The organism is Salmonella sp. GDC200615, from assembly GCF_050574145.1.
Classification (GTDB): domain Bacteria; phylum Pseudomonadota; class Gammaproteobacteria; order Enterobacterales; family Enterobacteriaceae; genus Salmonella; species Salmonella enterica.
In genome coordinates, this window is the sequence record NZ_CP192247.1 from 1,207,175 (window position 1) to 1,264,845 (window position 57,671).

Annotated in this window: 45 protein-coding genes and 2 pseudogenes (2 of these 47 running past the window's edge); 34 read left to right on the forward strand and 13 right to left on the reverse strand. The window is 54.9% G+C overall.

The genetic code is table 11. The annotated features are described in order from the left end of the window. From purL to glnB, 5 genes are all read left to right on the forward strand, one after another. A protein-coding gene (gene purL, locus ACQ29O_RS05640) for a phosphoribosylformylglycinamidine synthase (RefSeq protein ID WP_000970026.1) crosses the window boundary here: on the forward strand, positions 1 to 2,295 show its 3' portion. The gene continues 1,593 nt to the left of window position 1, outside the view; the window shows 2,295 of its 3,888 coding nt (coding positions 1,594-3,888); its start codon lies off the left edge, out of view; its stop codon occupies positions 2,293 to 2,295. 649 nt (positions 2,296 to 2,944) lie between these two features. Next, complete coding sequence (gene qseE / locus ACQ29O_RS05645; protein WP_001676035.1) at positions 2,945 to 4,375, forward strand: two component system sensor histidine kinase QseE/GlrK; 1,431 nt, start codon at positions 2,945 to 2,947, stop codon at positions 4,373 to 4,375. A 1-nt stretch (position 4,376) separates the two neighbouring features. Continuing rightward, positions 4,377 to 5,141, forward strand: coding sequence for a two-component system QseEF-associated lipoprotein QseG (qseG, locus tag ACQ29O_RS05650; protein WP_001054239.1), 765 nt, complete (start codon positions 4,377 to 4,379; stop codon positions 5,139 to 5,141). Continuing rightward, positions 5,141 to 6,475, forward strand: a complete 1,335-nt coding sequence (gene glrR / locus ACQ29O_RS05655) for a two-component system response regulator GlrR (protein ID WP_024131115.1) — start codon at positions 5,141 to 5,143, stop codon at positions 6,473 to 6,475. The genes qseG and glrR overlap by 1 nt, the downstream gene beginning before the upstream one ends. Before the next feature lie 76 nt (positions 6,476 to 6,551). Continuing rightward, positions 6,552 to 6,890 carry a nitrogen regulatory protein P-II gene (gene glnB / locus ACQ29O_RS05660; protein WP_000717694.1) on the forward strand — a complete coding sequence of 113 codons (339 nt, stop codon included), beginning with the start codon at positions 6,552 to 6,554 and terminating at the stop codon, positions 6,888 to 6,890. A gap of 48 nt (positions 6,891 to 6,938) precedes the next feature. Here the strand turns inward: glnB and dtpD are convergent, their stop codons facing one another. The 5 genes from dtpD to hmpA all read right to left on the reverse strand — a co-directional run bounded on the left by dtpD (position 6,939) and on the right by hmpA (position 15,290). Beyond that, positions 6,939 to 8,399, reverse strand: coding sequence for a dipeptide permease DtpD (gene dtpD / locus ACQ29O_RS05665; protein WP_000856793.1), 1,461 nt, complete (start codon positions 8,397 to 8,399; stop codon positions 6,939 to 6,941). A 55-nt stretch (positions 8,400 to 8,454) separates the two neighbouring features. Further along, positions 8,455 to 10,599 carry a lysine decarboxylase CadA gene (gene cadA / locus ACQ29O_RS05670; protein ID WP_020936842.1) on the reverse strand — a complete coding sequence of 715 codons (2,145 nt, stop codon included), beginning with the start codon at positions 10,597 to 10,599 and terminating at the stop codon, positions 8,455 to 8,457. An 82-nt stretch (positions 10,600 to 10,681) separates the two neighbouring features. Continuing rightward, positions 10,682 to 12,013, reverse strand: a complete 1,332-nt coding sequence (cadB, locus tag ACQ29O_RS05675) for a cadaverine/lysine antiporter (RefSeq protein ID WP_000100008.1) — start codon at positions 12,011 to 12,013, stop codon at positions 10,682 to 10,684. Between the two features lie 360 nt (positions 12,014 to 12,373). Next, positions 12,374 to 13,918, reverse strand: coding sequence for a lysine decarboxylation/transport transcriptional activator CadC (cadC, locus tag ACQ29O_RS05680; RefSeq protein WP_020936843.1), 1,545 nt, complete (start codon positions 13,916 to 13,918; stop codon positions 12,374 to 12,376). 181 nt (positions 13,919 to 14,099) lie between these two features. Next, a complete protein-coding gene (hmpA, locus tag ACQ29O_RS05685; RefSeq protein WP_000883145.1) occupies positions 14,100 to 15,290 on the reverse strand; it encodes an NO-inducible flavohemoprotein in 1,191 nt (396 codons plus the stop codon). A 324-nt stretch (positions 15,291 to 15,614) separates the two neighbouring features. On the opposite strand from hmpA, the gene glyA reads away from it, so the two are divergent. Next, the gene (gene glyA / locus ACQ29O_RS05690) at positions 15,615 to 16,868 is read left to right on the forward strand and encodes a serine hydroxymethyltransferase (protein ID WP_000919178.1); all 1,254 of its coding nucleotides are present in this window, start codon (positions 15,615 to 15,617) and stop codon (positions 16,866 to 16,868) included. Positions 16,869 to 17,063: 195 nt separating this feature from the next. Beyond that, on the forward strand, positions 17,064 to 18,203 hold the full coding sequence (locus ACQ29O_RS05695; RefSeq protein WP_001173729.1) for a 3-phenylpropionate MFS transporter: 1,140 nt from the start codon (positions 17,064 to 17,066) through the stop codon (positions 18,201 to 18,203). Here the strand turns inward: ACQ29O_RS05695 and csiE are convergent. Then, positions 18,198 to 19,475 carry a stationary phase inducible protein CsiE gene (gene csiE, locus ACQ29O_RS05700; RefSeq protein WP_020936844.1) on the reverse strand — a complete coding sequence of 426 codons (1,278 nt, stop codon included), beginning with the start codon at positions 19,473 to 19,475 and terminating at the stop codon, positions 18,198 to 18,200. The genes ACQ29O_RS05695 and csiE overlap by 6 nt on opposite strands. A gap of 125 nt (positions 19,476 to 19,600) precedes the next feature. On the opposite strand from csiE, the gene ACQ29O_RS05705 reads away from it, so the two are divergent. Further along, on the forward strand, positions 19,601 to 20,239 hold the full coding sequence (locus ACQ29O_RS05705; protein WP_000805728.1) for a DUF1007 family protein: 639 nt from the start codon (positions 19,601 to 19,603) through the stop codon (positions 20,237 to 20,239). Next, the gene (locus tag ACQ29O_RS05710) at positions 20,230 to 21,216 is read left to right on the forward strand and encodes a nickel/cobalt transporter (RefSeq protein ID WP_000111022.1); all 987 of its coding nucleotides are present in this window, start codon (positions 20,230 to 20,232) and stop codon (positions 21,214 to 21,216) included. Before ACQ29O_RS05705 ends, ACQ29O_RS05710 begins: the two co-directional genes overlap by 10 nt. Here the strand turns inward: ACQ29O_RS05710 and asrC are convergent, their stop codons facing one another. The 5 genes and pseudogenes from asrC to suhB all read right to left on the reverse strand — a co-directional run bounded on the left by asrC (position 21,217) and on the right by suhB (position 26,116). Next, entirely contained in the window at positions 21,217 to 22,230 is a 1,014-nt protein-coding gene (gene asrC, locus ACQ29O_RS05715) for a sulfite reductase subunit C (protein WP_000020681.1), read from the reverse strand. 10 nt (positions 22,231 to 22,240) lie between these two features. After that, positions 22,241 to 23,060 (reverse strand): annotated as a pseudogene (gene asrB, locus ACQ29O_RS05720) (anaerobic sulfite reductase subunit AsrB). A gap of 3 nt (positions 23,061 to 23,063) precedes the next feature. After that, positions 23,064 to 24,108 (reverse strand): annotated as a pseudogene (gene asrA / locus ACQ29O_RS05725) (anaerobic sulfite reductase subunit AsrA). 181 nt (positions 24,109 to 24,289) lie between these two features. Next, a complete protein-coding gene (locus ACQ29O_RS05730; RefSeq protein ID WP_000174956.1) occupies positions 24,290 to 25,168 on the reverse strand; it encodes an alpha/beta hydrolase in 879 nt (292 codons plus the stop codon). 144 nt (positions 25,169 to 25,312) lie between these two features. Further along, positions 25,313 to 26,116, reverse strand: a complete 804-nt coding sequence (gene suhB, locus ACQ29O_RS05735; RefSeq protein ID WP_000553472.1) for an inositol-1-monophosphatase — start codon at positions 26,114 to 26,116, stop codon at positions 25,313 to 25,315. 118 nt (positions 26,117 to 26,234) lie between these two features. Between suhB and trmJ the strand changes: the two genes are divergently transcribed. From trmJ to sseB, 11 genes are all read left to right on the forward strand, one after another. After that, the gene (trmJ, locus tag ACQ29O_RS05740) at positions 26,235 to 26,966 is read left to right on the forward strand and encodes a tRNA (cytosine(32)/uridine(32)-2'-O)-methyltransferase TrmJ (protein ID WP_000940032.1); all 732 of its coding nucleotides are present in this window, start codon (positions 26,235 to 26,237) and stop codon (positions 26,964 to 26,966) included. A gap of 159 nt (positions 26,967 to 27,125) precedes the next feature. Then, positions 27,126 to 27,620 carry a Fe-S cluster assembly transcriptional regulator IscR gene (gene iscR / locus ACQ29O_RS05745; protein WP_001241346.1) on the forward strand — a complete coding sequence of 165 codons (495 nt, stop codon included), beginning with the start codon at positions 27,126 to 27,128 and terminating at the stop codon, positions 27,618 to 27,620. 180 nt (positions 27,621 to 27,800) lie between these two features. Then, complete coding sequence (gene iscS / locus ACQ29O_RS05750) at positions 27,801 to 29,015, forward strand: cysteine desulfurase (protein ID WP_000775263.1); 1,215 nt, start codon at positions 27,801 to 27,803, stop codon at positions 29,013 to 29,015. A 27-nt stretch (positions 29,016 to 29,042) separates the two neighbouring features. Next, complete coding sequence (iscU, locus tag ACQ29O_RS05755; protein WP_000331704.1) at positions 29,043 to 29,429, forward strand: Fe-S cluster assembly scaffold IscU; 387 nt, start codon at positions 29,043 to 29,045, stop codon at positions 29,427 to 29,429. Positions 29,430 to 29,457: 28 nt separating this feature from the next. After that, positions 29,458 to 29,781, forward strand: coding sequence for an iron-sulfur cluster assembly protein IscA (iscA, locus tag ACQ29O_RS05760; protein WP_000028952.1), 324 nt, complete (start codon positions 29,458 to 29,460; stop codon positions 29,779 to 29,781). Between the two features lie 195 nt (positions 29,782 to 29,976). After that, positions 29,977 to 30,492, forward strand: a complete 516-nt coding sequence (hscB, locus tag ACQ29O_RS05765) for a co-chaperone HscB (RefSeq protein WP_000384398.1) — start codon at positions 29,977 to 29,979, stop codon at positions 30,490 to 30,492. A 12-nt stretch (positions 30,493 to 30,504) separates the two neighbouring features. Continuing rightward, positions 30,505 to 32,355: a Fe-S protein assembly chaperone HscA gene (gene hscA / locus ACQ29O_RS05770; RefSeq protein WP_001196651.1), complete on the forward strand. Its 1,851-nt coding sequence runs from the start codon at positions 30,505 to 30,507 to the stop codon at positions 32,353 to 32,355. A 1-nt stretch (position 32,356) separates the two neighbouring features. After that, on the forward strand, positions 32,357 to 32,692 hold the full coding sequence (gene fdx / locus ACQ29O_RS05775) for an ISC system 2Fe-2S type ferredoxin (protein ID WP_001124466.1): 336 nt from the start codon (positions 32,357 to 32,359) through the stop codon (positions 32,690 to 32,692). Positions 32,693 to 32,703: 11 nt separating this feature from the next. Then, positions 32,704 to 32,904, forward strand: a complete 201-nt coding sequence (iscX, locus tag ACQ29O_RS05780) for a Fe-S cluster assembly protein IscX (protein WP_000523621.1) — start codon at positions 32,704 to 32,706, stop codon at positions 32,902 to 32,904. A gap of 177 nt (positions 32,905 to 33,081) precedes the next feature. Beyond that, the gene (pepB, locus tag ACQ29O_RS05785) at positions 33,082 to 34,365 is read left to right on the forward strand and encodes an aminopeptidase PepB (protein WP_000133534.1); all 1,284 of its coding nucleotides are present in this window, start codon (positions 33,082 to 33,084) and stop codon (positions 34,363 to 34,365) included. 109 nt (positions 34,366 to 34,474) lie between these two features. Beyond that, the gene (gene sseB / locus ACQ29O_RS05790; protein ID WP_001533245.1) at positions 34,475 to 35,251 is read left to right on the forward strand and encodes an enhanced serine sensitivity protein SseB; all 777 of its coding nucleotides are present in this window, start codon (positions 34,475 to 34,477) and stop codon (positions 35,249 to 35,251) included. A 36-nt stretch (positions 35,252 to 35,287) separates the two neighbouring features. Here the strand turns inward: sseB and timP are convergent, their stop codons facing one another. Then, on the reverse strand, positions 35,288 to 35,404 hold the full coding sequence (timP, locus tag ACQ29O_RS05795; protein ID WP_248283126.1) for a small toxic inner membrane protein TimP: 117 nt from the start codon (positions 35,402 to 35,404) through the stop codon (positions 35,288 to 35,290). 415 nt (positions 35,405 to 35,819) lie between these two features. After that, a complete protein-coding gene (gene sseA, locus ACQ29O_RS05800) occupies positions 35,820 to 36,662 on the reverse strand; it encodes a 3-mercaptopyruvate sulfurtransferase (RefSeq protein WP_000205241.1) in 843 nt (280 codons plus the stop codon). Positions 36,663 to 36,870: 208 nt separating this feature from the next. Here sseA and ACQ29O_RS05805 point away from each other — a divergent pair, with 208 nt between their 5' ends. The 14 genes from ACQ29O_RS05805 to der all read left to right on the forward strand — a co-directional run. Beyond that, positions 36,871 to 41,805 carry an alpha-2-macroglobulin family protein gene (locus tag ACQ29O_RS05805; protein ID WP_000681849.1) on the forward strand — a complete coding sequence of 1,645 codons (4,935 nt, stop codon included), beginning with the start codon at positions 36,871 to 36,873 and terminating at the stop codon, positions 41,803 to 41,805. Beyond that, on the forward strand, positions 41,806 to 44,121 hold the full coding sequence (pbpC, locus tag ACQ29O_RS05810; RefSeq protein WP_001014764.1) for a peptidoglycan glycosyltransferase PbpC: 2,316 nt from the start codon (positions 41,806 to 41,808) through the stop codon (positions 44,119 to 44,121). It abuts the gene before it with no gap. A 155-nt stretch (positions 44,122 to 44,276) separates the two neighbouring features. Then, positions 44,277 to 46,655, forward strand: coding sequence for a DMSO/selenate family reductase complex A subunit (locus tag ACQ29O_RS05815; protein WP_024143569.1), 2,379 nt, complete (start codon positions 44,277 to 44,279; stop codon positions 46,653 to 46,655). Next, complete coding sequence (locus tag ACQ29O_RS05820) at positions 46,652 to 47,281, forward strand: DMSO/selenate family reductase complex B subunit (protein WP_000077435.1); 630 nt, start codon at positions 46,652 to 46,654, stop codon at positions 47,279 to 47,281. Before ACQ29O_RS05815 ends, ACQ29O_RS05820 begins: the two co-directional genes overlap by 4 nt. Continuing rightward, a complete protein-coding gene (locus tag ACQ29O_RS05825) occupies positions 47,274 to 48,083 on the forward strand; it encodes a dimethyl sulfoxide reductase anchor subunit family protein (protein ID WP_000544895.1) in 810 nt (269 codons plus the stop codon). The genes ACQ29O_RS05820 and ACQ29O_RS05825 overlap by 8 nt, the downstream gene beginning before the upstream one ends. Next, positions 48,083 to 48,946, forward strand: a complete 864-nt coding sequence (locus tag ACQ29O_RS05830) for a 4Fe-4S binding protein (protein ID WP_000247780.1) — start codon at positions 48,083 to 48,085, stop codon at positions 48,944 to 48,946. The genes ACQ29O_RS05825 and ACQ29O_RS05830 overlap by 1 nt, the downstream gene beginning before the upstream one ends. A 120-nt stretch (positions 48,947 to 49,066) precedes the next feature. Next, positions 49,067 to 49,498 (forward strand): nucleoside-diphosphate kinase, encoded by a 432-nt coding sequence (gene ndk, locus ACQ29O_RS05835; protein ID WP_000963846.1) that lies wholly within the window; start codon positions 49,067 to 49,069, stop codon positions 49,496 to 49,498. 206 nt (positions 49,499 to 49,704) lie between these two features. Beyond that, a complete protein-coding gene (locus ACQ29O_RS05840; protein ID WP_000003206.1) occupies positions 49,705 to 50,871 on the forward strand; it encodes a bifunctional tRNA (adenosine(37)-C2)-methyltransferase TrmG/ribosomal RNA large subunit methyltransferase RlmN in 1,167 nt (388 codons plus the stop codon). Between the two features lie 291 nt (positions 50,872 to 51,162). Next, the gene (rodZ, locus tag ACQ29O_RS05845; protein ID WP_020936849.1) at positions 51,163 to 52,167 is read left to right on the forward strand and encodes a cytoskeleton protein RodZ; all 1,005 of its coding nucleotides are present in this window, start codon (positions 51,163 to 51,165) and stop codon (positions 52,165 to 52,167) included. A gap of 26 nt (positions 52,168 to 52,193) precedes the next feature. Then, positions 52,194 to 53,312: a flavodoxin-dependent (E)-4-hydroxy-3-methylbut-2-enyl-diphosphate synthase gene (gene ispG, locus ACQ29O_RS05850; protein ID WP_000549506.1), complete on the forward strand. Its 1,119-nt coding sequence runs from the start codon at positions 52,194 to 52,196 to the stop codon at positions 53,310 to 53,312. Positions 53,313 to 53,422: 110 nt separating this feature from the next. Next, on the forward strand, positions 53,423 to 54,697 hold the full coding sequence (gene hisS / locus ACQ29O_RS05855; RefSeq protein WP_001107146.1) for a histidine--tRNA ligase: 1,275 nt from the start codon (positions 53,423 to 53,425) through the stop codon (positions 54,695 to 54,697). A 13-nt stretch (positions 54,698 to 54,710) separates the two neighbouring features. Further along, complete coding sequence (locus tag ACQ29O_RS05860; RefSeq protein WP_000409190.1) at positions 54,711 to 55,331, forward strand: YfgM family protein; 621 nt, start codon at positions 54,711 to 54,713, stop codon at positions 55,329 to 55,331. Between the two features lie 10 nt (positions 55,332 to 55,341). Then, positions 55,342 to 56,520, forward strand: coding sequence for an outer membrane protein assembly factor BamB (gene bamB, locus ACQ29O_RS05865; protein WP_001177072.1), 1,179 nt, complete (start codon positions 55,342 to 55,344; stop codon positions 56,518 to 56,520). A 118-nt stretch (positions 56,521 to 56,638) separates the two neighbouring features. Continuing rightward, a protein-coding gene (gene der, locus ACQ29O_RS05870) for a ribosome biogenesis GTPase Der (RefSeq protein ID WP_000249415.1) crosses the window boundary here: on the forward strand, positions 56,639 to 57,671 show its 5' portion. It continues 440 nt past the right edge of the window; only the first 1,033 of its 1,473 coding nucleotides appear in the window; it begins with the start codon at positions 56,639 to 56,641; its stop codon lies off the right edge, out of view.

The following is a 57,671-nucleotide window of genomic DNA, read 5'->3' on the forward strand; positions in this document are numbered from 1 at the left end:
AGCGACGAGCCGGGCATGAGCCCGCTGGAAATCTGGTGTAACGAATCCCAGGAGCGCTACGTACTGGCGGTCGCGGCTGACCAGTTGCCGCTGTTCGACGAACTGTGTAAGCGCGAACGCGCGCCGTATGCGGTCATTGGCGATGCTACCGAAGAACAGCATCTCTCGTTGCATGATAACCATTTCGACAATCAGCCGATCGACCTGCCGCTGGATGTCCTGCTGGGCAAAACGCCGAAAATGACCCGCGATGTGCAAACATTGAAGGCGAAAGGCGATGCGCTGAACCGCGCGGATATCACGATTGCCGACGCGGTAAATCGTGTTCTGCATCTGCCGACCGTGGCGGAAAAAACCTTCCTTGTCACTATTGGCGACCGTACCGTCACCGGTATGGTGGCGCGTGACCAGATGGTTGGCCCGTGGCAGGTCCCGGTGGCTGACTGCGCGGTCACTACCGCCAGCCTCGACAGCTACTACGGCGAAGCGATGTCGATTGGCGAGCGCGCGCCGGTGGCGCTGCTGGACTTTGCCGCCTCCGCCCGTCTGGCCGTCGCTGAAGCGTTGACTAACATTGCCGCGACGCAGATTGGCGATATCAAGCGCATTAAGCTTTCCGCTAACTGGATGGCGGCAGCCGGTCATCCTGGCGAAGATGCCGGTTTATATGACGCGGTTAAAGCGGTGGGAGAGGAACTCTGTCCGCAGCTTGGCCTGACGATTCCGGTGGGCAAAGATTCGATGTCGATGAAAACCCGCTGGCAGGAAGGCAACGAACAGCGCGAAATGACCTCGCCGCTGTCGCTGGTGATTTCCGCGTTTGCCCGCGTGGAAGACGTGCGTCACACCCTTACGCCGCAGCTGTCAACGGAAGATAACGCCTTGTTGCTGATCGATCTTGGCAAGGGCCACAACGCGCTGGGCGCAACGGCGCTGGCGCAGGTCTATCGTCAGCTTGGCGACAAACCCGCGGACGTGCGTGACGTCGCGCAACTGAAAGGCTTCTATGACGCCATGCAGGCGCTGGTCGCTGCGCGTAAATTACTGGCCTGGCACGACCGTTCCGACGGCGGTCTGCTGGTGACGCTGGCCGAGATGGCCTTTGCCGGCCACTGCGGCGTGCAGGTCGATATCGCCGCGCTGGGCGATGACCATCTGGCCGCACTGTTCAACGAGGAGCTGGGCGGCGTGATTCAGGTACGCGCTGAAGACAGAGACGCGGTCGAAGCGCTGTTGGCGCAGTACGGTCTTGCTGACTGCGTCCACTACCTTGGTCAGGCCCTGGCTGGCGATCGCTTTGTGATTACCGCTAATGACCAGACGGTATTCAGCGAAAGCCGCACTACGCTGCGTGTCTGGTGGGCGGAAACCACCTGGCAGATGCAGCGTCTGCGCGACAATCCGCAATGTGCTGATCAGGAACATGAGGCGAAAGCGAATGATGCCGATCCGGGCCTCAACGTGAAGCTGTCGTTTGATATTAATGAAGATATCGCCGCGCCGTACATTGCGACAGGCGCACGACCGAAAGTCGCTGTACTGCGCGAGCAGGGGGTGAACTCTCACGTGGAGATGGCGGCGGCGTTCCATCGTGCGGGCTTTGACGCGATTGACGTCCATATGAGCGACCTGCTGGGCGGTCGTATCGGTCTGGGCAACTTCCATGCGCTGGTGGCTTGCGGCGGCTTTTCCTACGGCGACGTGCTGGGGGCGGGCGAAGGCTGGGCGAAATCCATTCTGTTTAACCATCGGGTGCGCGACGAATTCGAAACCTTCTTCCATCGTCCGCAGACACTGGCGCTGGGCGTGTGCAACGGTTGCCAGATGATGTCGAATCTGCGCGAGCTGATCCCGGGCAGCGAACTGTGGCCGCGGTTTGTACGTAACCATTCTGACCGCTTCGAAGCCCGCTTCAGCCTGGTGGAAGTGACGCAAAGCCCATCGCTGCTGCTGCAAGGAATGGTAGGCTCACAGATGCCGATTGCGGTTTCCCATGGGGAAGGGCGCGTTGAGGTACGTGACGATGCGCATCTTGCCGCGCTTGAGAGCAAAGGCCTGGTCGCTCTGCGCTACGTTGATAACTTTGGTAAGGTGACTGAAACCTATCCGGCTAACCCGAACGGTTCGCCGAACGGCATCACGGCGGTGACGACCGAAAACGGTCGGGTGACGATTATGATGCCGCATCCGGAACGCGTATTCCGCACCGTCGCCAACTCCTGGCACCCGGAAAACTGGGGCGAGGATAGCCCGTGGATGCGTATCTTCCGTAATGCGCGTAAGCAGCTTGGTTAATTAGCCCGATAGCCATTAAGCCCCTATTCACGAGGGGCTTTTTTGTAGACGGCGCTTATCAGGCCCACGGGGAAGCGCGGTTGAAGCTACCGTCTTGAACGTCAAGCGGTAGGCCGGATAAGGCGTTTACGCCGTCATCCGGCAATAAACTAGTGCTTATGCCGCAAGATTAAAGTGTCGGGAAATCCCGACATGAGTGGGGGATAGGTTGTCGCCAAAAAGAGACATTTAACTATTTGATTTTAAATTGTTTTATTTTTAGGTGTTGCAGGTGTTGCTGATTGGCGACAGAAAGGGCAAAAAACAGACAGAGCCATTTTTAGCATGAATAAAGATATTTTTCATATCTATCATTGTGTTAACAAAGTCTTTTGAATGTTGGCACAATTACTGCATAATGATAACCAGTGGCTCATTCACCTTCTTATGTCAGCCCCTTAGGGACGCGCTACATAAACTTCGAATGACGCACAACAAGGTGCCTGCCGTCCAACTTCTGATAATAGCGTAGCTTTATCAACCTCCGGGCGAAACGTCGAGTTAGGCACCGCCTTATTCCATAACAAAGCCGGGTTTAGCCCGGCTTTGTTGTATCTGGCGCTTCCCTCGGTTAGCATCTTTTTTATTCTTCTTTTATGTGAGCGACACGTTGAAGCGCTGGTCTGTTTTCCCCCGTTCTTTACGACAATTGGTCATGCTGGCCTTTTTGCTGATCCTGCTGCCGTTGCTGGTTCTGGCCTGGCAGGCGTGGCAAAGCCTTAACGCGTTAAGCGATCAGGCTGCGGTGACTAACCGCAGCACGCTTATTGACGCCCGGCGCAGCGAGGCGATGACCAACGTCGCGCTGGAGATGGAGCGAAGCTACCGACAGTATTGTGTACTTGACGATCCGACGCTGGCAAAAGTGTATCAAAGCCAGCGTAAGCGCTATAGCGATATGCTGGACGCCCATGCCGGCGTCTTGCCGGATGATAAGTTGTATCAGGCGTTACGCCAGGATTTAAACGCGCTGGCGCAATTGCAGTGTAAAGATAGCGGCCCGGAAGCGGCCGCGGCCGCGCGTCTGGAGGCCTTTGCCAACGCGAATACGGAAATGGTGCAGGCGACGCGTACTGTGGTTTATTCGCGTGGGCAACAGTTACAACAAGAAATCGCCGAGCGCGGACAATTTTTCGGCTGGCAGGCGCTGGTGCTATTTCTGGTGAGCCTGGCGATGGTGCTACTTTTTACCCGCATGATTATCGGGCCGGTGAAAGGAATTGAACGGATGATTAATCGCCTGGGCGAAGGCCGTTCTTTAGGGAATACCGTCACCTTTACCGGTCCGCGTGAATTACGATCGGTGGGGCAGCGCATTATCTGGCTGAGTGAGCGTCTGGCGTGGCTGGAATCCCAGCGCCATCAGTTTCTACGTCACTTGTCCCATGAGCTGAAAACCCCGCTGGCCAGTATGCGCGAGGGGACAGAGCTGCTGGCCGATCAGGTGGTTGGGCCGCTGACGCCGGAGCAAAAAGAGGTGGTCGATATTCTGGATGACAGCAGTCGTAATTTACAAAAATTGATTGAGCAATTGCTTGATTACAACCGGAAACTGGTAGACAGTGCCACAGAGCTGGAAGCGGTCGATATCGCGCCGCTTGTGGATATGGTGGTTTCCGCCCACAGTTTGCCTGCCCGCGCTAAAATGATGCATACCGATGTCGACCTGGAGGCCGAACGCTGCATAGCAGAGCCCATGTTGCTGATGAGCGTGCTGGATAATCTCTATTCCAACGCGGTGCACTATGGCGCTGAATCCGGTAACATTTGTATCCGTAGTCGCTCTCAGGGCTCCACGGTTTATATCGATGTGGTTAATAGCGGCGAGCCGATTCCGCAAACCGAAAGAGAAATGATTTTTGAGCCTTTTTTCCAGGGAAGCCACCAGCGAAAAGGGGCGGTAAAAGGCAGTGGGCTAGGGCTGAGTATCGCCAGAGATTGTATTCGTCGAATGCAGGGAGAGATCCAACTGGTGGATGACAAAGCGCAGGAAGTCTGTTTTCGCATCTCGCTGCCGCTGCCTGCATCTGACAAACACTAATATGAATTTAAGCCTGGTGCGTATGTCACACGTTTTCGTCCAAACTATTAAACGATGCCTTTTGCGGTGGGGAATACCGGTGGGCATATCGTGTCTGGCGCTGACCGCATGTGTTCCCCATGCTTCACAGCAACTGCCCGGTAGCGCAGCGCAGGACACGCTCCCCCATTATCAACTGGCGGATTATCTCCCGACGGCGTGCGCGGATATCTGGTCGCTACGCGGGCAGGCGGTGGAGACGAATCCGCTGTACTGGCTACGCACGATTGACTGCGCCGATCGTCTGATGCCGGTTCAGTCGCGCGCAGAGGCGCGCGCGTTGACGGATGATAACTGGCAAAATGCCTTCAGGCGCGGGATTTTACTGGCGGATGCAAAAATTACGCCGCCGGAGCGGCGCGCCATAGTGACCCGTCTGGAGGCGTTAAGCGCGCAAATACCGGCTCAGGTACGGCCCGTCTACCAAATCTGGCATGACGGTCAGGCGCTGCAATTAGCACTTTCTGCCGAACGTCAGCGTTATAGCAAGCTCCAGCAAACGTCAGATAGTGAGCTTGATGCGCTGCGCCAGCAGCAACAGGCCTTGCAAACGCAGCTCGATCTTACCACCCGTAAGCTGGAGAGTTTAACCGATATTGAGCGCCAGCTTTCGACACGAAAACCGGCAGGGAATTACAACGCCGATACGCCGCATACGAATGACAAACCCGCGACGTCTGAAGATGGCGCGGCGCCGTCGCCGTCACAAGATGAGGTAACGCCATGATAAGCCGTAAACCGGCGCACCTGCTGCTGGTCGATGACGATCCCGGATTACTGAAATTGCTCGGTATGCGCCTGACCAGTGAAGGATACAGTGTAGTGACCGCAGAGAGCGGCCAGGAAGGACTGCGGGTACTGCATCGGGAAAAAGTGGATCTGGTAATAAGCGACCTGCGCATGGATGAAATGGATGGTATGCAACTGTTCACAGAAATTCAGAAAGTACAGCCGGGAATGCCGGTTATCATTCTGACGGCGCATGGTTCTATTCCGGATGCGGTGGCCGCTACCCAGAAAGGCGTATTCAGCTTTTTGACGAAGCCGATCGACAGAGACGCGTTATATAAAGCGATAGATGAAGCGCTGGAGCAGTCCGCTCCCGCGACGGACGATAGCTGGCGCAACGCTATCGTTACCCGTAGCCCGCTGATGCTGCGACTGCTTGAACAGGCGCGCATGGTCGCGCAGTCGGATGTCAGCGTATTGATTAACGGACAAAGCGGCACCGGGAAAGAGATTTTCGCGCAGGCGATTCATAATGCCAGCCCGCGCAGTAACAAGCCGTTTGTCGCCATCAACTGCGGCGCGTTGCCGGAACAGTTGCTGGAGTCCGAATTATTCGGCCATGCGCGCGGCGCCTTTACCGGCGCAGTGAGCAATCGTGAAGGGTTGTTCCAGGCGGCGGAAGGCGGCACGCTGTTTCTGGATGAAATTGGCGATATGCCCGCGCCGTTACAGGTGAAGCTGCTGCGGGTGTTACAGGAGCGTAAAGTCAGGCCGCTGGGCAGCAATCGCGATATTGATATCGACGTGCGAATTATTTCCGCGACGCACCGCGATCTGCCGAAGGCGATGGCGCGGGGCGAATTTCGTGAAGATTTGTACTACCGGCTGAATGTCGTGAGCCTGAAAATTCCGGCGCTGGCGGAGCGTACCGAGGATATTCCGCTGCTGGCTAATCATCTGCTCAGACAGTCGGCACAGCGGCATAAACCGTTTGTTCGCGCCTTTTCTACTGATGCAATGAAACGGCTGATGACGGCAAGTTGGCCGGGCAACGTGCGCCAACTGGTCAACGTCATTGAACAATGCGTGGCGTTAACCTCTTCGCCGGTGATCAGCGATGCGTTGGTCGAGCAGGCGCTGGAAGGCGAAAACACCGCGTTGCCAACTTTTGCCGAAGCGCGAAACCAATTTGAACTGAACTATCTGCGCAAGTTACTGCAAATTACCAAAGGTAACGTGACGCACGCGGCAAGGATGGCGGGGCGCAACCGCACGGAATTCTATAAGCTACTCTCCCGCCACGAACTGGATGCGAATGATTTCAAAGAGTAGTTTTCATGCCGTAAAGTAGCGCGAAATATGTTACGTTTAACCGATCAAAACACAGGCGACCTTTTCAAGGAATAGCATGAAAAAGATTGATGCGATTATTAAACCCTTCAAGCTGGACGATGTCCGTGAAGCGCTGGCCGAGGTAGGTATTACCGGGATGACGGTCACTGAAGTCAAAGGCTTTGGCCGTCAAAAAGGCCACACCGAGCTGTATCGCGGCGCGGAATATATGGTGGATTTTCTGCCGAAGGTAAAAATTGAAATCGTTGTGCCTGACGACATCGTGGATACCTGTGTTGACACCATCATTCGTACCGCGCAGACGGGGAAAATCGGCGACGGTAAGATCTTTGTCTTTGATGTCGCCCGCGTTATTCGTATCCGTACTGGCGAAGAAGACGACGCGGCTATCTGATGTGCCGATTCGCTGCCCGTCCCCTCCTTGTGGGCAGCGAACCACCGTTTAATCGCCCTGCGGTAGCGCCGATGTAGTCCGGGTGCAAACCCATCTCAGGCCGACAATGGCGACGATCAGCGCCACGCAACTTAGCGTCCACTCGCCCATTTGCGAGAAAAAGTGTCCGTAGGCGGCTACCGCCGTATCACTAATTTGCGATTCCGTGGTTTGTTGCGCGACGACGCCAGCCAGCCAGTTAGCGACCGCGCCGGTCGCCAGCATATAAATACCGGTCAGCACGCCCGTGACGCCAGGCAGGTTGAGGCGGGTAATTTGCGCCATCGCGACCGGATCAATAAACAGCTCTGCAAAGCCCATCAGTGCCAGCCCTGCGATCATCATTCCCATTGATGCCTGCCCGTCTAACCGGGCCTGATGCGCGTTTAGCGCCAGCAGCATAAAACCGCCGCCCATTAATACCAGCCCCACGGCAAATTTAAGCCAGACGCGCAGCACCGAGCGGGCGCTCTCTTTCGGGCTGCTCAGCCACGCCAGCACCACGCCCGCCGCCATCACCGCAATCGCATTGACCGACTGGAACAATGCGGTGGGGACGGTCATATTCAGCCAGTGGCGGTTGACAAAACGGTCGATGAATAAACTGATCGAACTTCCGCCCTGCTGCGCCAGAACCCAAAAGAGAGTGCCGGTGATCATTAACAGAACGATTTGCCACAAGGCGCGACGGTGCTCGGGAAATTTAACCATAATACGGGCGATAAGTTGCGCCGCGAAGACGCAGACAATGGCCAGCACATAGCCAGACCAGTTATTTTCCAGCAGGAGGGTGAAGAATACCGGCGCGATACACAGCATTAATACCAGCCAACCCCAGGTTGGAAGGGCGAATTTAACCGCCCGCAGCGCGGGGCGATTAACCCCACGCGTCTGCTGAAAGTGGCGATGACCGCTTAAAAAGATGAGCAGGCCGATGAACATTCCCACGCCCGCCAGCGCAAAGCCGACATGCCAGCCATACCACTGCGCCGCCAGACCACAGGCGATCGGCGCGGCTATCGATCCAATATTCCCGGCGGCGTAGAGCAGCGAGAATCCCCCGTCGCGGCGGTTGTCATCAGGGGCGTAAAGTTCGCCCAGCAGACAGCTAATATTGGATTTAAACAAGCCGTAGCCGCAGATAATAATGGCCAGCGCCGCATATAAACTCAGCGTTGAATCAGATTCTAAGCCCAATACCACATGACCCAGCGTCATCAATAAGGCGCCGGTGATAACCGCCACGCGGTTGCCAAGCAGGCGGTCGGCAAGCCAGCCGCCAAGAATAGGGGTAACGTAAACTAAAGAGGCGTAGGCGCTGAAGAGGTTGATCGCGTGGCTGTCATTAAAACCAAGCTGGTGGGTAAGATAAAGGATGAGTAAGGCACGCATGCCGTAAAAGCTGAAGTATTCCCAAATTTGAATCGCCACGATGTAAAAAATCGCGCGCGGTTGTGAGGGTGTTTTCATAAAGTCTCCTTGCTGCGTGAAAAAAGGGAAGTGGCAAGCCACTTCCCTTTGGTACTTATTTCGTATTTTCTTTCAGCACTTTAACGGTGTAACGTCCGTCTGCCTGACGATAGGCGCCGTGGATATCGGTTTCGAAGCCCGGATAGTGGGCGCCGATTTCGCACAGCATTTGCAGGAATTCCAGTACCGGACGGCTTTCCTCAGTGATCATTTCACCAGGCATCACCAGCGGCACTCCCGGAGGGTAAGGAAGGATCATGTTGGCGTTGACGCGTCCAACCATCTCTTCAAGATACACCTCTTCCGTTTCGCCATGCAGCTCTTTCTGGAACGCAGTATACGGCGTCATCACCATTTTCGGCAGCACTTCAAACGCACGGTACATTAAGTCCGGCAGATTATGATGTTCGACCAGTTTATGAATATTCTGCGCCAGTTCCTGGATGCGCATATTTTCATAAAACTCAGGCGCTTCGCGGTACAGTGCCGGCAGAATGTTTTTGACGCGCAGGTTCAGGTCAAAGGCGCGTTTAAATTCAGTGAGCGCGCGCAGCAGGCTCAGAGCTTTGGTTTTGTCGATACCAATGCTGAACAGGAACAGCAGGTTGTATGGACCGGTTTTTTCTACGATGATGCCGCGTTCATCGAGATATTTGGCGACCAGACTTGCCGGAATACCGAATTCATCCATCGTACCGTCTTTCTTCATCCCCGGCGTCAGGATAGTGACTTTGATCGGGTCGAGGTACATGTGTTCGTTATCGATATTTTTGAAGCCATGCCATGCGCTATCTGAACGCAGCGGCCAGCACTCAGCTCCATCGATATGTTCCGGCTGCCATACGTCAAAGAACCAGCCGTCGGATTCGCTTTTCAGGCGTTTAATTTCTTTACGGAATTTAATCGCACGTTCAATAGAGCCGTTAATCAGGCGTTTACCCGCATTACCTTTCATCATCGCCGCTGCGGTTTCAGTAGACGCTACGATACCGTAGTGCGGAGAAGTGGTGGTATGCATCATGTAGGCTTCGTTAAAGGTTTCTTCGTTAATGTCGCCTTTAACATGAATCATGGATGCCTGTGAAAACGCCGCCAGCAGTTTATGCGTGGACTGGGTTTCATAAATGATTTTGCCTTCTACACGGTCGCCGCTCATACCGCATTTACCCTGATAAATAGGGGAGAAATTGGTATAAGGCACCCAGGCGGAGTCAAAATGAATGGACTTCACATCCAGAGTTTTCTTGATGTAGTCAGTGTTATACAACAGACCGTCATAGGTTGAGTTAGTAATAACAGCATGGACCGGCCAGGTCGCGTTAGGCGTCTCTTTTACCCGTTTAGCGATAGTGGCGTGCTGGAACTCGCTTTGCGGAATACCGCCAAGAATACCGTAGGCGTTACGGGTTGGGCGGAAATAAATCGGCGTAATGTCGCTCATCATCATCAGATGGGTCAGCGATTTATGGCAGTTACGGTCAATCAGTACCGTGCTGCCTGCCGGCGCGGAGTACATACCGACGATTTTGTTCGCCGTAGAGGTGCCGTTCGTCACCATGTAGCTACGTTCGGCGTTAAAGACGCGGGCGATATACTCTTCCGCTTCTTTATGCGGGCCGGAGTGGTCCAGCAGCGAACCCAGTTCAGAAACGGAAATCGAAATATCGGATTTCATCGTGTTCGGGCCGAAGAAATCATAAAAGATGCTGCCGACGGGGCTTTTCTGGAAAGCGGTCCCGCCCATGTGGCCAGGCGTACAGAAAGTATATTTCCCTTCGCGCACATATTTGAACAGCGCTTTTGTCAGCGGCGGTAGAATATTGTCGATGTATTCATCGGTATTCTGGCGAATTTTCGCCGCGATATCGGCTGTGGCGCCTAAAGCATATTCAAAGAAGCGAACCTGCATTCTCAGATCGTTGAGGCTGACGTCCAGCGTAGAGTAGCTGTTGGCGAAGGCGTACAGCGGCATATACTCGTTCAGCTTGCTAATCTCTTCGCAAAGCTCAAGGTTATATTTATCCCAGTCGAAAATGACGCCGCAAAGGCGGGAGTTATTTTCAATCAGCTTCAGCAGGTCTTCTCGGTCGTTTGGATAGACGATACGGAAATTTAAACCTTCCAGTGCACGATGCAGTTCACGAATAGGCTCTTCTTTAAAGTAGACGCCCATGTGGTTCATGATAGCAATAACGTTCATAGTCTTGTTCCTGGTAAAGTGGGCCCCTCCCGCTACGCTATAGCAGGTGACGAAAGGGGCTTTGAGAAAAAGGAGTTAGCGGTTAAAGCGCTTCAGCCGTATTGTTGTCGCTGTCGTTGTTCTGGCGCTGGTGCATTTTGCGACCGTAGAACATCAGGATGATCAGACTGACGATAAAGGTGCCGGAGAGTTCGAAGGAGCTGGCGCCCATCAGTGCGATGAAGCAAAATGCGCAGCCCAGTACAGAACAAATCAGGCTTACCGAGTTACGGATGTTGAACCCTTCGAAGCGAATCAGGTCAACACAGGAGTAGAAGTACGGCAGCATGGTAAGCAGTACGGCAATCCCGGTCAGTTCGCCGAACAGGTCGGACGCTTTACCGCCGCTGGAGTTCATGATGGTGATCAGAATCATCAGCGCCGTCATTTTCACCGCAGCCAACAGCAGACCTTTTTTCGGAATACCGTTTTTATCCATTTCACCGTAAATTTTCGGGAAGTTGCCGTCGTTGGCGGCGCGAACCCCAGCCTGGCCGACCAGCATCATCCAGGAGCCCAGAGACGTCAGGCAGGCGAAAGCGGTAAAGGCGGAAACCAGCGGCGCAGCCCAGCCACCCAGAATCGTGGAGGTACTGATAGCGAACGGCGCGCCGGAAGAGGCCATAACGGAAGCTGGGAACATCCCGGCGATAACCTGAGTCGCGGCGATATAGATGATGCCTGCCAGCGCGGTACCCAGCATGGTTGCCAGCGGTACGGTGCGTTTCGGGTTTTTCACCATGCCGGTGCTGACGGCGGCAGACTCAACGCCAACGAACGCCCACAGGCAGAGCAGAATACTTTTAACAATGGCGTGAGAGTCGGTCGTCGTGGACGTGTTCCAGTTCGCGTGATAGGTCGCGATATCGAACCAATGCCAGCCGGCGACTGCGGTCAGGACTACCGGGATCAGCACCAGGAATAGGCCAATCGTTGTCAAGCGGCTGACCCAGGCCCCACCCAGCATATTAATAAAGGTGAACAGCCAGACGATAGCAATACAGGCAATACCTGCCGGTATTGGATTATTTAATGCCGGGAAGAACGTAGAAAGATAAGAAACAGCGGTAATGCCGATGGCTAAGTTACCAATCCAGTTTGCGTGATAATAAAGAACGCCGGTCTGGAAACCAAACGCCGGAGATATTTCCCCAGCATAAGCGATAGGGCCACCCTGTTGAGGGTTTTTGGTTGCCAGCCTCGCATAAACATAAGCCAGCGACATTGCCCCAATAATAGAAATTACCCAGCCCCAGATGGCAATGCCACCAATACTGGCAAGGTTGGCGGGTAATAATGCAATCCCGCTCCCCATCATATTACCGGCAACGACGCCAGTACAGGCAAATAGCCCGATCTTTTTGACAGAACTCATGTTCATTTCTCCTGAGCTGTATTTTTAAGAACCGGGCTTATGCTTCATATATGCTGCGTGCCCGTTCAACTGTCGACAAGATTAACGAATGGGTTGAGATAAGTCCTAAAGAAAAAGTGAAATAAACACAAACATGAAAAAACTGATAGATTGATTTTTTTGAATTAACATATAAATATCATGGAAAATATCATGAAAGGATAAACATAGTTTAATTACAAAGAGTTATATTTACATTTCTTTGCGATGAACATGTTGCCAAAATTAACATAAGCTATTTTTGGCAACATGTTCTTCACAAAATAAAAGCGAAAAATTTAATATCTTTTCGCTTTTATTTGTCATGGTTCAGCGTTAAATTTAATCTTCTGCCAGAAAACTATTCAGATAAGGGACAATTTTCTGAACGGATGTCTGAAATACGCCGTTCTCGATCCAGTACAGCGTGTTTTCACCTGGACGTAAATTAAAGGCGGTCAGATAGGCATCAGCGGCCAGACGATTCTCACCTTTCATTTCGTAAACTTTCCCCAACAGGACATAGTTAAACCACGACATTTCAAGCTCGATGCTTTTATTGATTTCCTCATACGCTGCATCGATATCACCTTTGCCCAAAAGATCAACGGTCTTGATTTTATAATAAACAGACGTTTTCTCAACGCCCGGAATTTGATCTATTTTTTTAAACTCTTCGTTCAGCGCAGCCACTTGTTCTTTATCAAACGGCTGTTGTGATTGCCGTAATACATCTACCAGCACTTTATATTCATAGGCATAGTTGAAATCAGGCGTTTCCTTAATAATGCCATTCAGAATATCGCTGGCTTTACCTAGCGCCTGCGCATCGCCGCTCAGAATAAGCTGGCGCGCCTCATAAAAACGCATCAGCGCGGTATTTTGCGGCGTTCTGAACAGGGCCAGTTGTTCTCGCATACGATTAGGCCAGGGCTGTGTTAAAACGAAAGATAGGCTATTAAACAGATCATCCCGGATGGACAACTGGTTAGTATTGGTGACGAAATAACGCTTATCCAGCATGGTTGAACCATCGGCGTTATCAATGAGCACCACAGACATAAAGCACTGCTGCGCCCGATAGTGGCGCTGATTGACAAACTGAATGGTTAACGTCTTACCGGAGCTGCTTGGCTCATTGACCCGGTAATTGGTTTTATCATGTACCATAAAGGTCGAGTAGGTGTTCAGCAAGTCGGTGATTAAGCCGCCCAGACCGATAGCGTAGGACTCCTGCGAGACCCAGTTATTACAGGAATTGCCGCCTTCAAAACGAACATCTATATCTCGTGGGTTAAGTAATAACCGCGTTTTTGTTACCGCGGCATTATGATCTACCACCGACATCACGATAAACACCACCAGCGTCGCCAGCGAGAGCAGGAACATCACCCACGTCCAGAAAGCGGCGATACGCGGCTTTTTCGCCTTTTTAGTCGGCGTTTGCAAAGAGGCGGGCGGCACAGGCGTAGCGGCAGTAACCCCCTCTGTCGGTTCTGCATTCGTCGCTGCGATCGGCGGCGGCGGCGACGTTGATGAATTATCGATCTCATCGCTATTTTCTTCGCACCAGATAACCGGCGCCGTCAGCTTATAGCCGCGTTTAGGTACGGTAACGATGTATTCAGCATTGCTGTCTCCGCCATCTCTTAATGATTTGCGTAGTTCAGAAATGCTTTGGGTGACAACATGGTTGGTCACGATGGTGCGCATCCAGACATGATCAATAATGTTATCCCGGCTTAACACTTCATCCGGGTGATGCGCAAAATACATCAGAAGATCGATCAGCCGTGGTTCAAGAGTAATCTGGCGTCCCTGACGACTGATCTGATTAACAGAAGGTGTAACCAGCCACTCTCCAATGCGTACAACAGGTTGCTGCATAAAAAGATGCCCTAACGAGCTAAGTCAAACGTTAATAATAACACGATTTGCACAGACTTTTTTTATTCCCCTTTTTTGTAAAAGAAAGGCATAAAAAGCAGCGCAATAAGCAGGGGAACGGGGAGGAAAACGGGCGTTCGCCTTAACGATAACGCCCTTTTTTTCAGTGGATTTCTTGCAATTACAGCACTTTATGCGGGCCGAAGCATTCGTAATGAATGTTTTCGTGATTCACGCCAAGTGAAACCAGTTGTTTTGCGGCAAACTGCATAAAACCTACCGGGCCGCAAAGATAGAACTGCATTGCCGGATCGCTGATCGCAGCTTCCAGTTTGCTTAAATCCATCAGCCCTTCGCTGTCGAAGAGGCGTTGGGCGCGATCGGCCTCAGTCGGCTCGCGGTACCAGGTATGGGCAGTGAAACGCGGCAGTGTACGGCCCAGCTCGCTCACTTCGTCGGCAAACGCATGGACGTCGCCGTTCTCCGCCGCGTGGAACCAGTTCACCTGCGCGGTATGCTGTTCTTTCGCCAGCGTATCGAGCATCGCTAACATCGGCGTCTGGCCGACGCCAGCGGAAATCAGCGAAACGGGGGTATCAGCGGCGACATTCATAAAGAAGTCACCTGCCGGCGCAGCCAGATGCACCACATCGCCCACGCTGGCGTGATGGTGTAACCAGTTTGATACCTGGCCGCCGTCTTCACGCTTCACGGCAATACGGTACCCTTTGCCATCGGGTTTACGGGTCAGTGAATATTGGCGGATCTCCTGATGCGCAAAACCTTCCGGCTTCAGCCAGACCCCCAGATACTGCCCGGGACGGTATTCCGCCACCGTACCGCCGTCGACCGGTTCAAACTCAAAGCTGGTGATCAGTGCGCTACGCGGGGTTTTCGCAACGATGCGGAAGGGGCGCGTGCCTTCCCAGCCGCCGTCTTTGCTGGCGTTCTCGTGATAAATCTCGGCTTCCCGATGAATAAAGACGTTAGCCAGTACGCCATAGGCTTTGCCCCACGCGTCCAGCACTTCCTGGCCCGGGTTGAACATTTCGTCCAGCGTCGCCAGCAGATGCGTCCCGACGATGTTGTACTGCTCCGGCTTAATCTGGAAGCTGGTGTGCTTCTGCGCGATTTTTTCTACCGCCGGCAGCAACGCCGGTAAATTTTCGATATTGCTGGCGTAGGCCGCGATAGCATTAAACAGGGCTTCACGCTGATCGCCGTTACGCTGGTTGCTCATATTGAAGATTTCTTTGAGCTCCGGGTTATGCGTAAACATACGGTCGTAGAAGTGGGCGGTCAGTTTCGGTCCTGTTTCAACCAGCAGGGGAATGGTGGCCTTTACTGTAGCGATGGTTTGTGCGTCAAGCATACGTGCTTCCTTTATGTGAAAATCTAATGATGTATATCAAATGCATCTTATAAAAATACCCTTGCATTGTAAATGGATCTTCTCTGCTTTACGTTATGGAGGTAACAACGTGAAAAATCTGCATCACAAAGCTGAAAAGAAATCCGTTGAAATTCGTCAGGCTCTCGTTCAGGAAACCCTTATCTGACGCATAGGTAATCGTTTGCGTAAAAACCTTTGTCAAGACCTGTTATCGAAGAATGATTCGGTTATACTGTTGGCCGAAGTCCCACGGACTGCCTTTTCAGGCACAAATTTTATTGTTAGCTGAGTCAGGAGATGCGGATGTTAAAGCGTGAAATGAACATTGCCGATTATGATGCCGAATTGTGGCAGGCTATGGAGCAGGAAAAAGTACGTCAGGAAGAGCACATCGAACTGATCGCCTCCGAAAACTACACCAGCCCGCGCGTGATGCAGGCGCAGGGGTCTCAGCTGACCAACAAATACGCTGAAGGATATCCGGGCAAGCGCTACTACGGCGGTTGCGAATACGTTGATGTCGTAGAGCAGCTGGCTATCGACCGCGCGAAAGAACTGTTCGGCGCCGACTACGCTAACGTGCAGCCGCACTCCGGTTCTCAGGCTAACTTCGCTGTTTACACCGCGCTGCTGCAGCCGGGCGATACCGTTCTGGGTATGAACCTGGCGCAGGGCGGCCACCTGACTCACGGCTCCCCGGTTAACTTCTCCGGTAAACTGTACAACATCGTACCTTACGGTATCGATGAGTCCGGTAAAATTGACTATGACGAGATGGCGAAGCTGGCCAAAGAGCACAAGCCGAAGATGATTATCGGTGGCTTCTCTGCCTACTCCGGCGTGGTTGACTGGGCAAAAATGCGTGAAATCGCTGACAGCATCGGCGCATACCTGTTTGTCGACATGGCGCACGTGGCGGGCCTGATTGCCGCAGGCGTTTACCCGAACCCGGTTCCGCACGCTCACGTTGTCACCACCACCACCCACAAAACCTTGGCGGGTCCGCGCGGCGGCCTGATCCTGGCGAAAGGCGGCGATGAAGAGCTGTACAAAAAACTGAACTCCGCTGTCTTCCCAAGCGCGCAGGGCGGCCCGCTGATGCACGTGATCGCGGGTAAAGCGGTGGCACTGAAAGAAGCGATGGAGCCGGAGTTCAAAGTTTACCAGCAGCAGGTGGCGAAAAACGCCAAAGCGATGGTGGAAGTGTTCCTGAACCGCGGCTACAAAGTGGTGTCTGGCGGCACTGAGAACCACCTGTTCCTGCTGGACCTGGTGGATAAAAACCTGACCGGTAAAGAAGCTGACGCCGCGCTGGGCCGCGCTAACATCACCGTGAACAAAAACAGCGTGCCGAACGATCCTAAGAGCCCGTTCGTGACTTCCGGTATCCGTATCGGTTCTCCGGCGGTCACTCGTCGCGGCTTCAAAGAAGCGGAAGTGAAAGAGCTGGCTGGCTGGATGTGTGACGTGCTGGACAACATCAATGATGAAGCCACCATTGAACGCGTGAAAGCGAAAGTGCTGGATATCTGCGCCCGCTTCCCGGTTTACGCGTAAGCGCTTGTGTTGTGAGAATGGCCCGATGGCGCTGCGTCTGTCGGGCATTACTTATGCGCCATAACGTGACGCCGCCGGAAGTCATTATCCGGCGGCGTTGCCGTTTGAACTTCTCCCTCCGCCTGTTAACCTTATGTTACCCTTGCCAGCGCAACCGTTTACCGCCAGACTATCGCCTCCAAACGGGAGGGAGTCATGGCATTGCATTCCACGCGCTGGCTGGCGCTCAGTTATTTCACCTACTTCTTTAGTTACGGTATTTTTCTGCCCTTCTGGAGCGTCTGGCTCAAAGGTCTTGGGCTAACGCCGGAAACCATCGGTCTTCTGCTGGGCGTGGGTCTGGTCGCGCGTTTTCTCGGTAGTCTGCTCATTGCGCCTCGCGTAAGCGATCCTTCGCGGTTGATCTCCGCGCTGCGCGTACTGGCATTGCTGACGCTGGTATTTGCGCTGGCATTTTGGGCAGGAACGCATGTCGCGTGGCTAATGGTGGTGATGGTTGGGTTTAACCTCTTCTTTTCACCACTGGTGCCGCTGACCGATGCGCTGGCCAATACCTGGCAAAAGCAAATTACCCTGGACTATGGTCGGGTGCGGCTGTGGGGGTCCATCGCCTTCGTGATAGGGTCGGCGCTGACCGGTAAGCTGGTGAGTTTATACGATTACCAGGCGATTCTGGCGCTACTGACGCTCGGCGTCGCCTCGATGTTGCTGGGTATGTTGTTACGTCCCAGCGTGCCGCCGCAAGGGGAAAGCCGTCAGCAGGAGAGCGCAGGCTGGCCCGCCTGGCGTACGCTGGTGGCACAAAGTTGGCGTTTTCTCGCCTGCGTCTGTTTGCTGCAAGGGGCGCACGCCGCCTACTACGGTTTTAGCGCCATCTACTGGCAGGGGGCTGGCTATTCAGCATCGGCGGTCGGCTATTTATGGTCGTTGGGCGTGGTGGCGGAAGTGATCATTTTCGCCCTGAGTAAAAAGCTATTTCGCCGGTTTAGCGCCCGCGACTTGCTGTTGCTTTCCGCTGTGTGCGGCGTGGTACGCTGGGGACTGATGGGCTGGAGTACGGCGTTGCCGTGGCTGATTGTGATACAAATCCTGCACTGTGGCACGTTTACCGTTTGCCATCTGGCCGCCATGCGCTATATCGCTGCGCGTCAGGGAAGCGAGGTGATTCGTTTGCAGGCCGTCTATTCCGCTGTGGCGATGGGCGGCAGCATCGCGATTATGACGGTATTTGCCGGTTTTCTGTATCAACATCTGGGCGGCGGCGTGTTCTGGATTATGGCGCTGGTGGCATTGCCCGCTATCTTCCTTCGGCCCAAAGTGGTTGCCGCGTCATGATTCCAGGATCTTGCGGATCTGCTGCTGTTGGTGCTCTGTGAGGGTGCGATCCGCATGAATTAATGGCGGTGAGAAGAGCGGTAGCGGCGTGGCGTAAGGGGTAACAATCAGCGCTACGCCGCGCGGGCATCCCTCTTTTTGAAATGCCTGGAGCGATAGCCGTCTGATATTCAGCGGCAACAGGGTCAGTTCACGCAGTTGCTGCTCAATATGCGTCTCCAGCGCATCATTTTTATCCGCTAACAATACGATCTGTCTCTCATGCAAATCGTTATCCTGCATTAGCCAGGCGCCGAAAATCACTGCCACCAGCCCCGTCTCTTCCTCGGAAAAGTGGATACCATATTCGGCTTCAAACCCGGCGAGCGCCTCACGTGTGGTGCGAACCAGACGCGGATAAAGACGGTTGAACTCTTCCGGAAGCGTATTATCGATGCCAATCGTGAATAAACTTCGGTTCAGCGCCTGGGCGAGATGGACATACAGCTGATCGTTAAGCCCTTGTTCGTCGCTGAAGCGTACGTTCCCTTTTTCTCGAAAGCGCAGCACCAGCCGCGCCACCTCCAGTCGCAGTTGCTGCGCCCGTTGATGCGTGTCGCGAATCGGGTCGGGGAGGCGAATCATTGAAAACAGTAACGCCATAAACAGCGCTTCATTGAGCGGTGCGGCCTGCATCACGTAGCGCTGCCAGTGACGACCAATTTCCTGGGCGAGTGGATATTCCGCGCACGACTGCGCCCAAATCTGCTGCACAGGGTTGAATTCCGGGGTGATGCCGGCATGGTGTTGTAGCAGACAATACTGTAAAAAGAGACGCAGGAACTGCACGTCGCGATGTTCAAATGGTTTTTGCAACCGGCGGGCGCACAGATTGATGAGCGCGTGCAGATTAATATCGTCATACAGCGGACGCGCGATACCGCGCTGCTTTAGCGCGTTTTTTAAGGCCGGGGTAAACTGTTGCGTGACGAAGGTCGGGCATAAACGCAGGCCGCGCCTGAGCCAGTGTAAAAGGCAAAGGCGCTGATCGAGTGCTGTACCTTCGATCCGATAGCAACCGTTCTGGCATGTTGTGATGGCAAGGCGATGATAGCGCTGGATCTCCAGGCTTGTCTCAGTGATATCCTCACGGGCAGTATCATCATCAACGCCATTAAGCGCGCTGAAGATTTCCACCGTGGCAATTGGCTCCGGCTGGAAAAGCGTCAGCAATACCTGACAGCGGCGCTGGGGAGCGGAAAGTACAGATGGTGGGGCAATTGTCGGCATCATCTGTCAGGTCTCCCGTTAGTTTGTCTGGTAAGGATAGCTAAAGTTTGCGTGTGAAAAATGTGATAAGCGTGCTTTTAGGCCAGGAATGCTGAGGAGTGTCACAGAATTTTTATCGCGAGGAACAGATGAAGCCAGTGAAACGCAGCGCCTTAACACTATTTCTTGCCGTTTTATCTTTCGTGGCGGCGGCGCATCCGCACAGCTTCATCCGTCTGCAAACGCAGGTGGTCAGTGAAAATGAGCAATTTGTGGCGTTAAAAATGCGCTGGACAATGGACGCGCTGACGTCCGCAGATCTGCTGTATGACGCCGGAAACGCGGCACCGGGGTCAGAAATATGGAAAAAGTTGGCGGCGGAAGTGATGGCTAACGTACTTGGGCAGCACTACTTTACAGAAGTGTGGCGCAATGGCGCGAAAGTGAAGTTTAAAAACAGGCCGACAGAATACGGTATGACGCGTGACGCGCATCAGGCGGTATTGACCTTTACGCTACCGCTGGCTGAACCGCAGCCGTTAAGCGGACAGACTTATACCTTTTCAACGTTTGATCCCTCTTATTATGTCGATATGCATTATGACCAGGACAGCGATATCACGATGCCGGAACCGCTGCGCGAAAAGTGTCGGATTCAGGTTTATACTCCTGCGCCCGGCGAAGAGACGCTACGTTTCGCCCAGTCGCTGGATAAAGAGGACGCGCCGCCGGAGGATATGGATTTAGGTAAACAGTTTGCCCAAACGGTGACCTTGCAATGTCAGTAATTTTTTCTCAACGCACTCCAGGGCGACGCTGGCTCTCGCTGTGGCCATTGGCGTTATTCCTGCTGCTGATGCTGGTTGGCGGTCTGTGGATATGGCAGGCCTGGCCGCAGGTGATGTTGAAAAGCGCTCTTTGGCAGCGGGACGTAAATCAGCAGTTGAGCGCGCTGCTTAATGCGGTGGCGACGCATCCTGAGCGGGCGGGCGGATCGTTGCTTCTGCTGAGTTTTATGTATGGCGTGCTTCATGCGCTGGGGCCGGGACACGGCAAAGTGGTGATCGCGACATGGCTGGCGACGCATCCTTCGAAGTTGAAATCGAGTATCGTGTTAACCCTCGCCGCCGCGTTATTACAGGGGCTCGTGGCTATCGGGTTGGTGGTGGGCGTGCTGACCGTATTGCAACTTCCGTCCAGGCAGCTCCATCTGAGCGGCTTCTGGCTGGAAAAGGGGAGCTATGCGTTAGTTGGCGGGCTGGGCATTTTGCTGTGCTGGCGGGCCATAAAAAGGTTACGCGCGCTGCTACGTAAACCTGTCTTTATCGCTTTTACGCCGCGCCATGTTCACCATGAAAAATGCGGCTGCGGACATCAGCATTTACCGACGCAGGAACAATTGCATAGCGGCGATGACTGGCGCGCGCGACTCATGATCGTACTGTCTATGGGGATGCGGCCCTGTTCCGGCGCGATAATGGTGCTGTTATTCAGTAAAGTGATTGGCGTTTTTAGCTGGGGAATGGCGTCGGTACTGGCGATGGCGGCGGGAACCTCGCTAACGATTACCTCGCTGGCGCTGCTGGTACACACTTTTCGTGATCTGGCGGTGAAACTCAGTGGAAACAAAGCGCCGGCGTTATGGCGGCAGGTAGGCTGGTCAACGCTGGCGCTGGCCGGAGGGGGCATACTGCTTGTTGCGGCGCTGGTCATGTGGTTTAGCGTGCCGCAGCCTGTGGGCGGGCTGCGGCCATGGCGTGGTTGATTAGTGTCCGGCGGGTTTGAGATGCATCCGCGCGACGGATTCGTCTTCGGCCCAGTAAATGCGTTCGGCGACCATCGCTTCCGGATTGAGCTGAACGCCGCGCAGTACCCGTTCTTTAAAACGCAGATAGCCGCCTTTGTCGATCAGATGGCCCATATGTAGATAGATCGGTTTTCCGCCGAGCATCTCTTTTTCAAATTCATACAGGTTAACGATCACCTGCTTTATCACATCTTCAGTCACCCAGTTGAGGAAGAGCTTGCCGACGCGCGGCGTCTTTTTACTGGTGCGTCCGCCCAGACGGACTTGCCAGAGCTGATCCGGCTTACGTTGCCAGGCCAGCGTCGGACAGGCCAGCACGCACTCGCCGCAGCCGATACAGGCGGACTCTTCTTTGACCGCTTTGCCGTTCTTCAGCGCCAGGCAGCCTACCGCGTGGTGACTACAGGCCTTCACGCAGGCGCCGCAGCCGATACAGCGATCGGCAGTGAAGCGCATTTTCGCCACGCCAATAATTCCCAGATCGGCCATTGACGCCTTCGCGCAATCATTCGGGCAGCCAACGATGACCGTTTTGAGATGATAAGGGCTGGGATAGACCAGTTTTTCAAGACGACGGGACAGACCGGTCGTGTCAGTGTTGGCTTTCTGGCAAATGCGGTTCCCCTGACAGGCGGCAATATTTCGCCCGCCAATAGCGAGATAGCCCGCTTTGGTATCCTCAACCTGGACGTCGCACAGTTCTATTTCAATCTCGCGAAGAAACGGCTCCAGCGCAGCGTTCACGTTGTCGATATCTTCGTAACGGATACCCGGCATCGCCAGCTTCTGGCGGGTAGTGAGGTGAATTTGTCCGTTGCCCCAGGTTTCGGCGATGTCACGCGCCACCGTTAGCAAATGCGCGGGCAAAATACCGCCGGGAATGCGGACGCTGATCATGGCTTCGCCGCGCACTTTTGACAGGCGATATTCGTTTTTCGCACGGGCTTTAATGATATCAATATCAATGCTCATGATGTTCTCCTTAATCGGCAAAACGTTGCGCGACGGCGTAGTTAAATATCGGACCGTCGGTGCAGACATACACTTCGCCCATACGGCAGTGGCCGCACTTCCCGACGGAGCAGGCCATCCGGCGTTCGTAGTCCACCCAGATTTGCTCCGGCTTGAGCCCTTTTTTGCAGCAGCATTTTTACGGTAAAGGTAATCATTATTGGCGGCCCAACGACGATGGCCTGCATAGTGTCGATATCGCTAAGCGTCATGTCGGCAAGCCGATCGGTCACCCGGCCAATCTGGTAACGGTCATCAGCCTCGCCTTCATCCAGCGTGAGTACCAGATTATGTTTGCCGCGCCACGTCGCCATTTCTTCTTTGTACAGCACGCAATCGCGATTTTTATAGCCGAGAATCATATCCAGTTGACCAATTTCCTGGGGATTCTCAACGAAATAGCGCATTAAGCCTTTCACCGGCGCGACGCCCGTACCGCCTGCGACAACCAGTAAGGGCTTATGGCGCAGCGTATCGACCGGATAGCCATTGCCATAGAAGCCGCGTAGCCACACGTTGTCGCCTTCTTTCAGCGTAAAGAGGGCGCTGGTCACTTTTCCGACATTACGAATCAGCAGATCTATCCAGCCGTCGCCGTAGTCGGAAACGGAGATGGGCGCTTCGCCGACGCGCGGCAGCGACACCTCAACAAATTTCCCCCAGTGCGCGGGAAAATCGACGGCCACGCGGAAATTCCACTCCAGCGGCGTGTGGCGAGTAATACTGAGGATGCGGTACGCCGCAGGCAGCAAACTGTGCTGCGGTTTATCATGACAGGAACAATGTGACATGCGTTATGCCTCCTCTGCCAGCGCCTGCCGAACGGCAGCGGTCATTTTATTGATAATCAAAGAAAATTTGATGTATTGCGGGCAGCGATCGTCGCAGCGGCCGCAGCCGACGCACATATGTTCAATGCCGTTGCGCGCTTTGTAGTCATTGACCTTATGCAGGGCGCGGTAGCGCAGACGCTCGCCGGGTTTTTCGCGAAAACCATGACCGCCGGCCATGTCGCTAAAGCCCGGCACCATGCAGCTTGCCCACTGGCGACGGCGTTCGCCGCGCTGCGGATTTTCATCATAGGCGACGTCAAAGACGCTATAGCAGGTACAGGTTGGGCACCCGGTAGTGCAGCGGCCACAACTGATGCAGCGGCTGTCGTAGGCGTCCCATAGCGGGTGGCGGGTGAGAATGTCGCGAATTTTTTGCGGATCGCGGCAAACGCTGTCCGGCGTGACGACGGTTTCCCGGTTTTCGCTGACGAAAGAGGGGGGTATAGTCAGCCTCCTGCCCCAGCCCTTGTATCGCCGCCTCGATAAAGGGATCGCGGATGCTGACAAGCGCGCCCTCATCGCTAAAACGCATGGCGGCGCTATAACAGTCAGTTTTATTGGTACCCATTGAGACGCAGAAACAATTTTCGAAGCTTTCTTCACACTCAATAAGGACGAAACGAATATGCTCCCGTAGCAGTTGATAACTGTAATCGGAATTATTCCCATTTGATAAATACATATAATCCAGCCGCGACATGGCGTTAATGTCGCAGGCGCGGGCAAAGATGATTATCGGGGAAATGTCTGTCTCGGCAATTTGAATGGTGTCTTTATCGAAATAAAAGAGCGTTTCGGTGATAGGGGCGATAATGGTATTCGGCGACATGTGCGATTTCTCGTGCCAGATGAGATCGCGCCAGCCGCTAATCCGTTGATAAATAATGTTGTCAGTGTCGGAAAAACGTCCGCCGCGAAACTCTGCGGACGGGGCAAACACGCGCCATTTTTTGTTTAATCGCTGGATAAGCAAACTAAACTCGTCAGGCGTAATTTTGATAGCCATCACATACTCCACAGTAATATTCAGGAAAAACAAATGAAAATAAATTGTTATAAAAATCAGTTGAATATTACTGTTACGCTAGCGCTAATCCATCGCCTTCGCTAACGGGAAAAAATGGTTTTTACTATCGGTATAATAAATATATTCTTAATCATAAAATATGCATATATACAGCGTCGCGCTATTTAGCGGATAGCGCTGTCTGAATAAATTTAATCATTGCATCACGGTAAAGGTTTGCATAACGTCCGGAAAAAGCATCAATGTGATCGCCGTCAGGAATGAAGATTTTTTGTTTGGGCTCCCGGGCGAGGGCATACAATTTCTCACTGTCCTGCCAGGGAATAACATGGTCTGCCGTGCCATGAAGAATCAATACCGGAATGGGGCTGACGCTGGCAATATTGCGATCCGCGCTATAGCGGTCATCAAGCAAATAGCCGCTGCCCGGGATCATCTGGTTGGCGATGGAGGAATAGGATAAAAACGTTGAGTCAAGGATAATCGCACGTATGCCCGCCTGGTCGGCGTAGCGCATATTTGCGCAGCCTACGCAGTGGCCTACGGCGGCCAGTACATTATTGCCGCCCAGGCTCTGCCCCAGCAGTACCAGGCGCTCGGGGTTAACGTCGGCGCGATGCCGCACATAATCTATCGCGCTTTTCGTATCGTCCAGTAGCCCCTCTTGTGATGGGGTACCCTCCGATTCGCCAAAACCACGGTAATCAAACATAAACAGGTTTACGTTGCGTTCTGGCAGCCAACTGACTAACGGCCAGTGCGCCGACATATTTCCGGCGTTGCCATGGACATGAATCACCGTCGCGACGGCGTTTTCCGGCCTGCCGAAAGCAGTGGGAATAAACCAGCCGTGCAGATGCGTGCCATCTTTGGCGGTAAAGGTAATGGATTCATCTTCGGCAGGGGTTGGCCCATAGACTTTATTGTCCGGGTAATAAAAGGCATTGATCGCTACGCGGGGTAGCAGATAAATACAGACCACAATGATAAACTGAATAAAAAGGGATTTGACGATGCGTCGGGTATGTTGAAGGGTCATGTTCGCTTCCTTGCCGCTTTATGCCAATAGCGGAACAGGGAGCGATCGTACAAAAACATGCAGGCAAGTAAAGCGATGAGGCTGTGTTTAGGAAAAACGCCTGAAAAGGCACGGCGGATGAGTGGCCCCATCCGCCGAAGAGACTTAGCGCTTCAGCGCATCGCTCAGTTCGTCGCGCATATTCGCCAGCATGGCTTTAACGACGCGCGGATTCCCCGCCACGATATTACCGGTCATCATGTAGTTATGACCTCCGGTGAAATCGCTGACGATACCGCCCGCTTCACGAACCAGCAGTTCGCCCGCGGCGAAATCCCACGGACGAAGGCCAATTTCAAAGAAACCATCGACACGACCTGCAGCCACATAGGCCAGATCCAGCGCGGCGGAACCGGTGCGGCGGAAATCGGCGCATTCGCTGAACAGCTTGCCGATAATATTAATGTAGGTGGTCGCGTATTGTTTGGCTTTGAACGGGAAGCCAGTAGCGAGGATAGTGCCGTCCAGATCGCGCGCGGTACTGCCGCGCAGACGGTAGCCGTTCAGCTGTGCGCCCTGACCGCGGGTGGCGGTGAACAGTTCGTTACGCATCGGATCGTAAACGACAGCCACTTCAGTACGGCCTTTAATGCGTACAGCAATGGAAACAGAGAAGTGTGGCAGACGTTTGATGAAGTTGGTGGTGCCATCCAGCGGATCGATAACCCATTGAACATCCTGATCTGTGCCAACGTGCTCACCGCTTTCTTCGGTGATAATAGTGTGTTGCGGGTAAGATTTGCGAATGGTGTCGATAATCACCGCTTCAGCGGCCTTATCTACATTGGTCACAAAATCGTTACTGCCTTTTTGGCTCGCTTCTACAGCGTCCGGAGTTTCATAGTTTTTGGCAATTACATTACCCGCCTTGCGCGCTGCGCGCACGGCGATGGTCAGCATCGGATGCATCGGTCTCTCTCACTGGATGTTAAAGAACGGGAAAACGGCGCAGAGTATAGCAGCGAGATCGGAATCTGTCTTGGTTTTATGGTAAGATGTCAGAATAATCTTTAGCTGAAGAAAGACAATGCTGCAAAACATTCGAATTGTGCTGGTGGAAACCTCCCACACCGGCAATATGGGCTCCGTGGCTCGCGCTATGAAAACCATGGGCTTAACTAACCTGTGGCTGGTAAACCCGTTGGTGAAACCGGACTCCCAGGCCATCGCCCTGGCGGCAGGCGCCAGCGATGTGATCGGTAATGCGCAGATCGTCGATACGCTGGATGAAGCGTTGGCTGGCTGTAGCCTGGTGGTCGGCACCAGCGCCCGTTCCCGCACTTTGCCGTGGCCGATGCTTGATCCGCGCGAGTGCGGCTTAAAAAGCGTGGCGGAAGCGGCAAATACGCCGGTTGCGCTGGTTTTTGGTCGTGAGCGTGTCGGGCTGACTAACGATGAGTTGCAAAAATGCCATTATCACGTCGCTATTGCCGCTAACCCGGAGTACAGCTCGTTGAATCTGGCGATGGCGGTACAGGTCATCGCGTATGAAGTCCGCATGGCCTGGCTGGCGACGCAGGAAAACGGCGACGCAGCAGATCATGAAGAGACGCCGTATCCGCTGGTGGACGATCTTGAACGTTTCTACGGCCATCTGGAGCAGACGTTGCTCTCCACTGGCTTTATTCGCGAAAACCATCCGGGGCAGGTGATGAATAAATTGCGCCGTCTGTTTACCCGCGCCCGACCGGAAAGCCAGGAGTTGAATATTCTGCGTGGGATTCTGGCGTCTATTGAGCAGCAGAATAAAGGCAAGTAACCGCATCAATATCGCACGGAACGCTAAATACCTGACTAATTTACTCAAGTAAATAGTTGACCAAATTACTCGGGAATGTCAGACTTGTCCCTGCTATGCAATACCCCCATTTTACAATAAAAAACCCCGGGCAGGGGCGAGTTTGAGGTTAAGTAAGACATGAGACTGACATCTAAAGGGCGTTATGCCGTGACCGCAATGTTAGACGTTGCGCTCAACTCCGAAGCGGGCCCGGTACCGTTGGCTGATATTTCTGAACGTCAGGGGATTTCCCTTTCTTATCTGGAACAGCTATTTTCCCGTTTACGTAAAAACGGTCTGGTTTCCAGCGTACGCGGGCCGGGCGGCGGTTATCTGCTGGGTAAAGATGCTGGCAGCATTGCGGTCGGCGAAGTGATCAGCGCGGTTGATGAATCCGTTGACGCGACCCGTTGCCAGGGCAAAGGCGGCTGCCAGGGCGGCGATAAATGCCTGACCCATGCGCTGTGGCGTGATTTAAGCGATCGCCTGACCGGTTTTCTCAACAATATTACCTTAGGCGAGCTGGTGAATAACCAGGAAGTTCTGGATGTGTCTGGTCGCCAGCACACGCATGACGCGCCGCGCGCCAGTGGTCGTGCGCAGGACGCTATCGACGTTAAATTACGCGCTTAATTAAAATATTACGCCATCTCTTCTGGCGGCCTCATGCGGTGAATGCCGCGGTCGTCTGAAGGATGAAGCGTAAAAAAGAATTCAGAATCAGGCCGGGACGCGGACGTCCCGTCAACACGGTCGTACATCCAGCCGGTTGCCTGATTCCTTGCATTGAGTGATGTACGGAGTTTAAGAGCAATGAAATTACCGATTTATCTCGACTACTCCGCAACCACGCCGGTGGACCCGCGTGTTGCCGAGAAAATGATGCAGTTTCTGACCCTGGACGGAACCTTTGGGAACCCGGCGTCTCGTTCACACCGTTTCGGCTGGCAGGCTGAAGAAGCCGTCGATATCGCCCGCAACCAGATTGCTGAACTGGTCGGCGCCGACCCGCGTGAAATCGTCTTTACCTCAGGGGCGACGGAGTCTGATAACCTGGCGATTAAAGGCGCTGCCAACTTTTATCAGAAAAAAGGCAAGCACATCATCACCAGCAAGACCGAGCACAAAGCGGTGCTGGACACCTGCCGTCAGCTTGAGCGCGAGGGGTTTGAAGTAACCTACCTGGCGCCGCAGCGCAACGGCATCATCGATCTCAACGAGCTCGAAGCAGCGATGCGTGACGACACCATTCTGGTTTCCATCATGCACGTGAACAACGAAATCGGCGTGGTGCAGGATATCGCGACCATCGGCGAAATGTGCCGCGCGCGCGGTATCATCTACCACGTTGACGCCACCCAGAGCGTGGGCAAACTGCCTATCGACCTGAGCCAACTGAAAGTGGATCTGATGTCCTTCTCCGGTCATAAAATTTATGGTCCGAAAGGCATTGGCGCGCTGTATGTGCGTCGTAAGCCGCGTATTCGCATTGAAGCGCAGATGCATGGCGGCGGGCACGAACGCGGTATGCGCTCTGGTACTCTGCCTGTCCACCAGATCGTCGGCATGGGCGAAGCTTACCGTATCGCGAAAGAAGAGATGGAGACCGAAATGGCCCGTCTGCGCGGTCTGCGTAACCGTCTGTGGAACGGCATCAAAGATATTGAAGAAGTTTACCTGAACGGCGACCTTGAGCAGGGCGCGCCAAACATTCTCAACGTGAGCTTTAACTACGTTGAAGGCGAGTCGCTGATCATGGCGCTGAAAGACCTGGCGGTCTCTTCCGGTTCCGCCTGCACCTCCGCCAGTCTGGAACCGTCTTACGTGCTGCGCGCGTTGGGCATGAATGACGAGCTGGCGCATAGCTCTATCCGTTTCTCTTTAGGTCGTTTTACCACTGAAGAAGAGATCGACTACACCATTGATCTGGTTCGTAAATCCATTGGCCGTCTGCGTGACCTTTCTCCACTGTGGGAAATGTACAAGCAGGGTGTGGATCTGAACAGCATCGAATGGGCACATCATTAATCGGTATCGGAATCAGGAGAATTTATAATGGCTTACAGCGAAAAAGTAATCGATCACTATGAGAACCCGCGTAACGTAGGGTCGTTTGACAACAACGACGATAACGTGGGAAGCGGCATGGTTGGCGCGCCGGCCTGCGGCGACGTCATGAAGTTGCAGATTAAAGTTAACGATGAAGGTATCATTGAAGACGCGCGCTTCAAGACTTACGGCTGCGGTTCCGCTATCGCCTCCAGTTCTCTGGTAACGGAGTGGGTGAAAGGGAAATCCCTGGACGAAGCGCAGGCGATTAAAAACACCGACATTGCAGACGAACTGGAACTGCCGCCGGTGAAAATTCACTGCTCTATTCTGGCGGAAGACGCGATTAAAGCCGCTATTGCGGATTACAAAAGCAAACGCGAAGCGAAATAAAATAGAACGTTAACATTGAGGTTTTGTTATGTCGATTACACTTAGCGACAGTGCAGCAGCGCGAGTTAATACCTTCCTGGCCAACCGTGGTAAAGGGTTTGGTCTGCGTCTGGGCGTGAGAACCTCCGGCTGCTCAGGTATGGCTTATGTACTGGAGTTTGTTGACGAGCCAACGGCGGAAGACACCGTGTTTGAAGACAAAGGCGTTAAGGTAGTGGTTGACGGCAAGAGCCTGCAATTTCTGGACGGTACACAGCTGGACTTCGTAAAAGAAGGTCTGAACGAAGGGTTTAAATTCTCCAACCCGAATGTGAAAGATGAGTGTGGTTGCGGCGAAAGCTTCCACGTGTAACCGTGTTCCGCTGTTATACCGAGCATTCGTGCTGTAGAAAAGCGGCAAGCGAGTGAATCTCCAGGCGCTTACTTGAGTAAATGACTGGGGGAACCCGCGCAGACAACGCATCTGCGGCGCGAAGTAAGAAGGTATAACCCCACCGTGGTCGCCTGCGTGTGGGGTTTGTTCTGACAGGCTATCCCTGAGAATGTTATGGATTACTTCACCCTCTTTGGCTTACCAGCCCGTTATCAGATTGACACCCAGGCGCTGAGCCTTCGTTTTCAGGATCTGCAACGCCAGTATCACCCTGACAAATTTGCCAACGGCACTCAGGCGCAGCAGCTTGCCGCCGTCCAGCAATCCGCCACGATCAACCAGGCCTGGCAAACGCTGCGTCACCCTTTGACGCGCGCGGAGTATCTGCTCTCCTTACACGGGTTCGATCTGGCCAGCGAGCAACATACGGTACGCGACACCGCGTTTCTGATGGAACAACTCACGCTTCGCGAAGAGCTGGACGATATCGAACAATCAAAAGACGACGTGCGGCTGGAAAGCTTCATCAAACGCGTACAAAAGATGTTTGATGCTCGCCTTCAGCAAATGGTGGAACAGTTGGACAACGCCGCGTGGGACGCGGCGGCGGATACGGTGCGCAAACTGCGGTTTCTCGATAAACTGCGAAGCAGCGCAGAACAACTCGAAGAAAAGCTGCTCGATTTTTAACTGGAATCTAACATGGCCTTATTACAAATTAGTGAGCCTGGTCTGAGCGCCGCGCCGCATCAGCGTCGTCTGGCGGCGGGCATCGACTTAGGCACTACCAACTCTCTGGTTGCGACGGTTCGCAGCGGCCAGGCGGAAACTCTGCCTGACCACGAAGGGCGCCACCTGTTGCCTTCAGTGGTTCACTATCAGCAGCAGGGCCATACGGTCGGTTACGCTGCGCGCGACAATGCCGCGCAGGATACGGCCAACACTATCAGCTCTGTGAAACGCATGATGGGACGCTCGCTGGCGGATATCCAGGCGCGCTATCCGCATCTGCCTTACCGGTTTAAGGCAAGCGTTAATGGACTGCCGATGATTGACACGGCGGCTGGATTGCTCAATCCGGTACGCGTATCGGCTGATATTCTCAAAGCTCTGGCCGCGCGGGCTAGCGAATCGCTCTCCGGCGAGCTGGATGGTGTGGTGATTACCGTTCCCGCCTATTTCGATGATGCCCAACGTCAGGGAACGAAAGACGCCGCGCGGCTGGCAGGCCTGCATGTACTGCGCCTGCTCAACGAACCGACGGCGGCGGCGATTGCCTACGGTCTGGACTCAGGCAAAGAAGGCGTTATTGCTGTTTACGATCTCGGCGGCGGTACCTTCGATATCTCTATCTTACGCCTGAGCCGCGGGGTGTTTGAAGTGCTGGCGACGGGCGGTGATTCTGCGCTCGGCGGTGACGACTTTGACCATCTGCTGGCGGACTATATTCGCGAGCAGGCGGGAATTGCCGATCGTAGCGACAATCGCGTTCAGCGCGAATTGCTGGATGCCGCGATTGCCGCGAAAATCGCCTTAAGCGATGCCGATACTGTTCGAGTTAACGTTGCGGGCTGGCAGGGGGAGATCACTCGCGAGCAGTTTAACGATCTCATTTCCGCGCTGGTTAAGCGCACGCTATTGGCCTGCCGTCGCGCATTGAAAGATGCCGGCGTTGATCCCCAGGACGTTCTGGAAGTGGTCATGGTCGGCGGTTCGACCCGTGTACCGCTGGTGCGTGAGCGGGTGGGCGAATTTTTTGGCCGCACGCCGTTAACCGCTATTGACCCGGATAAAGTGGTCGCTATCGGCGCAGCGATTCAGGCCGATATTCTGGTCGGCAACAAGCCGGACAGCGAAATGTTGCTGTTGGACGTGATTCCACTCTCTCTTGGGCTGGAAACGATGGGCGGCCTGGTGGAAAAAGTCATTCCGCGCAACACCACTATCCCGGTGGCGCGCGCGCAGGATTTCACCACCTTCAAAGACGGCCAGACCGCGATGTCTATCCATGTGATGCAGGGCGAACGCGAACTGGTGCAGGACTGCCGCTCGCTGGCGCGCTTTGCGCTGCGCGGGATTCCGCCGCTGCCGGCGGGCGGGGCGCATATTCGCGTGACCTTCCAGGTAGACGCCGATGGCCTGTTGAGCGTCACCGCAATGGAAAAATCCACCGGCGTCGAGGCCTCCATTCAGGTCAAACCTTCCTATGGCCTGACCGATGGCGAAATCGCCTCGATGATCAAGGATTCCATGAGTTTTGCCGAGCAGGACGTGAAAGCGCGTATGCTGGCGGAGCAAAAAGTCGAAGCCGCGCGCGTGCTGGAAAGTTTGACCGGCGCGCTAACTGCCGACGCCGCGCTGTTAAGCGCCGCAGAACGTCAATGCATTGATGATGCCGCCGCACATTTAAGCGCGGTCGCACAAGGCGATGATGTTGACGCCATAGAACAAGCCATTAAAAACGTAGATAAACAAACCCAGGAATTTGCCGCTCGCCGCATGGACCAGTCGGTTCGTCGCGCGTTGAAAGGCCATTCCGTAGACGAGGTTTAACATGCCGAAGATTGTTATTCTGCCTCATCAGGATCTTTGTCCGGATGGCGCAGTTCTGGAAGCTGAGACCGGTGAAACCATTCTTGACGTTGCGCTGCGCAACGGCATCGAGATTGAACACGCCTGTGAGAAATCGTGCGCCTGCACCACCTGTCACTGTATTGTACGTGAAGGCTTCGACTCCTTGCCGGAAAGTTCGGAAGAAGAAGACGATATGCTGGATAAAGCGTGGGGGCTGGAGCCGGAAAGTCGACTGAGCTGCCAGGCCCGCGTTACCGACGACGATCTGGTTATCGAAATTCCACGTTACACAATCAACCATGCGCGTGAGCATTAACAGAGGGTAGTATGGGACTCAAGTGGACCGATAGCCGCGAGATCGGCGAAGCGTTATACGACGCATATCCTGATGTCGATCCTAAAACCGTTCGTTTCACCGATCTGCATCAGTGGATCTGCGAACTGGACGATTTTGACGACGACCCTAACGCATCCAATGAAAAAATTCTGGAGGCGATTCTGCTAGTCTGGTTGGATGAAGCAGAGTAATTTTTGCGTCATGATCCTCGCCGCAGGTGCGTTGGCTACGTTCGCTCACCCCAGTCACATAGTTTGCTATGCTCCCGGGGATTCGCTCACTTGCCGCCTTCCTGCAACGCGAATCATTTAGCAAAAGATCTAACGGGCTGCCCTACGGCGGCCCGTTTGCTAATAAGGAAAATAACAATGACAGAAGCCATGAAAATTACGCTTTCCACGCAGCCTGCCGATGCGCGCTGGGGCGATAAAGCCACTTACAGTATTAATAACGACGGTATTACCTTGCATCTTAACGGTAAAGACGATCTGGGGTTGATCCAGCGTGCGGCGCGTAAAATCGACGGCCTGGGAATAAAACAGGTCGCGCTGACAGGCGAAGGATGGGATATCGAGCGTTGTTGGGCATTCTGGGCGGGTTATAAAGGACCAAAAGGCGTCCGTACCGTAATGTGGCCGGATTTAGACGATGCCCAACGTCAGGAGCTGGATAACCGCCTGACCATTATTGACTGGGTGCGCGACACCATTAATGCTCCGGCGGAAGAGCTTGGACCGGAGCAACTGGCGCAGCGCGCGGTGGATCTGCTGTGCAGCGTCGCGTGCGATAGCGTCACTTACCGTATCACCAAAGGCGAAGATCTGCGCGAGCAGAACTATATGGGGTTGCATACCGTAGGCCGTGGTTCTGAGCGTCCGCCGGTGCTGCTGGCGCTGGATTACAACCCGACGGGAGACAAAGATGCGCCGGTTTATGCCTGCCTGGTCGGTAAAGGTATCACCTTTGACTCCGGCGGCTACAGTATCAAACAAAGCGCTTTTATGGACTCAATGAAATCCGATATGGGCGGCGCGGCGACAGTAACGGGCGCGCTGGCGTTCGCCATTACCCGTGGGTTGAATAAACGCGTAAAACTGTTCCTGTGCTGCGCCGATAATCTGATCAGCGGCAATGCGTTTAAACTGGGCGATATTATTCGCTACCGTAATGGTAAGAATGTCGAAGTCATGAATACCGATGCGGAAGGGCGACTGGTACTGGCGGATGGCCTGATTGACGCCAGCGCGCAACACCCGGAGCTAATCATTGATATGGCGACGTTAACCGGCGCGGCGAAAACGGCGCTGGGTAACGACTATCATGCGCTATTCAGTTTTGACGATACGCTGGCGGGGCGCTTGCTGACCAGCGCGGCGCAAGAGAATGAACCGTTCTGGCGTCTGCCGCTGGCGGAGTTCCACCGTAACCAGCTGCCGTCTAACTTTGCGGAACTGAACAACACCGGCAGCGCGGCGTATCCCGCTGGGGCAAGCACCGCCGCGGGTTTTCTGTCGCACTTTGTTGAAAATTACCGCGAAGGCTGGCTGCACATTGACTGTTCCGCCACTTATCGCAAAGCGCCGGTTGAGCAGTGGGCTGCCGGGGCAACCGGTCTGGGTGTGCGCACCATCGCGAATTTGCTGACCGCCTGAGCGGTGTTTTTGTAGGCCGGGTAAGCGAAGCGCCACCCGGCATTTTGCCTGATGGCGACGCCGTGCGTCTTATCAGGCCTACAACCCATATACATAATTTGTGATTCCTATGTCCGAAACTAAAAATGAATTAGAAATCTTGCTGGAGAAAGCGGCGACTGAGCCCGCGCATCGTCCGGCATTTTTCCGTACCTTACTGGAGTCCACCGTCTGGGTGCCGGGAAGCGCTGCCGAAGGCGAGGCGATAGTGGAAGACAGCGCTCTGGATTTGCAGCACTGGGAAAAAGAAGACGGCACGACCGTCATTCCCTTCTTTACTTCTCTGGAGGCGCTGCAGCAGGCCGTGGAAGACGAACAGGCATTTGTGGTGATGCCGGCGCGCACGCTGTTTGAAATGACGCTTGGCGAAACGCTATTCCTCAACGCTAAATTGCCGACCGGCAAAGAGTTTATGCCGCGTGAAATCAGCCTGCTTCTCGCTGAGGAAGGCAGTCCGTTAAGTACGCAGGAAGTGCTGGAAGGCGGCGAGTCGCTTATTTTATCCGAAGTGGCCGAGCCGCCGTCGCAGATGATTGATTCCCTCACTACGCTGTTTAAAACCATCAAACCGGTGAAACGCGCATTTCTCTGCGCGATTAAAGAACATGCGGACGCCCAACCCAATCTGCTGATTGGCATTGAGGCTGACGGCGAAATTGAAGAGATCATTCACGCAGCGGGCAATGTGGCGACCGACACGTTACCGGGTGACGAACCGATCGATATTTGTCAGGTGAGGAAGGGCGAGCAGGGTATCAGCCACTTTATCACTGAGCATATCGCGCCGTTCTACGAGCGCCGCTGGGGCGGGTTCCTGCGCGATTTTAAACAGAACCGCATCATCTGAAGAAAAGAAAGCCGCCCAACAGGGCGGCCTCCTGGCTTACCTGCTCTGGATGTTGAGCGTTACGGGAACAGAGCTACCTGGGTAGCTTCTGTCTGCGTGAAGACACAACGTGCCAGAAACAAGAAGCACGACACAAAAGCATCGTACCTTCATGTTGCGGTCCTTGCGAAGACCGCATCACGGCAGCACCGCTGGCGATAATGCCGTGATAGCAGGCACTACGGTGTGCCTGCGCTTACGGCCATGGGTTATCCTCTCCTGAAGCCAGCGCCCGTTTGCGAGACGGCGGAAAGGGCCGGGAAAGATAATACCTCAAATGTTGAATAGTTTCCTGATAAATTATATTGACATTTGCTCCCTTAAAAGGGAGTATTAATCCCCTACGGTGTGCCTGCGTTGCTATGGCAACAAAGCCTGCTGGAAAGGCCGCGAACCGGACCAGCACAAAAAAACCGCTCAATTGAGCGGTTTTTTTGTGACCTGCTTAAACCGAATTTATGTAGATTCGTTTTAAATCAGCCTGAACGGTAGGCCGGATAAGCGTGAGCGCCATCCGGCATGGCAGATATTAAGCGGGTTCAACCGGTAAATCGGTACGCGCGCCCCATTCGCTCCACGCGCCATCGTAAAGCGTGACGTCAGGCACATCCAGCGTGGCGAGCGCCAGCACCACGACCGCGGCCGTCACACCGGAACCGCAGCTGGCGATAATCGGTCTGTCGAAACTCACGCCGTGGCTGAAAAAAACCTCATTCAGTTCGTCAGTGGTCTTTAATTCGCCCTCATACACCAGTTCCGTCCACGGGACGTTTAGCGCGCCAGGAATGTGTCCGCGCCTCAGTCCCGGACGCGGTTCATCAGCCTGAGCGTTAAAACGCGCCGCCGGACGCGCGTCAACGATTTGCGCGGTTTTTTCATGGCTTGCCAGCAATACGTCGGTGAGACGCACCACGGCTTGCGGCGCGAATTTCGCCTCAAACTCGCCTCCTTCATGCGCTTCTTCGCCTTCGCGCAATAGCCATTCGTCGCGCTGCCAGCCCGCCAGTCCGCCCGCCAGAATGGACACTTTCTCGGCACCGAACGTGCGCAGCATCCACCATGCCCGCGGAGCGGAGAACAGATTGCCTTCATCGTATATGACCAGGTGTTTATCCTGGCGAACACCCAGTTCACGCATGGCCACCGCAAACGCTTCCGGGCGCGGCATCATATGCGGCAGCGGCGATGCGCGATCGGAAAGCGCTTCAATATCAAAAAACAGCGCGCCGGGAATATGTCCGGCGCGATATTCGCCCGCCATATCACGATGTTCCTGTCCTGGCGGCGCCATACGGGCGTCAAGAATCTGTATTTCCGGATCATCAATATGTTCGGCAAGCCAGTCGGCGGCGACAAAAAAGGCGGTGGTCATGGGCATCTCCATTGTTACCTGATTATGGTCAAATTGTCGGACGTTTCCCGAAAAGGGACAAGTAGAAGAGGCTGTTTTGGCTGGCGAAACCACATTTCTGCGTAAAATTTTCGCATCATCACAGTAATACGGACTTACACAATAAAATTTCTCGCGCATAATATCTCATCAACCGTTGCTGACAGGCCGTTAAGGCCAGGGATGAAAGATGAAACATTTACGCGTGGTGGCCTGCATGATCATGCTGGCGCTGGCGGGATGCGATAACAACGATAAAACCGCCCCGACGACTAAAAGCGAAGCGCCAGCCGTAGCGCAGCCCTCGCCCGCGCAAGACCCGGCACAGCTACAAAAGCTGGCGCAGCAAAGCCAGGGCAAAGCGCTCACGCTATTAGACGCCTCCGAAGCGCAGCTTGACGGCGCGGCGACGCTGGTGCTGACGTTTTCAATTCCTTTAGATCCTGAACAGGATTTCTCCCGTGTGGTTCACGTGGTTGATAAGAAAAGCGGCAGCGTTGACGGCGCATGGGAGCTGGCGCCAAATTTAAAAGAGCTAAGGTTACGTCATCTGGAACCTGAACGCGTGCTGGTGGTCACGGTTGATCCCGCCGTTAAGGCGCTGAATAACGCCACCTTCGGCAAGTCTTATGAAAAAACGATTACCACGCGTGATGTCCAGCCCAGCGTCGGCTTTGCCAGCCGGGGATCGCTGCTACCGGGGAAAATAGCGGAAGGACTGCCGGTCATGGCGCTTAACGTCAACCACGTTGATGTGAACTTTTTCCGCGTTAAGCCCGGATCGCTGGCGTCATTTGTCAGCCAGTGGGAGTACCGTAGTTCTCTCTCTAACTGGGAGTCCGACCATCTGCTGAAAATGGCGGATCTGGTTTATACCGGTCGTTTTGATCTTAATCCGGCGCGCAATACGCGTGAGAAACTGCTGCTGCCATTAAGCGATATTAAGCCGCTGCAACAGGCGGGCGTATATGTGGCGGTAATGAATCAGGCTGGACACTACAACTATAGTAATGCCGCTACGTTGTTTACCCTTAGCGATATCGGCGTGTCCGCGCACCGTTACCATAATCGGCTGGATATCTTTACGCAAAGCCTGGAAAACGGCGCGGCGCAGTCGGGAATTGAGATCGTTCTTCTGAATGATAAAGGTCAGACGCTGGCGCAGGCGACGAGCGACGCGCAGGGACATGTGCAACTGGAGGCTGATAAAGCGGCGGCGCTATTACTGGCGCGTAAAGAGGAGCAGACCACGCTGCTCGATCTCACGCTTCCGGCTCTGGATCTGTCGGAATTTAATGTCGCTGGCGCGCCCGGCTACAGCAAGCAGTTCTTTATGTTCGGCCCGCGCGATCTCTACCGCCCGGGCGAAACGGTTATCCTCAACGGATTACTGCGCGATAGCGACGGTAAAACGCTGCCCGATCAACCCGTTAAGCTGGAAGTGGTAAAACCAGACGGACAGGTGATGCGTACCGTCGTCAGCCAGGCGGAAAACGAGCTATACCGTTTGAATTATCCGCTGGATATCAACGCGCCGACCGGCTTGTGGCATGTCCGCGCCAACACCGGCGATAATTTGCTGCGGAGTTGGGATTTCCACGTGGAAGACTTTATGCCGGAGCGGATGGCGCTCAACCTGACGGCGCAAAAAACGCCGCTGGCGCCTGCGGATGAGGTGAAATTCTCCGTTGTCGGCTATTACTTGTATGGCGCGCCTGCTAACGGCAATACCCTGCAAGGGCAACTTTTCCTGCGTCCGCTGCGCGACGCTGTCGCGGCGTTGCCTGGCTTCCAGTTCGGCAATATTGCTGAAGAGAATCTTTCGCGCAGCCTGGACGAAGTTCAACTGACGTTGGATAAAGGCGGACGTGGTGAAGTGAGTGCTGCCAGCCAGTGGCAAGAAGCGCATTCGCCGCTGCAGGTAATTCTACAGGCCAGCCTGCTGGAGTCTGGCGGTCGTCCGGTCACTCGTCGCGTAGAGCAGGCGATTTGGCCTGCCGATACGTTACCGGGAATTCGTCCACAGTTCGCCGCCAAAGCGGTATACGACTACCGTACGGATACCACCGTTAATCAACCGATTGTCGACGAAGACAGCAACGCCGCATTCGATATTGTTTACGCCAACGCGCAGGGCGAGAAAAAAGCGGTGTCCGGTTTACAGGTGCGGCTTATCCGCGAGCGTCGCGACTATTACTGGAACTGGTCGGAAAGCGAAGGCTGGCAGTCGCAGTTTGATCAAAAAGATCTGGTGGAGGGCGAGCAGACGCTGGATCTGAACGCGGATGAAACCGGAAAAGTCAGCTTCCCGGTGGAATGGGGCGCGTACCGTCTGGAGGTCAAAGCGCCGAATGAGACGGTCAGCAGCGTTCGTTTCTGGGCCGGCTATAGCTGGCAGGATAACAGCGACGGTAGCGGCGCGGCGCGTCCGGATCGCGTCACCCTCAAACTGGATAAAGCGAGTTATCGTCCAGGCGATACCATGAAATTGCATATCGCCGCGCCGGTCGCTGGTAAAGGTTATGCGATGGTGGAGTCCAGCGACGGTCCGCTGTGGTGGCAGGCGATCGATGTGCCGGCACAAGGTCTGGAGCTCACGATTCCGGTGGATAAAACCTGGAATCGCCACGATCTCTATCTCAGTACGCTGGTGGTGCGTCCCGGCGATAAATCTCGTTCCGCGACGCCAAAACGCGCCGTGGGGTTACTACACCTACCGCTGGGGGATGAAAACCGCCGCCTCGATCTGGCGCTGGAAAGCCCGGCTAAAATGCGCCCGAATCAGCCGCTCACCGTCAGGGTGAAAGCCAGCGTTAAACACGGCGAAATGCCAAAACAGATCAACGTGCTGGTCTCCGCGGTCGATAGCGGCGTATTGAATATCACCGATTACGCGACGCCGGACCCGTGGCAGGCGTTCTTCGGTCAAAAACGCTACGGTGCGGATATCTACGATATTTACGGCCAGGTCATTGAAGGGCAGGGGCGGCTGGCGGCGTTGCGTTTTGGCGGCGATGGCGACGACCTTAAGCGCGGCGGAAAACCGCCGGTAAACCATGTCAATATCATCGCGCAGCAGGCGCAGCCGATCACGCTCAATGAGCAGGGCGAAGGGGTCGTAACGCTGCCGATTGGCGACTTTAACGGCGAACTGCGGGTTATGGCGCAGGCATGGACAGCGGACGATTTTGGTCGCGGCGAAAGCAAAGTCGTTGTCGCCGCGCCAGTGATTGCCGAGCTGAATATGCCGCGTTTTCTGGCGGGAGGGGATGTTTCGCGACTGGTGCTGGACGTCACCAATCTGACCGACCGCCCGCAGACGCTGAATATTGCGCTCGCCGCCAGTGGGTTACTGGAACTGCTTAGTCAACAGCCGCAACCGGTCAACCTGGCGCCGGGCGTGCGCACCACCTTATTCGTTCCGGTACGTGCGCTGGAAGGTTTTGGCGAAGGCGAAATCCAGGCGACCATTAGCGGTCTGAATCTGCCGGGAGAAACCCTCGGCGCGCAGCATAAGCAGTGGCAAATCGGCGTGCGTCCGGCCTGGCCTGCCCAAACGGTAAATAGCGGCATTGCGCTGGCGCCGGGAGAGAGCTGGCATGTACCAGAGCAGCATCTGGCAAACGTCTCGCCAGCCACGTTACAGGGACAACTGCTGTTAAGCGGAAAACCGCCGCTCAATCTGGCGCGCTACATTCGCGAGCTGAAAGCATATCCGTACGGGTGCCTGGAACAAACCACCAGCGGGTTATTCCCGGCGCTGTATACCAATGCCGCTCAATTGCAGTCGCTCGGTATTACTGGCGATAGCGATGAAAAACGGCGCGCCGCGGTGGATATCGGCATCTCCCGCATACTACAGATGCAGCGTGATAACGGCGGTTTTGCGCTATGGGATGAAAATGGGGCGGAAGAGCCCTGGCTAACGGCCTACGCGATGGATTTCCTCATTCGCGCGGGCGAGCAGGGATATAGCGTCCCGCCGGAGGCCATTAACCGGGGCAATGAGCGACTGCTGCGCTATCTGCAGGATCCCGGTACGATGCTGATTCGTTATAGCGATAATACCCAGGCCAGTACTTTTGCCGCTCAGGCTTACGCCGCGCTGGTACTGGCGCGTCAGCAGAAAGCGCCGCTCGGCGCGCTGCGCGAAATCTGGGAGCGCCGTAGTCAGGCGGCTTCAGGACTGCCGCTGATGCAATTGGGCATCGCGTTAAACACGATGGGTGATGCCAGACGCGGCGAAGAGGCCATTACGCTGGCTCTGAATACGCCGCGTCAGGACGAACGGCAATGGATAGCGGATTACGGCAGTTCTCTGCGCGATAACGCTCTGATGTTGTCGTTACTGGAAGAGAACAACCTCAGACCGGACGCGCAAAACGCGCTATTAAGCTCGCTTTCTGAGCAGGCCTTCGGTCAGCGCTGGCTCTCTACCCAGGAGAACAATGCCTTGTTCCTCGCCGCGCATTCGCGACAGGCCAGCGCGGGCGCCTGGCAGGCGCAGACCTCGTTAGAGGCGCAGCCGCTGTCGGGCGACAAGGCGCTGACCCGTAATCTGGATGCTGACCAGCTGGCCGCCCTTGAGGTGACGAACACCGGTAGCCAGCCGCTATGGCTGCGTCTGGATAGCAGCGGCTATCCCTCATCTGCGCCTGAGCCTGCCAGCAACGTTTTGCAGATTGAACGACAAATACTGGGGACCGATGGTCAGCGTAAATCGCTGTCCTCGTTGCGTAGCGGCGAACTGGTGCTGGTCTGGTTAACGGTAGTGGCCGATCGCAATGTGCCGGATGCGCTGGTGGTGGACCTGCTCCCGGCCGGGCTGGAGCTGGAAAACCAGAATCTGGCTGACAGCAGCGCCAGCCTGCCGGAGAGCGGTAGCGAAGTGCAAAATCTGCTTAATCAGATGCAGCAGGCGGATATTCAGTATATGGAATTCCGCGACGATCGGTTTGTGGCTGCCGTCGTTGTCAATGAGGGCCAGCCCGTGACGCTGGTCTACCTGGCGCGCGCGGTAACGCCGGGGACGTACCAGCTTGCGCAACCGCAGGTGGAATCGATGTACGCGCCTCAGTGGCGGGCAACCGGCGCGAGCGAGGGGCTGCTGATTGTGACGCCTTAAATGAACGGTTGGCGTGGTAAACGTGGCCGCTGGCTGTGGCTGGCGGGCGCGCCGCTTTTTATTTTCCTGGCGTTATGGGCAGCGGATAAACTCTGGCCGCTGCCGCTCAATGAGGTCCATCCTGCGCGGGTCGTGGTAGCCCATGACGGTACGCCGCTGTGGCGCTTTGCCGACGCCGGGGGGATCTGGCGCTATCCGGTGACGATTGAAGAGGTCTCTCCCCGCTACCTGGAGGCCTTAATCAATTACGAAGATCGCTGGTTCTGGCGGCACCCTGGCGTTAACCCTTTCTCCGTCGCGCGCGCGGCATGGCAGGATCTTACCGCCGGGCGCGTTATTTCCGGCGGCAGTACGCTGACTATGCAGGTGGCGAGACTGCTGGACCCGCATTCGCGCACGTTCGGCGGTAAAATCCGCCAGCTTTGGCGCGCCCTCCAGCTTGAATGGCATTTGTCCAAGCGCGATATCCTGACGCTGTACCTGAACCGCGCGCCGTTCGGCGGCACGCTACAGGGTATTGGCGCTGCAAGCTGGGCCTACTTCGGCAAGCCGCCCGCGCGCCTGAGCTACGCTGACGCGGCGCTGCTGGCCGTATTGCCGCAGGCGCCGAGCCGGTTACGCCCCGACCGCTGGCCTGCGAGAGCCGAAGCGGCACGAAATAAAGTGCTAGATCGGATGGCGGCGCAGGGCGTCTGGCCTGCCGAAACGGTACGCGAGTCGCGTGAAGAGCCGGTCTGGCTGGCGCCGCGTCAAATGCCGCAACTGGCGCCGCTTTTTGCCCGAATGATGTTGAGTAAAAGCCGGAGCGACAAAATTGTGACCACGCTGGACGCCGGGTTGCAGCGGCAACTGGAAGATCTGGCGCGGGCATGGAAAGGGCGGCTGCCTGCACGCAGTTCATTGGCGATGATCGTCGTCGATCATACCGATATGAGCGTGCGCGGCTGGGTAGGATCGGTAGACCTCAATGACGACAGCCGTTTTGGTCATGTCGACATGGTAACGGCGATCCGATCGCCGGGATCGGTACTCAAACCCTTTGTGTACGGTCTGGCGCTGGATGACGGCTTGATCCATCCCGCATCATTATTACAGGACGTTCCGCGCCGCACCGGAGATTACCGCCCGGGAAACTTCGACAGCGGATTTCACGGCCCGGTCAGCATGAGCGACGCGCTGGTACGCTCGCTGAATCTGCCTGCCGTTCAGGTGCTTGAAGCCTATGGGCCGAAACGATTTGCGGCAAAACTGCGTAACGTCGGCCTGCCGCTATATTTGCCTGCTGGCGCGGCGCCCAATCTTTCGCTGATTCTGGGCGGCGCGGGCGCGCGGCTTGACGAGATGGCGGCGGCATACAGCGCGTTCGCTCGTCATGGGAAAGCGGCGAAACTACGGTTACAGCCGGACGATCCGCTGTCGGAAAGACCATTAATATCGCCGGGAGCGGCGTGGATCATTCGGCGGATTATGGCGGATGAAGCGCAACCCTTGCCGGATAACGCGCTGCCGCGCATTGTGCCGTTGGCGTGGAAAACCGGCACCAGCTACGGCTATCGCGATGCGTGGGCTATTGGCGTTAACGCGCGCTATATCATCGGCATCTGGACAGGCAGACCCGACGGCACACCTGTGGTGGGGCAATTTGGTTTTGCCAGCGCGGTGCCATTGCTTAACCAGGTCAATAATCTGTTACTGGCGCATACGGGACGCCTGCCGGAAGATCCGCGTCCGCAGACGGTAAGCCGCGGCGTCATTTGCTGGCCGGGCGGACAGACTCTGCCTGCCGGAGACAGCAACTGTCGCCGCCGACTGGCGACATGGCTGCTCGATGACAGCCAGCCGCCCACGCTGCTGTTACCTGAGCAGGAAGACATCAACGGTATTCGTTTCCCGGTCTGGCTGGATGATACGGGGCGGCGTGTCGCTGCCGACTGTCCGCAGGCGCGTGCGCATACGTTTATCGTCTGGCCGCGGCCGCTGGAGCCGTGGCTGCCGCCTGCGGAAAGACGTAGCGCCCGCTTGCCCGCGGCGTCCGACCACTGTCCGCCGCTACAGGGCAGTGATGCCGCGCCGTTAATGCTGTCAGGAGTGAGGGATGGCGCGGTGATCAGGCAATTGCCAGGCCAGGAAAACGTTACGCTGCCCGTCTCGACTACCGGCGGTAAAGGGCGTCGCTGGTGGTTTTTAAATGGCGAACCTGTTAATGGCGAAAATAATCGCCTTTCTTTATTACTCAATATCGCTGGACGTTATCAACTTGTCGTAATGGATGAGTCCGGTCAGGTTGCTGCGGTTAATTTTGAATTAATACGTTAACAACTCTTCAGAATAAATTATGAATTTCATTTAATTTAAAGTTAATGAGAATTATTAATTTTTCCGGAATTACCCTTAATGAGGGAGCTTGATAAATATCAAGAGATCTAACACTTAAAAACGTGAGAATGGGTTTTTATTTGACGAGTCGGATCATGAAAAATATAAAAAGCCAGGGAAATGGCGAACAGCTCGCTATTTCTCGCCGCCACTTTATCCAGGCCAGCTCCGCGCTTATTGCGTTACCGTTTGTCTCCTCGCCAGCTACCGCTCAGGCGCGCGCTGTGACGGCCACTGAAAACAGGCCTGCGGAAAAAGTCGTTCAGACATGCAGCACTTTTGACTGCGGGGGCAAATGCGATATTCGGGCGCATGTTAGTGACGGTATCGTGACGCGAATTTCAACGCGACCGGATAATGCGCTGGATGCGCAAATGCCGGTGATGCGTGCCTGTGTTCGTGGACGCGCATACCGTAAATTTGTTTATCACCCCGATAGACTTAAATATCCCATGAAGCGTGTAGGAAAACGCGGTGAGGGAAAGTTCGAGCGAATTTCCTGGGATGAAGCGACAACCTTAATCGCCGATAATTTAAAATCGATTACTGAAAAATATGGCCCGGCTTCGCGCTATGTTCATGTTGGCACCGCCGTTTCCGGCGGCACCTTTTCCGGCGATAAAATGGCGCGTCGCCTGCTGAATCTGACCGGCGGCTATCTCGAAAGCTACCATTCTGTGAGTATGGGCAATACGGCGGCCGCGACGCCTTATACTTACGGCATTGCCGCCAGCGGCAGTTCGCTGGATACGCTTTTGGACACCAAACTGGTGATTCTGTGGGGCCATAACCCGACGGAGACCATTTTTGGTCATACCAACTATTTCTTGCAGAAGATGAAGCAGAACGGTACGCGGTTTATCGTGGTCGATCCGCGCTATTCCGACACCGTTTCCTCGCTGGCGGATCAGTGGATCCCGCTGCTGCCCACCACCGACAATGCGCTGATGGACGCGATGATGTACGTCATCATCAGCGAGAATCTGCACGATCGCGCATTTATTGCGCGCTACGCTATCGGTTTTGACGAAGACTCAATGCCGGAAGGCGTACCGGCTAACGAATCGCTGGTGGCGTATCTGACCGGCGCCAAAGACGGTGTCGTTAAGTCCCCCAAGTGGGCGGAAAAGATCACCCATGTGCCGGCGCAAACCATACGCCAGTTAGCGCGTGATTACGCGAATACCAAACCCGCCGCGTTGATTCAGGGGTGGGGACCACAGCGCCACAACTGCGGCGAGCGCACCGCGCGCGGCTCGACCCTACTGGCGACCATTACCGGTAATGTCGGCATCAAAGGCGGTTGGGCTGCGGGTTATGGCGGCTGCGCTAACCGTAAATTTGCCGCGGGTCCGGAGATGCCGGATAACCCGGTAAAAGCCAAAATTTCGGTGATGAACTGGGTGCAGGCCGCAGACGACGCCAGCAAAGTGACGCCGGATATGGGGCTGAAAGATGCCGATAAGCTGGACAGTAACATCCGTATTCTGTTCTCGCTGGCCGGGAACTATCTGGCGAATCAGAACCCCGATCTGCACCAGGCGGTACGCGTACTGGAGGATGAATCAAAGATCCAGTTTATTGTCGCCAGCGATCTGTTTATGACGCCGAGCGCGAAATACGCTGATCTACTGCTGCCGGAAACCAGCTTTATGGAACGCTGGAACATCGGTGAAACCTGGGGCACGGCAAGCTACCTGATACTCTCTGAAAAACTGATCGAGCCTGAATTTGAGCGGCGCTCCGACTACGACTGGCTACGTGAGGTGGCGGCGAAATTAGGCATTGAAAACGAATTTAGCCAGGGGCGCGATGAGAAAGCGTGGATTGAACACATCTGGGAACAGACGCGCCTGGCGATGCCGGACGAAAATCTACCGGATTTCGCCACGCTGCAAAAGACCCGTCAGCATCTGTTCAAAAGCGCGCCATTTATCGCCTTTGAAGACAATATTCGCGATCCGGACAATCATCCGTTCCCGACGCCGTCAGGGAAAATAGAGATCTTCTCGAAGCGCCTGTACGACATGCAGCATCCGGAAATCCCGGCGTTGTCGCACTACGTTCCCGCGCATGAAGGCCCGGAGGATGCGCTGGTGAAAGATTTTCCGCTCCAGTTAATTACGTGGAAAGGAAAAAACCGCGCCAACTCAACGCAATACGCTAACCCGTGGCTGATTGAAGTGCAGCAGCAGACATTGTGGATCAACCCGCAGGATGCGCAAAAGCGCGGCATTACGCATGGCGACATGGTGCGTATTCATAACTCACGCGGGATTTGCGAAATCCCGGCGGAAGTGACGCCGCGCATTATTCCCGGCGCTGTCGCAATGCAGGCTGGCGCCTGGTGGCAGCCGGATGAAAACGGCGTTGATAAAGGCGGCTGTGCGAACGTCCTCAGCTCGGCCCGTATTACCGCGCTGGCGAAGGGAAATTCACATCAAACCATGCTGGTGGAGGTGGCTAAAGCATGAGTCAGTTTACACATTACCCGCCGGTGAGCGATAAACAACTGGGGTTTTTCATCGACTCCTCACGCTGCTCCGGTTGTAAAGCCTGCCAGGTGGCCTGCAAAGACAAAAACAATCTGGAAGTAGGCCGTCGTTTCCGCCGCGTCTATGAAGTCAAGGGCGGAAGTTTCATCCCGACCGGGCAGGGCGGGGTCAGCAATAACGTATTTGCTTATACGCTTTCTATTTCCTGCAATCACTGTGCGGACCCTGTCTGCACCAAGAATTGCCCGACTACCGCTATGCATAAACGCCCGGGCGACGGCATCGTGCGCGTTGATACCGACAAATGCGTCGGCTGTGGCTATTGCGCTTGGTCCTGCCCTTACGGCGCGCCGCAGCTTAACGAGCAGACCGGCCAAATGTCCAAGTGCGACATGTGCGTTGATTTACTGGCGAAAGGTGAACCGCCCGTCTGTGTTGCGACCTGTCCGCTGGAGGCCATCAAGTTTGCTCCGATTGATGAACTGCGCGCGAAGTACGGTAGCGTATGCGACGTTAACGGGCTGCCAGATTCATCCATAACCAAACCTAATCTGGTTGTCAAAGCGCATCAGGGCGCAGAAAAAGAGGGTAAACGCCATGCATGAGTTACCGCTGCTGATTTTTACGCTCTGTTTGCAAGGGTCTGTGGGTGTGACAGTGTGGCTGGCGTTGGGCCGCCAGTACGCCGTAGAGGGACGCGTGCCTGCACGCGGCGCGCTTCCCGCGATGGCGGGGGCGTTTGTACTGGCCTGCGTAGGGCTGCTTGCTTCAGCGCTGCACATGGGCTATCCCCTGAATGCGCTAAATGCGTTACGTCATGTCGCCAGTTCGTGGCTGAGTCGCGAAATCGTCTTTGCCAGCCTTTATCTGGCGGCGCTGGGACTGGGGGTTGTGCTGCTGTTTTTCCGAAAGCCAGGCTGGCAGCCGCTGCTGGCGTTGGCGGCAGCGTTCGGGCTGGTGGATGTATTCTGCATGGCGCAGGTTTATATCCATGCCTCGGTGGCGACCTGGCAGCATAGCAACACGCTGGCGCTGTTCTTTGGTACATCAGGCATTATCGGCTCGGTAGTCATTGCGCTGGCTTATCTGCGCAACGCTGGCGCCGCAATGCGCTGCGCTGTGGTGGTGGTCGCACTGATGGTGCTGATTCGCCTGATCATGCAGCCGCTATGGCTGGCGGATATTAATGCAGTGGATACGACGGTCGTCACTTTCCCGCATCATCCGCTACAGGCGCTGGCGCAGTTGCGCGACGTCTATCTTCTCGGCTGGTGTGTCTCAGCGGCGGGAATGCTCTGCTTTGCCGCAGGCGGTCTGCGAAACGCCAGAGGAACTCTGGTGGCGGGCAGCGTATTGCTGCTTATCGGCGAGATTATGCTGCGCTACGTCTTCTTTAGTATTGGCTGATGGTTAACCTGACGATCGATCCGGCGGTAGACGTGACGCAGGCTTGCGTCCGTCGTCGCTTTCGTTTTTCTTCCTGCCGCGCTTGCGCCGATGTTTGTCCGGCGCAGGCGTTTTCGCTGGCGCAGGGGCAGGTCAGCATAGATACGACACGCTGCATAGCCTGTGGCGACTGTCTGTTTGTCTGTCCTGTTGACGCCATTACCGGTATCAAACCGGTTAAACGCTTTGTGCAGGGGGATACGTTGGTGGGGCCGTTTTCGCTACAGGCGCCAACGGTCGATGAACTGCTTCTCTGGCACAGCCAGTACGGTATTCGCTTTATTGATATTGCGGTGGAGCGATCGGCGCAGTGGCTGATGGCGCTGGCGGGGCTAAATTTAGCGCTGCGCCGCTACGGCGAGCCGGGCTGGTCTTTCAAACACGTTGTCGGCGCGGAGATTAACGCCTCGCGGCGCACTCTGTTTCATGTTCCGCGCGACGCCATTACCCCGTGTGCCGTCGAGCCGGGGAAACGGCGTCTCAGACAGGCGTTTTCCGCGTTCAGCGAATGCGTACCCGAAATCAGTCCGCAAGAGTGCAGGATGTGCGGCGCCTGCTGGCGAAGCTGCCCGGAGAACGTTATCCAGTTTGACGACAATACCCTGACGATAGCGGCGGCGCGTTGTACGGGATGCGGCGGCTGTGCGGCGGTATGTCCGCATCAGGCGCTGCGGCTGCGGTTTGACGTGGAACCCGCCTCAACGCGGCATAGTGCGGCGCATACGCTCACCTGCGACATCTGCAAACGTACTTTCCATGCTCTCACGCCTGAACACACGCACTGCGTGCTGTGTCAGTCCCCTGAGTTTGCTGTGCGTCTTTAACTTTTGTTGCTAATGCTCATTTTATTTTAAAAAAATGTTACCTATATCCATAGGCAATTGATGGGATGCTCTTTATAATCCGCGTCTGACATAACAACAGAACATATTTCAGAGGTAAACATGGCTATTGAACGGACTTTTTCCATCATTAAACCCAACGCGGTGGCAAAAAACGTTATTGGCAGCATCTTTGCGCGCTTTGAAGCTGCAGGGTTCAAAATTGTTGGCACTAAAATGCTGCACCTGACCGTTGAGCAGGCGCGCGGCTTCTATGCTGAGCACGACGGCAAACCGTTCTTTGACGGTCTGGTGGAGTTCATGACCTCTGGCCCTATCGTGGTATCCGTGCTGGAAAGTGAAAATGCGGTACAGCGTCACCGCGATCTGCTTGGCGCCACCAATCCGGCGAACGCGTTGGCGGGTACGCTGCGCGCCGACTACGCTGATAGCTTAACTGAAAACGGCACCCACGGTTCGGATTCGCTGGAATCCGCGCAGCGCGAAATCGCCTTTTTCTTCGGTGAAGGCGAAGTGTGCCCGCGCACCCGTTAATCTCCTTCGTCTTTCACGCTGTAAATGCGTTGGCGGTAAATTATCGGTTCAAATATTATTTTTGCTAATGCCGCGTGCAGACGTGGCATCCTTACGCCAGAATTTGTACAATGCAGCGCCCCCGGACGAGCAGTATGCTTACCGGGGCGTTTCTTTTTTCAACCCTCCAGGGGCCATAACGTGTAATAACGAGGCCGGAATAGCATATGTCTGAACAAATTGTCACACCTGAAAGCAGTACCCCGGTAGTTCTTAACAACGAAACAAAAATCAACCTGCTGGATCTCAACCGTCAGCAGATGCGCGAGTTTTTTAAAAACTTAGGTGAAAAGCCTTTCCGCGCCGATCAGGTGATGAAATGGATGTATCACTATTGCTGCGATAATTTTGATGAGATGACCGACATCAACAAAGTGTTGCGCGGCAAATTAAAAGAGGTCGCGGAAATCCGCGCGCCGGAGGTCGTTGAAGAGCAGCGTTCCTCAGACGGCACCATTAAGTGGGCGATTGCTGTCGGCGATCAGCGCGTTGAAACGGTCTATATCCCGGAAGACGACCGCGCTACGCTGTGTGTCTCTTCACAGGTAGGATGCGCGCTGGAGTGCAAGTTTTGTTCAACTGCGCAGCAGGGCTTTAACCGCAACCTGCGCGTATCGGAAATTATCGGTCAGGTCTGGCGTGCGGCGAAAATCGTCGGCGCGGCCAAAGTCACCGGCCAGCGTCCGATCACCAACGTGGTCATGATGGGGATGGGCGAGCCATTGCTTAACCTGACCAATGTCGTACCGGCGATGGAAATTATGCTCGATGACTTTGGTTTCGGCCTGTCCAAACGTCGTGTCACGCTCTCAACGTCAGGCGTGGTGCCTGCGCTGGATAAACTGGGCGATATGATAGATGTCGCGCTGGCTATCTCCTTACATGCGCCGAATGACACTATTCGCGACGAAATCGTCCCGATCAACAAAAAATACAATATCGAAACGTTCCTGGGCGCGGTTCGCCGCTATCTGGAGAAATCCAACGCCAATCAGGGGCGCGTGACGATTGAATACGTGATGCTTGACCACGTCAACGACGGCACTGAACACGCGCATCAACTGGCGGAGCTACTAAAAGAGACGCCTTGTAAGATTAATCTGATTCCGTGGAACCCGTTCCCTGGCGCGCCGTATGGCCGCAGCTCTAACAGCCGTATCGATCGCTTTTCTAAAGTTTTGATGAGTTATGGTTTCACGACCATCGTACGCAAGACGCGTGGCGATGACATTGATGCGGCATGCGGACAGTTGGCAGGCGATGTGATTGACCGTACTAAACGTACCCTGCGTAAGCGTATGCAGGGAGAGGTGATTGACATCAAGGCTATTTGATAGCAGTTGTGCCACGGGGCATTCATTATACCGTGGCGCAATGTCAGTTGAATAATGTCTGGCGTTGTACTTGTCTGGTCAATAATAACGGTGCGTTTTTGTCGACTTTAAGGCAGTATGTAATGGTGCAACAAGAGGTTAGCCTTGTGTCTTAGCGGTTTTGTCATCTGCGGCCTGACAGGCTTATACTGTCTGACTAAGGTTAACTAACCTGATGTTTCGCGGTGTGGGCGGGCATTACGGCTCGTCGGCGCCTGAATCCTAATTTACACGTACCTGTAGCTGTAGCGAATGAATACTGAAGCCACGCACGACCAAAATGAAGCACAAACCACCGGCGTTCGTCTGCGCAATGCCCGTGAACAACTCGGACTCAGCCAGCAGGCTGTCGCTGAGCGACTTTGCCTGAAGGTTTCTACGGTACGCGATATTGAAGAAGATAAGGAGCCGTCCGATCTTGCTTCAACCTTCCTGCGCGGATATATCCGCTCATATGCGCGTCTGGTGCATGTTCCAGAAGAGGAACTGCTGCCGGGGCTGGAAAAACAAGCTCCGCTGCGCGCCGCTAAAGTCGCCCCGATGCAGAGTTTCTCATTAGGAAAGCGTCGTAAAAAACGCGACGGCTGGTTAATGTCTTTTACCTGGCTGGTACTGTTTGTGGTCGTAGGGCTGACCGGCGCCTGGTGGTGGCAGAACCACAAGGCGCATCAGGAAGAGATCACGACGATGGCCGATCAAAGCACGGCTGGACTGAACGCAGATAAAGACAGCGGCCAAAGCGTACCGCTGGACACCGGTGCCGTGACAAGCCAGGATACGACGCCAGCGCAAACGGCTCCGGCGCCTGCGACGCCGGTTGATTCGACGGCGGCGACGCAAACGCCAGCGCCAACGGCGGCGGCAACGCAAAATACGGTAGTCGCGCCTTCGCAGGCGAATGTCGATACGGCTGCGACATCTGCCGCGCCAGCGGCAACGGAGACGCCGTCCGCGCTGCCGACCAGTCAGGCTGGCGTAGCGGCGCCTGCTGCCGATCCGAACGCGCTGGTGATGAATTTTACCACTGACTGCTGGCTCGAAGTCACTGACGCCACGGGTAAGAAGCTGTTTAGTGGTATGCAGCGTAAAGATGGTAATTTAAACCTAACCGGTCAGGCGCCTTATAAACTTAAAATTGGCGCGCCGGCCGCGGTGCAGATCCAGTATCAAGGAAAACCTGTCGATCTGAGCCGCTTTATCAGAACTAATCAGGTTGCGCGTCTGACCCTTAATGCCGAACCGACACCGGCGCAGTAACAGACGGGTAACGCGGGAGATTTTTCATGCATAAGCAGGCTCCGATTCAACGTAGAAAATCGACACGTATTTACGTTGGGAATGTGCCGATTGGCGATGGCGCCCCCATCGCCGTCCAGTCGATGACTAACACGCGTACCACTGACGTGGAAGCGACGGTTAATCAGATCAAAGCGCTGGAACGCGTTGGCGCAGATATTGTTCGTGTTTCTGTACCGACCATGGACGCCGCCGAAGCGTTCAAGCTTATCAAACAGCAGGTTAACGTCCCGCTGGTTGCCGATATTCACTTCGACTACCGCATTGCGCTGAAAGTAGCGGAATACGGCGTTGACTGCTTGCGTATCAACCCCGGCAATATCGGTAACGAAGAACGCATTCGCATGGTGGTGGACTGCGCGCGCGACAAAAACATCCCTATTCGTATAGGCGTAAATGCCGGATCGCTGGAAAAAGATCTGCAGGAAAAATACGGTGAGCCGACGCCGCAGGCGCTGCTGGAATCAGCCATGCGCCATGTCGATCATCTCGATCGTCTCAACTTTGATCAGTTCAAAGTGAGCGTAAAAGCGTCCGATGTATTCCTTGCCGTTGAGTCTTATCGTTTGTTGGCTAAACAGATCGATCAGCCGCTGCATCTGGGGATCACCGAAGCGGGCGGCGCGCGTAGCGGGGCGGTCAAGTCGGCGATCGGTTTAGGTCTGCTGTTATCGGAAGGTATCGGCGACACGCTGCGCGTATCGTTGGCGGCCGACCCGGTGGAAGAGATCAAAGTCGGTTTCGATATTCTGAAGTCGCTGCGCATTCGCGCGCGCGGCATCAATTTCATCGCCTGCCCGACCTGTTCTCGCCAGGAGTTCGACGTTATCGGCACGGTGAACGCGCTGGAGCAGCGTCTGGAAGATATCATCACCCCGATGGACGTCTCGATCATCGGTTGCGTAGTGAACGGGCCGGGCGAAGCGCTGGTATCGACGCTGGGCGTGACGGGCGGCAATAAGAAAAGCGGCCTGTATGAAGACGGCGTGCGTAAGGACAGACTCGATAACGACGATATGATCGCGCAGCTTGAATCCCGTATTCGCGCGAAAGCAAGTCAACTTGATGAAGCGCGTCGGATTGACGTGCTGCAGGTTGAAAAATAAGAACGTGATGGGAAGCGGCGCGCTTCCCGTGTATGATTGAACCCGCATGGCTCCCGGTTCGTTCGGGGAAGCGCTGAGGGTTCATTTTTATATTCAGAAAGAGAATAAACGTGGCAAAAAACATTCAAGCCATTCGCGGCATGAACGATTATCTGCCTGGCGAAACCGCCATCTGGCAGCGCATTGAAGGCACACTCAAAAACGTGCTCGGCAGCTACGGTTACAGTGAAATCCGCTTGCCGATTGTAGAGCAGACCCCGTTATTCAAACGTGCGATCGGTGAAGTTACTGACGTGGTTGAAAAAGAGATGTACACCTTTGAGGATCGCAACGGCGATAGCCTGACATTGCGCCCTGAAGGTACGGCGGGCTGTGTACGCGCCGGCATCGAACATGGTCTCCTGTACAATCAGGAACAGCGTTTGTGGTATATCGGGCCGATGTTCCGTCATGAGCGTCCGCAAAAAGGCCGCTACCGTCAGTTCCACCAGCTAGGTGCCGAAGTCTTTGGCTTACAAGGCCCGGATATCGACGCGGAACTGATTATGCTGACCGCACGCTGGTGGCGCGCGCTGGGCATCTCTGAACACGTTAGCCTGGAGCTGAACTCTATTGGTTCCTTAGAGGCGCGTGCGAACTATCGCGATGCGCTGGTCGCGTTCCTCGAACAGCATCAAGAGACGCTGGACGAAGACTGCAAACGCCGTATGTATACCAATCCGCTGCGCGTGCTGGATTCAAAAAATCCGGACGTGCAGGCGCTGCTCAACGACGCGCCCGCTCTCGGCGACTATCTCGATGACGATTCACGCGAGCACTTTGCCGGCCTGTGTAAATTGCTGGACGCGGCGGGGATTGCCTACACCGTCAACCAGCGTCTGGTACGCGGTCTGGATTACTACAACCGCACCGTATTTGAATGGGTAACAAACAGTCTGGGGTCACAAGGCACCGTCTGTGCGGGTGGTCGTTATGACGGTCTGGTGGAACAACTGGGCGGTCGCGCTACCCCGGCAGTGGGCTTTGCGATGGGCCTGGAACGACTTGTTTTGTTAGTTCAGGCAGTTAATCCGGAATTTATTGCCTCTCCTGTTGTCGATATATACCTGGTAGCTGCCGGCGCACAAACGCAGTCTGCGGCAATGACGCTGGCGGAGCGGCTGCGCGATGAAATGCCAGGCGTGAAGCTAATGACAAACCACGGCGGCGGCAACTTTAAGAAACAGTTTGCCCGCGCCGATAAGTGGGGCGCCCGTATTGCACTGGTTCTTGGCGAATCTGAAGTCGCCGATGGGACTGTTGTAGTGAAGGATTTGCGCTCCGGTGAGCAAACGGCAGTGGCGCAGGACAGCGTCGCCGCGCATTTGCGCACTTTATTGGGCTAAGGAGAAGGACAGCGTGGAAATTTACGAGAACGAACACGACCAGGTGGATGCGATTAAACGCTTCTTTGCCGAAAACGGCAAAGCGCTGGCTGTCGGAGTGATTTTAGGGGTTGGCGCGCTGGTTGGCTGGCGTTACTGGAGCAGCCATCAGACGGAGTCCGCGCGTGCTGCTTCTCTGGCGTATCAAAATGCGGTGACGGCGGTAAGCGCCGATAAGCCGGATAGCATTCCCGCCGCTGAAAAATTCGCGGCTGAGAATAAAAACACCTATGGTGCGCTGGCGTCTATGGAACTGGCGCAGCAGTTTGTGGATAAGAATGAACTTAAAAAAGCCGAAGCCCAGTTGCAGCAGGGGTTGGCGGCCACCAGCGATGAAAATCTCAAAGCGGTGATTAATCTGCGTCTCGCTCGCGTTCAGTTGCAGCTTAAGCAAGCCGACGCCGCGCTGAAAACTCTGGATGCCGTTAAAGGCGAAGGATGGACAGCCATTGTCGCTGATTTGCGCGGCGAAGCGTTGCTGAGTAAGGGTGATAAAAAAGGCGCGCGCAGCGCATGGGAAGCGGGCGTCAATAGCGATGCTTCTCCGGCGTTGAGCGAAATGATGCAGATGAAAATCAATAATTTGTCCATCTGAGAGGGACCCGATGCAATTGCGTAAATTACTTCTGCCAGGGTTGCTTTCCGTTACCCTGCTCAGCGGCTGTTCACTGTTTAGCGGCGAAGAAGATGTCGTCAAGATGTCTCCATTACCGCAGGTTGAAAACCAGTTTACCCCGACCACTGTCTGGAGCACCTCTGTCGGTAACGGAATTGGCGAATTTTATTCTAACCTTCATCCGGTAATGGCAGATAACGTGGTCTATGCAGCCGATCGCGCGGGCGTGGTAAAAGCGCTCAATGCGGATGATGGCAAAGAGATCTGGTCTGTGAATCTGGGCGAGAAAGACGGCTGGTTCTCTCGTTCGTCCGCGTTGTTGTCCGGCGGCGTCACTGTCGCGGGCGGTCACGTCTATATCGGCAGTGAAAAGGCCGAGGTTTATGCGCTGAATACCAGCGACGGTACCACAGCATGGCAGACGAAGGTCGCAGGCGAAGCGTTGTCTCGTCCGGTTGTCAGTGATGGAATCGTTCTTATCCATACCAGCAACGGTCAGTTGCAGGCGCTAAATCAGGCGGATGGCGCAATTAAATGGACGGTGAACCTGGATATGCCTTCGCTGTCGCTGCGCGGCGAATCTGCGCCGGCAACCGCGTTCGGCGCGGCTATCGTTGGTGGTGATAATGGCCGCGTCAGCGCCGTGCTGATGCAACAAGGGCAGATGATTTGGCAGCAGCGTATCTCCCAGGCCACTGGCCCAACGGAAATTGACCGTCTGAGCGACGTCGATACCACGCCGGTTGTGGTAAACGGCGTCGTTTACGCGTTGGCGTATAATGGTAACTTAACGGCGCTGGATCTGCGCAGTGGTCAGATTATGTGGAAACGCGAGCTGGGTTCGGTCAATGACTTTATCGTCGACGGAGACCGTATCTACCTGGTCGATCAGAACGATCGCGTGCTGGCGCTGACCACTGACGGCGGCGTAACGCTGTGGACGCAAAGCGATTTGCTGCACCGTTTGCTGACCTCCCCGGTGCTGTATAATGGTGATTTAGTCGTCGGCGATAGCGAAGGTTATCTGCACTGGATTAATGTTGATGACGGGCGTTTTGTGGCCCAACAAAAAGTAGACAGTTCCGGTTTTCTGACCGAACCGACGGTGGCGGATGGTAAACTGCTCATCCAGGCCAAAGACGGTACGGTCTACGCGATTACGCGTTAATCGTCACGGTTGTGTGTTTTAAAAAACGGCTCCTGGTGTAGGGGCCGTTTTCCTGTTTTTAACAACGGCGTAAAAATGACGCGCGTTGTCTGATGATTTTTTAAATGAGGCTTTAAACATGGTACCTGTGGTCGCGCTTGTCGGGCGCCCTAACGTCGGAAAATCCACGCTATTTAACCGTCTGACCCGCACCCGAGATGCGCTGGTTGCGGATTTCCCGGGTCTGACTCGTGACCGTAAGTACGGTCGTGCGGAGGTTGAAGGCCGCGAGTTTATCTGTATCGACACTGGCGGTATTGACGGCACCGAAGACGGCGTCGAAACGCGGATGGCGGAACAGTCGCTGCTGGCGATTGAAGAAGCGGATGTGGTGTTATTCATGGTAGATGCGCGCGCTGGCCTGATGCCGGCGGATGAAGCGATTGCCAAACATCTGCGTTCCCGTGAAAAACCGACCTTCCTGGTGGCGAATAAAACGGATGGTCTCGATCCCGATCAGGCGGTTGTCGATTTTTACTCGCTGGGATTAGGCGAAATTTACCCTATCGCCGCCTCACATGGTCGCGGCGTATTGAGCCTGCTGGAACATGTGCTTCTGCCGTGGATGGATGATGTCGCGCCGCAGGAAGAGGTGGATGAAGACGCGGAATACTGGGCGCAGTTCGAGGTGGAACAAAATGGTGAAGAAGCGCCGGAAGATGATTTTGACCCGCAAAGCCTGCCGATAAAGCTGGCGATTGTCGGTCGCCCGAACGTAGGTAAGTCCACACTCACTAACCGTATTCTCGGCGAAGAGCGCGTGGTGGTATACGACATGCCGGGCACCACTCGCGACAGCATTTATATCCCGATGGAACGCGACGAACGGGAATATGTGCTGATTGACACGGCAGGGGTGCGTAAGCGCGGAAAAATCACCGATGCGGTAGAAAAGTTCTCGGTGATTAAAACGTTGCAGGCGATTGAAGACGCTAACGTCGTACTGTTGGTTATCGATGCGCGCGAGGGGATCTCCGACCAGGATTTGTCTCTGCTGGGCTTTATCCTCAATAGTGGGCGCTCACTCGTTATCGTAGTCAACAAATGGGATGGCCTGAGCCAGGAAGTCAAAGAGCAGGTGAAAGAGACGCTGGATTTCCGTCTGGGCTTTA

Coding starts and splice junctions, on each gene's coding strand:
- qseG (WP_001054239.1), top strand. CDS start 4,377: ATGAATTTAAGCCTGGTGCGTATGTCACACGTTTTCGTCCAAACTATT.
- glnB (WP_000717694.1), top strand. CDS start 6,552: ATGAAAAAGATTGATGCGATTATTAAACCCTTCAAGCTGGACGATGTC.
- dtpD (WP_000856793.1), bottom strand. CDS start 8,399: ATGAAAACACCCTCACAACCGCGCGCGATTTTTTACATCGTGGCGATT.
- cadA (WP_020936842.1), bottom strand. CDS start 10,599: ATGAACGTTATTGCTATCATGAACCACATGGGCGTCTACTTTAAAGAA.
- cadB (WP_000100008.1), bottom strand. CDS start 12,013: ATGAGTTCTGTCAAAAAGATCGGGCTATTTGCCTGTACTGGCGTCGTT.
- cadC (WP_020936843.1), bottom strand. CDS start 13,918: ATGCAGCAACCTGTTGTACGCATTGGAGAGTGGCTGGTTACACCTTCT.
- hmpA (WP_000883145.1), bottom strand. CDS start 15,290: ATGCTTGACGCACAAACCATCGCTACAGTAAAGGCCACCATTCCCCTG.
- glyA (WP_000919178.1), top strand. CDS start 15,615: ATGTTAAAGCGTGAAATGAACATTGCCGATTATGATGCCGAATTGTGG.
- ACQ29O_RS05695 (WP_001173729.1), top strand. CDS start 17,064: ATGGCATTGCATTCCACGCGCTGGCTGGCGCTCAGTTATTTCACCTAC.
- csiE (WP_020936844.1), bottom strand. CDS start 19,475: ATGATGCCGACAATTGCCCCACCATCTGTACTTTCCGCTCCCCAGCGC.
- ACQ29O_RS05705 (WP_000805728.1), top strand. CDS start 19,601: ATGAAGCCAGTGAAACGCAGCGCCTTAACACTATTTCTTGCCGTTTTA.
- ACQ29O_RS05710 (WP_000111022.1), top strand. CDS start 20,230: ATGTCAGTAATTTTTTCTCAACGCACTCCAGGGCGACGCTGGCTCTCG.
- asrC (WP_000020681.1), bottom strand. CDS start 22,230: ATGAGCATTGATATTGATATCATTAAAGCCCGTGCGAAAAACGAATAT.
- ACQ29O_RS05730 (WP_000174956.1), bottom strand. CDS start 25,168: ATGACCCTTCAACATACCCGACGCATCGTCAAATCCCTTTTTATTCAG.
- suhB (WP_000553472.1), bottom strand. CDS start 26,116: ATGCATCCGATGCTGACCATCGCCGTGCGCGCAGCGCGCAAGGCGGGT.
- trmJ (WP_000940032.1), top strand. CDS start 26,235: ATGCTGCAAAACATTCGAATTGTGCTGGTGGAAACCTCCCACACCGGC.
- iscR (WP_001241346.1), top strand. CDS start 27,126: ATGAGACTGACATCTAAAGGGCGTTATGCCGTGACCGCAATGTTAGAC.
- iscS (WP_000775263.1), top strand. CDS start 27,801: ATGAAATTACCGATTTATCTCGACTACTCCGCAACCACGCCGGTGGAC.
- iscU (WP_000331704.1), top strand. CDS start 29,043: ATGGCTTACAGCGAAAAAGTAATCGATCACTATGAGAACCCGCGTAAC.
- iscA (WP_000028952.1), top strand. CDS start 29,458: ATGTCGATTACACTTAGCGACAGTGCAGCAGCGCGAGTTAATACCTTC.
- hscB (WP_000384398.1), top strand. CDS start 29,977: ATGGATTACTTCACCCTCTTTGGCTTACCAGCCCGTTATCAGATTGAC.
- hscA (WP_001196651.1), top strand. CDS start 30,505: ATGGCCTTATTACAAATTAGTGAGCCTGGTCTGAGCGCCGCGCCGCAT.
- fdx (WP_001124466.1), top strand. CDS start 32,357: ATGCCGAAGATTGTTATTCTGCCTCATCAGGATCTTTGTCCGGATGGC.
- iscX (WP_000523621.1), top strand. CDS start 32,704: ATGGGACTCAAGTGGACCGATAGCCGCGAGATCGGCGAAGCGTTATAC.
- pepB (WP_000133534.1), top strand. CDS start 33,082: ATGACAGAAGCCATGAAAATTACGCTTTCCACGCAGCCTGCCGATGCG.
- sseB (WP_001533245.1), top strand. CDS start 34,475: ATGTCCGAAACTAAAAATGAATTAGAAATCTTGCTGGAGAAAGCGGCG.
- timP (WP_248283126.1), bottom strand. CDS start 35,404: ATGAAGGTACGATGCTTTTGTGTCGTGCTTCTTGTTTCTGGCACGTTG.
- sseA (WP_000205241.1), bottom strand. CDS start 36,662: ATGACCACCGCCTTTTTTGTCGCCGCCGACTGGCTTGCCGAACATATT.
- ACQ29O_RS05805 (WP_000681849.1), top strand. CDS start 36,871: ATGAAACATTTACGCGTGGTGGCCTGCATGATCATGCTGGCGCTGGCG.
- pbpC (WP_001014764.1), top strand. CDS start 41,806: ATGAACGGTTGGCGTGGTAAACGTGGCCGCTGGCTGTGGCTGGCGGGC.
- ACQ29O_RS05815 (WP_024143569.1), top strand. CDS start 44,277: ATGAAAAATATAAAAAGCCAGGGAAATGGCGAACAGCTCGCTATTTCT.
- ACQ29O_RS05820 (WP_000077435.1), top strand. CDS start 46,652: ATGAGTCAGTTTACACATTACCCGCCGGTGAGCGATAAACAACTGGGG.
- ACQ29O_RS05825 (WP_000544895.1), top strand. CDS start 47,274: ATGCATGAGTTACCGCTGCTGATTTTTACGCTCTGTTTGCAAGGGTCT.
- ACQ29O_RS05830 (WP_000247780.1), top strand. CDS start 48,083: ATGGTTAACCTGACGATCGATCCGGCGGTAGACGTGACGCAGGCTTGC.
- ndk (WP_000963846.1), top strand. CDS start 49,067: ATGGCTATTGAACGGACTTTTTCCATCATTAAACCCAACGCGGTGGCA.
- ACQ29O_RS05840 (WP_000003206.1), top strand. CDS start 49,705: ATGTCTGAACAAATTGTCACACCTGAAAGCAGTACCCCGGTAGTTCTT.
- rodZ (WP_020936849.1), top strand. CDS start 51,163: ATGAATACTGAAGCCACGCACGACCAAAATGAAGCACAAACCACCGGC.
- ispG (WP_000549506.1), top strand. CDS start 52,194: ATGCATAAGCAGGCTCCGATTCAACGTAGAAAATCGACACGTATTTAC.
- bamB (WP_001177072.1), top strand. CDS start 55,342: ATGCAATTGCGTAAATTACTTCTGCCAGGGTTGCTTTCCGTTACCCTG.